The organism is Variovorax sp. Root473 (assembly GCF_001426505.1).
GTDB lineage: Bacteria > Pseudomonadota > Gammaproteobacteria > Burkholderiales > Burkholderiaceae_C > Variovorax.
In genome coordinates this window covers 1-57,671 of the sequence record NZ_LMEV01000012.1, presented here as the reverse complement: position 1 = coordinate 57,671, position 57,671 = coordinate 1, and the positions used below count along the sequence as shown (strand labels likewise).

At 68.5% G+C, this 57,671-nt stretch carries 41 protein-coding genes and 1 pseudogene (1 of these 42 running past the window's edge); 20 read left to right on the top strand and 22 right to left on the bottom strand.

Annotated features, from left to right (window positions below):
- The 9 genes from ASD34_RS05870 to ASD34_RS05830 all read right to left on the bottom strand — a co-directional run.
- A protein-coding gene (locus ASD34_RS05870; protein WP_056574139.1) for an ABC transporter permease crosses the window boundary here: on the bottom strand, positions 1–376 show its beginning. It extends 545 nt beyond the left edge of the window; the window shows 376 of its 921 coding nt (coding positions 1–376); the start codon lies at positions 374–376; the stop codon falls past the left edge of the window.
- Positions 377–378: 2 nt separating this feature from the next.
- Positions 379–1,524 carry an ABC transporter permease gene (locus ASD34_RS05865; protein ID WP_056574135.1) on the bottom strand — a complete coding sequence of 382 codons (1,146 nt, stop codon included), beginning with the start codon at positions 1,522–1,524 and terminating at the stop codon, positions 379–381.
- Positions 1,511–3,058 (bottom strand): ABC transporter ATP-binding protein, encoded by a 1,548-nt coding sequence (locus tag ASD34_RS05860; RefSeq protein ID WP_056574131.1) that lies wholly within the window; start codon positions 3,056–3,058, stop codon positions 1,511–1,513. The genes ASD34_RS05865 and ASD34_RS05860 overlap by 14 nt, the downstream gene beginning before the upstream one ends.
- A gap of 108 nt (positions 3,059–3,166) precedes the next feature.
- Entirely contained in the window at positions 3,167–4,564 is a 1,398-nt protein-coding gene (locus tag ASD34_RS05855; protein ID WP_056574128.1) for an NCS2 family permease, read from the bottom strand.
- Positions 4,565–4,640: 76 nt separating this feature from the next.
- The gene (locus tag ASD34_RS05850) at positions 4,641–5,633 is read right to left on the bottom strand and encodes a LysR family transcriptional regulator (RefSeq protein WP_056574125.1); all 993 of its coding nucleotides are present in this window, start codon (positions 5,631–5,633) and stop codon (positions 4,641–4,643) included.
- Positions 5,634–5,727: 94 nt separating this feature from the next.
- Positions 5,728–8,187, bottom strand: a complete 2,460-nt coding sequence (gene xdhB / locus ASD34_RS05845; protein ID WP_056574121.1) for a xanthine dehydrogenase molybdopterin binding subunit — start codon at positions 8,185–8,187, stop codon at positions 5,728–5,730.
- 2 nt (positions 8,188–8,189) lie between these two features.
- Positions 8,190–9,803, bottom strand: a complete 1,614-nt coding sequence (xdhA, locus tag ASD34_RS05840; RefSeq protein ID WP_056574118.1) for a xanthine dehydrogenase small subunit — start codon at positions 9,801–9,803, stop codon at positions 8,190–8,192.
- Positions 9,804–9,989: 186 nt separating this feature from the next.
- Positions 9,990–10,760, bottom strand: coding sequence for a sulfite exporter TauE/SafE family protein (locus ASD34_RS05835; protein ID WP_235509985.1), 771 nt, complete (start codon positions 10,758–10,760; stop codon positions 9,990–9,992).
- A 165-nt stretch (positions 10,761–10,925) separates the two neighbouring features.
- Entirely contained in the window at positions 10,926–11,840 is a 915-nt protein-coding gene (locus ASD34_RS05830; protein ID WP_056574113.1) for a LysR family transcriptional regulator, read from the bottom strand.
- An 87-nt stretch (positions 11,841–11,927) separates the two neighbouring features.
- Between ASD34_RS05830 and ASD34_RS05825 the strand changes: the two genes are divergently transcribed.
- The 9 genes from ASD34_RS05825 (at position 11,928) to ASD34_RS28075 (ending at position 22,266) form a co-directional block, all read left to right on the top strand.
- Positions 11,928–14,087 carry an indolepyruvate ferredoxin oxidoreductase subunit alpha gene (locus tag ASD34_RS05825; protein ID WP_056574109.1) on the top strand — a complete coding sequence of 720 codons (2,160 nt, stop codon included), beginning with the start codon at positions 11,928–11,930 and terminating at the stop codon, positions 14,085–14,087.
- 14 nt (positions 14,088–14,101) lie between these two features.
- Positions 14,102–15,727 carry an indolepyruvate oxidoreductase subunit beta family protein gene (locus tag ASD34_RS05820; protein ID WP_056574106.1) on the top strand — a complete coding sequence of 542 codons (1,626 nt, stop codon included), beginning with the start codon at positions 14,102–14,104 and terminating at the stop codon, positions 15,725–15,727.
- Positions 15,728–15,741: 14 nt separating this feature from the next.
- Positions 15,742–16,731, top strand: coding sequence for a Bug family tripartite tricarboxylate transporter substrate binding protein (locus ASD34_RS05815; protein ID WP_056574103.1), 990 nt, complete (start codon positions 15,742–15,744; stop codon positions 16,729–16,731).
- A gap of 20 nt (positions 16,732–16,751) precedes the next feature.
- Positions 16,752–17,198, top strand: a complete 447-nt coding sequence (locus ASD34_RS05810) for an acyl-CoA thioesterase (RefSeq protein ID WP_056574101.1) — start codon at positions 16,752–16,754, stop codon at positions 17,196–17,198.
- Between the two features lie 192 nt (positions 17,199–17,390).
- A complete protein-coding gene (locus ASD34_RS05805; RefSeq protein WP_056574098.1) occupies positions 17,391–17,669 on the top strand; it encodes a hypothetical protein in 279 nt (92 codons plus the stop codon).
- A gap of 287 nt (positions 17,670–17,956) precedes the next feature.
- The gene (locus tag ASD34_RS05800; protein ID WP_056574095.1) at positions 17,957–18,175 is read left to right on the top strand and encodes a hypothetical protein; all 219 of its coding nucleotides are present in this window, start codon (positions 17,957–17,959) and stop codon (positions 18,173–18,175) included.
- Between the two features lie 218 nt (positions 18,176–18,393).
- Entirely contained in the window at positions 18,394–19,137 is a 744-nt protein-coding gene (locus tag ASD34_RS05795) for a hypothetical protein (protein ID WP_056574092.1), read from the top strand.
- A gap of 24 nt (positions 19,138–19,161) precedes the next feature.
- Complete coding sequence (gene mgtA, locus ASD34_RS05790) at positions 19,162–21,927, top strand: magnesium-translocating P-type ATPase (RefSeq protein ID WP_056574090.1); 2,766 nt, start codon at positions 19,162–19,164, stop codon at positions 21,925–21,927.
- 33 nt (positions 21,928–21,960) lie between these two features.
- Entirely contained in the window at positions 21,961–22,266 is a 306-nt protein-coding gene (locus tag ASD34_RS28075; protein ID WP_056574087.1) for a hypothetical protein, read from the top strand.
- Here ASD34_RS28075 and ASD34_RS05780 read toward each other — a convergent pair.
- The 4 genes from ASD34_RS05780 to xdhC all read right to left on the bottom strand — a co-directional run bounded on the left by ASD34_RS05780 (position 22,227) and on the right by xdhC (position 27,502).
- Positions 22,227–23,669 (bottom strand): NAD-dependent succinate-semialdehyde dehydrogenase, encoded by a 1,443-nt coding sequence (locus ASD34_RS05780; protein ID WP_056574084.1) that lies wholly within the window; start codon positions 23,667–23,669, stop codon positions 22,227–22,229. The two genes, ASD34_RS28075 and ASD34_RS05780, sit on opposite strands and share 40 nt — an antisense overlap.
- Before the next feature lie 184 nt (positions 23,670–23,853).
- Positions 23,854–25,200 carry a glycerate kinase gene (locus ASD34_RS05775; RefSeq protein WP_056574081.1) on the bottom strand — a complete coding sequence of 449 codons (1,347 nt, stop codon included), beginning with the start codon at positions 25,198–25,200 and terminating at the stop codon, positions 23,854–23,856.
- A gap of 72 nt (positions 25,201–25,272) precedes the next feature.
- The gene (locus tag ASD34_RS05770; protein ID WP_056574078.1) at positions 25,273–26,481 is read right to left on the bottom strand and encodes a urate hydroxylase PuuD; all 1,209 of its coding nucleotides are present in this window, start codon (positions 26,479–26,481) and stop codon (positions 25,273–25,275) included.
- Positions 26,482–26,695: 214 nt separating this feature from the next.
- A complete protein-coding gene (xdhC, locus tag ASD34_RS05765; protein WP_056574076.1) occupies positions 26,696–27,502 on the bottom strand; it encodes a xanthine dehydrogenase accessory protein XdhC in 807 nt (268 codons plus the stop codon).
- 116 nt (positions 27,503–27,618) lie between these two features.
- On the opposite strand from xdhC, the gene ASD34_RS05760 reads away from it, so the two are divergent.
- A complete protein-coding gene (locus tag ASD34_RS05760; protein ID WP_056574073.1) occupies positions 27,619–28,122 on the top strand; it encodes a hypothetical protein in 504 nt (167 codons plus the stop codon).
- 2 nt (positions 28,123–28,124) lie between these two features.
- On the opposite strand, the gene uraH is transcribed toward ASD34_RS05760, so the two are convergent.
- Positions 28,125–28,475 carry a hydroxyisourate hydrolase gene (uraH, locus tag ASD34_RS05755; protein ID WP_056574070.1) on the bottom strand — a complete coding sequence of 117 codons (351 nt, stop codon included), beginning with the start codon at positions 28,473–28,475 and terminating at the stop codon, positions 28,125–28,127.
- 108 nt (positions 28,476–28,583) lie between these two features.
- Between uraH and ASD34_RS05750 the strand changes: the two genes are divergently transcribed.
- The 4 genes from ASD34_RS05750 to ASD34_RS05735 are packed head-to-tail and all read left to right on the top strand — an operon-like array spanning position 28,584 to position 33,271.
- Positions 28,584–29,258 (top strand): GntR family transcriptional regulator, encoded by a 675-nt coding sequence (locus tag ASD34_RS05750; RefSeq protein WP_056574067.1) that lies wholly within the window; start codon positions 28,584–28,586, stop codon positions 29,256–29,258.
- Between the two features lie 16 nt (positions 29,259–29,274).
- The gene (puuE, locus tag ASD34_RS05745) at positions 29,275–30,237 is read left to right on the top strand and encodes an allantoinase PuuE (protein WP_056574063.1); all 963 of its coding nucleotides are present in this window, start codon (positions 29,275–29,277) and stop codon (positions 30,235–30,237) included.
- Entirely contained in the window at positions 30,234–32,021 is a 1,788-nt protein-coding gene (gene uraD / locus ASD34_RS05740; protein WP_056574060.1) for a 2-oxo-4-hydroxy-4-carboxy-5-ureidoimidazoline decarboxylase, read from the top strand. Before puuE ends, uraD begins: the two co-directional genes overlap by 4 nt.
- 23 nt (positions 32,022–32,044) lie before the next feature.
- Positions 32,045–33,271, top strand: a complete 1,227-nt coding sequence (locus ASD34_RS05735) for a M20 family metallopeptidase (protein ID WP_056574057.1) — start codon at positions 32,045–32,047, stop codon at positions 33,269–33,271.
- A gap of 183 nt (positions 33,272–33,454) precedes the next feature.
- On the opposite strand, the gene ASD34_RS05730 is transcribed toward ASD34_RS05735, so the two are convergent.
- The 7 genes from ASD34_RS05730 to ASD34_RS05700 form a co-directional block, all read right to left on the bottom strand.
- Positions 33,455–42,232, bottom strand: coding sequence for a hemagglutinin repeat-containing protein (locus ASD34_RS05730; RefSeq protein ID WP_082548509.1), 8,778 nt, complete (start codon positions 42,230–42,232; stop codon positions 33,455–33,457).
- 10 nt (positions 42,233–42,242) lie between these two features.
- On the bottom strand, positions 42,243–43,943 hold the full coding sequence (locus ASD34_RS05725) for a ShlB/FhaC/HecB family hemolysin secretion/activation protein (protein ID WP_235509984.1): 1,701 nt from the start codon (positions 43,941–43,943) through the stop codon (positions 42,243–42,245).
- Positions 43,944–44,191: 248 nt separating this feature from the next.
- Positions 44,192–45,703 (bottom strand): PepSY-associated TM helix domain-containing protein, encoded by a 1,512-nt coding sequence (locus ASD34_RS05720; protein WP_082548508.1) that lies wholly within the window; start codon positions 45,701–45,703, stop codon positions 44,192–44,194.
- The gene (locus ASD34_RS05715) at positions 45,700–45,993 is read right to left on the bottom strand and encodes a DUF3649 domain-containing protein (RefSeq protein ID WP_414929865.1); all 294 of its coding nucleotides are present in this window, start codon (positions 45,991–45,993) and stop codon (positions 45,700–45,702) included. Before ASD34_RS05715 ends, ASD34_RS05720 begins: the two co-directional genes overlap by 4 nt.
- A 5-nt stretch (positions 45,994–45,998) precedes the next feature.
- Entirely contained in the window at positions 45,999–48,482 is a 2,484-nt protein-coding gene (locus ASD34_RS05710; RefSeq protein WP_056574041.1) for a TonB-dependent siderophore receptor, read from the bottom strand.
- 154 nt (positions 48,483–48,636) lie between these two features.
- Positions 48,637–49,614 carry a FecR domain-containing protein gene (locus ASD34_RS05705; RefSeq protein WP_056574038.1) on the bottom strand — a complete coding sequence of 326 codons (978 nt, stop codon included), beginning with the start codon at positions 49,612–49,614 and terminating at the stop codon, positions 48,637–48,639.
- A gap of 21 nt (positions 49,615–49,635) precedes the next feature.
- Positions 49,636–50,139: a sigma-70 family RNA polymerase sigma factor gene (locus ASD34_RS05700; protein WP_056574034.1), complete on the bottom strand. Its 504-nt coding sequence runs from the start codon at positions 50,137–50,139 to the stop codon at positions 49,636–49,638.
- A gap of 251 nt (positions 50,140–50,390) precedes the next feature.
- Between ASD34_RS05700 and ASD34_RS05695 the strand changes: the two genes are divergently transcribed.
- The 4 genes from ASD34_RS05695 (at position 50,391) to ASD34_RS05680 (ending at position 55,095) form a co-directional block, all read left to right on the top strand.
- The gene (locus ASD34_RS05695; RefSeq protein WP_056574032.1) at positions 50,391–51,884 is read left to right on the top strand and encodes an NCS1 family nucleobase:cation symporter-1; all 1,494 of its coding nucleotides are present in this window, start codon (positions 50,391–50,393) and stop codon (positions 51,882–51,884) included.
- Between the two features lie 27 nt (positions 51,885–51,911).
- Positions 51,912–52,649, top strand: a complete 738-nt coding sequence (locus tag ASD34_RS05690) for an aspartate/glutamate racemase family protein (RefSeq protein ID WP_056574029.1) — start codon at positions 51,912–51,914, stop codon at positions 52,647–52,649.
- Positions 52,650–52,663: 14 nt separating this feature from the next.
- Positions 52,664–53,425 carry a GntR family transcriptional regulator gene (locus ASD34_RS05685; protein ID WP_056574026.1) on the top strand — a complete coding sequence of 254 codons (762 nt, stop codon included), beginning with the start codon at positions 52,664–52,666 and terminating at the stop codon, positions 53,423–53,425.
- A 179-nt stretch (positions 53,426–53,604) separates the two neighbouring features.
- Positions 53,605–55,095, top strand: a complete 1,491-nt coding sequence (locus tag ASD34_RS05680; RefSeq protein WP_056574023.1) for a nucleobase:cation symporter-2 family protein — start codon at positions 53,605–53,607, stop codon at positions 55,093–55,095.
- A gap of 16 nt (positions 55,096–55,111) precedes the next feature.
- On the opposite strand, the gene ASD34_RS05675 is transcribed toward ASD34_RS05680, so the two are convergent.
- On the bottom strand, positions 55,112–55,969 hold the full coding sequence (locus ASD34_RS05675; RefSeq protein ID WP_056574021.1) for an aldo/keto reductase: 858 nt from the start codon (positions 55,967–55,969) through the stop codon (positions 55,112–55,114).
- A gap of 272 nt (positions 55,970–56,241) precedes the next feature.
- On the opposite strand from ASD34_RS05675, the gene ASD34_RS05670 reads away from it, so the two are divergent.
- Both ASD34_RS05670 and ASD34_RS27465 read left to right on the top strand, forming a co-directional pair.
- Positions 56,242–57,333 (top strand): tartrate dehydrogenase, encoded by a 1,092-nt coding sequence (locus tag ASD34_RS05670; protein ID WP_056574017.1) that lies wholly within the window; start codon positions 56,242–56,244, stop codon positions 57,331–57,333.
- Positions 57,334–57,515: 182 nt separating this feature from the next.
- Positions 57,516–57,671: pseudogene (locus tag ASD34_RS27465) on the top strand (ABC transporter permease); the annotation flags it as partial.

Sequence of the window (57,671 nt, the reverse complement as noted above, 5' to 3'; positions counted from 1 at the left end):
GCACGGGAATGGCGAAGGGCGTGCTCTCGGGCAGCTTGGCCTGCACGAAGCTGATGCCCGCGAAGGCCGAGAAGCCGACGCCGAACAGGCTCAGCGCCAGGCCCGTCGCGTACTGGTTGGTGTTGAGCCAGATCACGAGCACGCCGAAGAAGGCCGCGAGCAAGGCACCCGCCGCCATGCCGGCCAGGAAGCCGAGCCAGGGGTTGTGCGTGATGACCACCGTCGCGAAGCCCGCGATGGCGGCGCACAGCATCATGCCCTCGGCGCCGAGGTTGACGATGCCGGCCTTCTCGTTGATCAACAGGCCCAGCGCCGCGATGGCGAGCACGGTGCCCGCGCTCAGGGTCGAGCCCAAGAGGAGTGCGTAGCTTTCCATGGTCAGAGGCTCCCTTCGGTGGGGCGCGCCACCGGCGCGGTGAGCGGCGTACTGGCCTGCAGCGAGCTCGTGGTCAGTGCGGCCGCCTTCGTGGCGGCCTTGCGGCGGATGCGGTAGGCGATGAGCGTGTCGCAGGCCAGCAGCGTGAACAGCAGCAGGCCCTGGAACACGCCGGTGAGCGACTTGGGCAGGCCCAGGCGCGACTGCGCGAGTTCGCCGCCGATGTAGAACATGCTCATCAGGAGGGCCGAGAAGATCATGCCCACCGGATGCAGGCGCCCAACGAAGGCCACGATGATGGCCGCGAAGCCGTAGCCCGCGGGCACGTACGGCGTGAGCTGGCCGATGGGGCCGGCCACTTCGAGCGCGCCCGCCAGGCCGGCCGCGCCGCCCGAGGTGAGCAGCGCGATCCACACCGCGCGGCGTGCCGAGAAGCCCGCATAGCGCGCCGCCGCGGGCGCCAGCCCGCCGACCTGCTGCGCGAAGCCCGCGCGCGTGCGGAACAGGAACACCCACAGCGCGCCCGCGCCGACCAGCGCGATGATCAGCCCGATCGACACGCGCGAGCCCTTCATGAGCCGCGGGATCTGCGTCACCGCCTCGAAGGTCTTGGTCTGCGGAAAGTTGTAGCCCTGCGGGTCTTTCCAGGGGCCGAAGACCAGGTAGCTCAGCATCAGCGTGGCCACGTAGACCAGCATCAGGCTCACCAGGATTTCGTTGGCGTTGAACTTGTCGCGCAGGAACGCGACGATGCCCGCCCATGCCATGCCACCCGCGATGCCCGCCAGCAGGATGGCCGCGACGATCCAGCTGCCGGTGCCCTTGTCGGCCAGCAGCGCCACGCCGCCCGCCGCGATGGCGCCGAACACGAACTGCCCCTCGGCACCGATGTTCCAGACGTTGGAGCGAAAGCACACGGCCAGGCCCAGTGCAATGATGAGCAGCGGCGTGGCCTTCACCATCAGCTCGCCGATGGCGTAGCCGCTCTTGATCGGCTCGTAGAAGAACACCTGCAGGCCCTTGACCGGGTCCTTGCCGAGCGCGGCGAACAGCGCCACGCCGATGAGCACGGTGATCAGCAGCGCCAGGATCGGCGAGGCAAAGCTCCAGAAGCGCGACAGCTCCGGGCGGGGTTCAAGCTTGAGCATGCGCGCCCTCCTTCTTGTTGTTCTGATGGGGCTGCGCCTGCGGCCACAGGCCGCTCATCCACTCGCCAATCTGCGGCAGCGTGGCCGCCGCGCGGTCGATCGAGGGCGACAGCCGCCCCTTGGCGATCACGTGCAGCCGGTCGCAGATGTTGAACAGCTCGTCAAGCTCCTCGCTGATCACGAGCACGGCGCAGCCGGCGTCGCGCAACGCGAGGATCTCGGCATGGATGAGCGCGGCCGCGCCCACGTCCACGCCCCAGGTCGGCTGCGAGACGATGAAGAGCTTGGGGTTGGCGTCGATCTCGCGGCCGACGATGAATTTCTGCAGGTTGCCGCCCGACAGCGAGCGCGCCGCCGCGTTCGGGCCGCCGGCCTTCACCTTGAAGCGCTCGATGATGGAACGCGCCTGCTTGTCGAGTTCGGCGGTGCGAATCCAGCCGCCCTTGCCCACCGCATTGCTGCGCGTGAGCAGCAGGTTGTGCGCCAGGCCCAGCGTGGGCACCGCGCCGCGCCCCAGCCGTTCCTCGGGCACGAAGTGCAGGCCCAGCGCGCGCCGCGCGCGCGGGCGCAGCCGGCCGGCGGGCTTGTCGAACACCTGGACCATCGAGGCTTCGGCGCGCACGTCCTCGCCCGACAGCGTGTAGAGCAGTTCCTTCTGGCCGTTGCCCGAGACACCGGCAATGCCCACGACCTCGCCGGCGCGCACCTCGAAAGAGATGCCGTCGAGGTCAACGCCGAACTGGTCTTCGCGCACCAGCTTCAGGCCCTGCACGCGCAGCGCCACCGCACCGGCATGCAACGGGCGGTGCTGCAGCGGCGGCGGCTCGCTGCCGATCATCAGGCGCGAGAGCGACTCGGTGCTCTCGTTGCGCGGGTTGCACACGCCCGTGACCTTGCCGCCGCGCAGCACGGTGCAGGCCGTGCACAGCTCCTGGATCTCGTGCAGCTTGTGGCTGATGTACAGGATGCTGCAGCTTTCCGAGGCCAGCTTGTTCAGCACGCCGAACAGACGAATGACGGCCTGCGGCGTGAGCACGGAGGTCGGCTCGTCGAGGATCAGCAGCTTGGGGTTGGTGAGCAGCGCGCGGATGATCTCCACCCGCTGCATCTCGCCCACCGACAGCGTGTGCACGGGGCGCGCGGGGTCGATGTCCAGGCCGTACTCGCTGGCCTTGGCCGTGATGCTGCGGGCCACCTCGGCCAGCGCGAGCGACTTGTCCAGGCCCAGCCAGACGTTCTCGGCCACGGTGAGCGTGTCGAACAGGCTGAAGTGCTGGAACACCATGCTGATGCCCAGCGCCCGCGCCTGCTGCGGGTTGCGCAGGTTGACCGCCTGGCCGTCGAAGGTGACGGTGCCTTCGTCGGGCTTGACCGAGCCGTAGATGATCTTCATCAGGGTCGATTTGCCCGCGCCGTTCTCTCCGAGCACGGCATGGATTTCGCCGGGCTGCACGGCCAGGGAGATGTCGCTGTTGGCCACCACCGCGGGGTACCGCTTGGTGATGTGCGCCAGCTGGAGTCTGGGGGTTGTCATGCCGGGTTTCGTGGGTTTGTCTCGTTCAACTGCAACAAAGCGGGGACAGCTATAAGTTTAATAGCGTCCCCGCGACCATCGGCGCCCGACGGCGCTCTACTCAGCCTCTCAGTGCCCGCCGATGTAGGCGAACTTGAACAGGAAGATCGCCGCGATCACCCACACCATCGCATGCACTTCCCGTGCCCGGCCGGTGCACAGCTTGAGCACGGCGTAGGTGATGAAGCCGAAGGCCAGGCCGTTGGCGATCGAGTAGGTGAAGGGCATGGCCAGCGCCGTGACCGCCGCCGGGATCACCTCGGTGGTGTCTTCCCAGTCGAGCTCGACCAGGTCGCGCAGCATCAGGCAGCCCACGAAGAGCAGCGCCGGTGCAGTGGCGTAGGCCGGCACCGAGCCCGCCAGCGGCGAGATCATCAGGCAGGCCAGGAACAGCAACGCCACCACCACGGCCGTGAGGCCGGTGCGGCCGCCGGCTTGCACGCCAGCCGCGCTTTCCACGTAGGCCGTGGTGCTCGAGGTGCCCAGCAGCGAGCCCGCGAAGATCGCGCCGCTGTCGGCCAGGAGCGCCTTGTTCATGCGCTCCATCTTGCCGGGCACCAGGAGGCCGGCGCGCTTGGCCACGCCCATCAGCGTGCCGGTGGCGTCGAACATCTCGACCAGGAAGAACACCAGCACCACGTTCAGGATGCCGCCCTTGAGCGCGCCGAGGATGTCCAGCTGCATGAAGGTCGGTGCGATGGACGGTGGCGCGTCGAAGACGCCGTGGAACTTGTTGCCGCCGAAGAAGAACGACAGCACCGTCACCAGCATGATCCCGATCAGGATCGCCCCGCGTACCTTCAATCGGTCGAGCGCCACGATGACGAGAAAACCGATGGTTGCCAGGATCACGGGCGCAGAGTGCAGATCGCCCAGCGTGACGAAGGTGGCCGGCGAGGCGGCGACGATGCCCGCGCTCTTCAGTGCGATGAGCGCCAGGAACATGCCGATGCCCACGGTGATCGCCGTTCGCAAGGACTGCGGTATGCCCGCAATGAACAGCTCCCGCAATCCGGTGACCGTCACGATCAAGAAGAGGCAGCCCGAGATGAACACCGCGCCCAGCGCGATCTGCCACGTGTAGCCCATGCCGAGCACGACCACGTAGGCGAAGTAGGCATTCAGGCCCATGCCCGGCGCCATGGCGATCGGGTAGTTGGCGTACAGGCCCATGATCAGCGTGCCGATGGCCGCGATCAGGCAGGTGGCCACGAAGACCGCGCCCTTGGGCATGCCCGCGTCCCCGAGGATCGAGGGGTTCACGAAGATGATGTAGGCCATCGTCAGGAAGGTCGTCAGCCCTGCGATGACTTCGGTGCGCACGGTGGTGTTGTGCTCGGTCAGCTTGAACAGGCGTTCCAGCAGACCGGTGTTGGCCGGTGCGGCCGCCGCACGCAACGGCGCCGCCTCGGTGGCCCCGGCGGCCCGGGGAGTGGTGGCCTTCGGCACCTCTTCATACCTGTTCATTTCGCTTGTCTCCAGCTGTTGTATGTGGCGGTTCGTTCATCGTTGCCTCGGTCGCGACGCCGGCGCGACCGAGGACTCAGGGAGGATCGGAAAGCGGTTCAGCCGGCAGGGTTCGCGCGGCGGCAGGTGCGGCTTCGAAGCCGGGCCGCAGCGACGCCGCCACGCCCTTGATGCATTCGCGCAGCCAGCGCGCGGAACTCGACGAATGGGTACGTTCGTGCCAGAGCTGGTAGTACATGAGACGCGGCAGCGCGGCCGGGCACTCGAGGATCTTCAGGGGCAGCCGTGCGGCAAAGCGCTCGCAGTACTGGCGCCCGGTGGTCAGCACCAGCAGGCTGGAGGCCACCATGTCGGGAATGAGGCTGAAATGCGCGCAGCGCGCCGTGATGTTGCGCTGCCGCCCCAGCTCGTCGAGCATCTGGTCGATGATGCCGCGCCCGCCCGGGTGCATCGGCGTGGGCGCGATGTGCTCGGCCGCCAGCCAGGTCTCCAGGTCCCAGCCGCGGCGCACGGCCGGATGGTCCTGGTTGACCAGCGACACCACCTCGTCGCCGAACAGGCGCGCCATGTGCAGGTCTTCCGGCGGCTTGAGCCAGTTGCCGATCACCAGGTCGACCTGCCCGAGCGCCAGGTGCCCGTGGTAGTCCGAGTCGGGCGTGAGCGCATGGATCTCGATCTGGCACAGCGGCGCCTCGCGCTTGACCTGCGCCACCAGCATCGGCAGGAACAGCGGGTCCATGTAGTCGCTGGCCGCGATGCGGAAGGTGGTGGCTGCCGACTGCGGCTCGAAGCCCCGTGCATCCGAGAACAGCATCTCCGCCGCGCGCAGGATGCTGGCGGCGGGCTCGATCATCCGCAGCCCCGCGTCGGTGGGCACCATGCCCGAGCCCGAGCGCACCAGCAGCGGGTCGCCCGACAGCTCGCGCAGGCGCTTCAGCGCGGCCGAGACGGCCGGCTGGTACATGCCCAGGCGAATGGCTGCGCGCGAGACGCTGCGGTCGGTCAACACGGTATGAAGCACCCGTATGAGATGAAGATCGATCTTGTCGAAAAGCGCCTGGTCTCTCATGGCTGTTCACACCTTTCTTGTCTGTGCGAACAGTTATACAGCGCAACATTTGGAGAACGGAAGGACGCTCGGACCGTGCGAGCACGGCCGGTGCTCATTCGCCAGAGGCTGCCTGCACCGCGGTCAGGGCGCGGAGGATGGATTCGCTCGTGGCCGGCGCCTTCAGCGGCGGATCGACCCGGTGCCCGCCCGCGGCCGACACGGCATCGCGGATCGCGAAGAACACCGAGAACGGCAGCAACAGCGGCGGTTCGCCCACGGCCTTGCTGCGGTGAATGGAGTCTTCGACGTTCTGGCCCTCGAACAGGCGCACGTTGAACACCGGCGGGCAGTCGTTGGCCGTCGGAATCTTGTAGGTACTGGGCGCGTGCGTGGTGAGCTTGCCGCTTTGCGGGTGCCACACGAGCTCCTCGGTGGTGAGCCAGCCCATGCCCTGGATGAAGGCGCCTTCGACCTGGCCAATGTCCACGGCCGGGTTCAGCGACTTGCCCGCGTCGTGCAGGATGTCGGCGCGCAGCAGTTTCCATTCGCCGGTGAGGGTGTCGACCACCACTTCGCTCACCGCCGCGCCGTAGGCGTAGTAGTAGAACGGACGGCCCTGCATCTTGTCCTTGTCCCAGCTCAGGCCGGGCGTGGCGTAGAAGCCGTCGGACCACAGCTGCTTGCGGTCGAGGTAGGCCTCGCCCACCACGGTGCTGAAGGCCAGCGTGCGGCCGTTCACTTCGACCTGGTCGTTGGCGAAGCGCACGTCGGCGGCGTTGCCGCCATGGCGTTCGGCGGCGCAGGCGGCCAGGCGTTCGCGGATCTGGCGGGCGGCGTCCTGCGCGGCCTTGCCGTTCAGGTCGGCGCCGGTCGAGGCGGCCGTGGCCGAGGTGTTGGCCACCTTGGTCGTGTCGGTCGCGGTGACGCGCACGCGCTCGAAGCTCACGCCCAGCTCGTGCGCCACCACCTGCGCCACCTTGGTGTTCAGGCCCTGGCCCATCTCGGTGCCGCCGTGGTTCACGAGGATCGAGCCGTCGGTGTACACGTGCACCAGCGCGCCGGCCTGGTTGAAGTGCTTCACGTTGAACGAGATGCCGAACTTCAACGGCGCCAGCGCCAGCCCGCGCTTGAGCACCGGGCTCTTGGCGTTGAAGGCGGCGATCTCCTCGCGGCGCAGGCGGTAGTCGCTGGTTTCTTCGAGCTCGGCCACGAGTTCGTGGACGATGTTGTCGGTCACGGTCTGGCGGTACGGCGTGACGTTGTTCTCGCCCTTGCCGTAGAAGTTGGCGCGCCGCACGTCGAGCGGATCGCGCTTCAGTTCGCGCGCCACCGAGTCCATGATGTTCTCGATGGCGATGGCGCCCTGCGGGCCGCCGAAGCCGCGGAACGCCGTGTTGCTCTGCGTGTTGGTCTTGCCCGAGAAGCCGTGCATGCTCACGTTGGGCAGCCAGTAGGCGTTGTCGAAGTGGCACAGCGCGCGCGTCATCACCGGGCCCGACAGGTCGGCCGAGTGGCCGGCGCGCGACACCATCGTGATCTCGGCGCCGAGGATGCGGCCCTCGTCGTCGTAGCCCACCTCGTACTCGTACCAGAAGCAGTGGCGCCGGCCGGTGACCATGAAGTCGTCGTCACGATCGAGCCGCAGCTTCACGGGGCGCTGCAGCTGGCGCGCCGCGATGGCCGCCACGCAGGCGAACAGCGCCGACTGCGATTCCTTGCCGCCGAAGCCGCCGCCCATGCGCCGGCATTCCACATGCACCTCGTTCGAGGACAGGTGCAGCGCGTGCGCCACGAGGTGCTGCATCTCGCTGGGGTGCTGCGTCGAGCAGTGGATGTGCAGCGTGCCGCCCTCTTTCGGAATGGCGTAGCTGATCTGGCCTTCCAGGTAGAACTGTTCCTGCCCGCCGACGTCGAGCGTGGCGCTGTGGCGATGCGGCGCCTTCGCGATGGCGGCGCGCACGGCCGCCTCGTCACCCTCGTTGGCGGCCCCGCCGCTGCGCACGATGTGCATCGGCGGCACCACGTACTGGCCGCGCGCATGCGCGTCCTGCGGCGTGATGACGGGCGGCTGCGCCTCGATGGTCAGCGCGTCCCTGGCCTTGGCGGCGGCGCGGCGTGCGGCATCGCGGGTTTCGGCGATCACGGCGAACACGGGCTGGCCGAGGTAGCGAATCTCGCCGCCGTCGTTCACGGGCAGCAGGATCGGGTCGTCGTGAATGATCGAGCCGCAGTCGTTGGTGCCGGGGATGTCGTCGGCGGTGATCACCGTGACCACGCCGGGCATGGCGCGGATGGCGTCGAGGGACAGCGCCGTCACGCGGCCGTTGGCCACCGGCGACAGGCCCAGCGCGCAGTGCAGCGTGCCGGCGAGCTCGGGAATGTCGTCGATGTAGGTGGCCTCGCCGGCCACGTGCAGGTGCGCCGACTCGTGCGGGCGGCTGATGCCCACGCGCATGCCGCGGTCGTGCGCCAGCGCCTCGGCGCCCACGTCGATGCGGGCGGCGGTGTTCTTCAGGTAGTCGGCAAAGGCCTCGGCCGGCTGCAGCAGGCGGGCGTCGATGGGTTTGTTCATGGTCAGAGTCCTTCCGCCGCAACCTTGGCAACGACATGGGGCATCACGCTCCAGACGCTGGTTTCTTCGATGGACAGCGCGTCCTGCGTGCGGGTTTCGAGCCACAGGCGCTGGATCAGGTTCTGCGCCACCTGCAGGCGGTAGTCGGCCGAGGCCCGCATGTCGGAGAGCGGCTTGAAGTCTTGCGCCAGCGCCAGCTTGGCGGTGGCCACGCTGGCCTGCGTCCAGGGCTTGCCCACGAGCGCGGCTTCGGCGTTGGCGGCGCGCTTGACGGTGGCGGCCATGCCGCCGAAGGCCAGGCGCACGGCCTTCACCGTGTCGCTGCCTTCTTCCAGCTCGATGGCGAAACCCGCGCACAGCGCCGAGATGTCGCAGTCGAAGCGCTTGCTGATCTTGTACGCCCGCACCTGGCGGCGCAGGGCGGCCAGAGGCACCGCCAGCCCCTGCACGAACTCGCCGGGCTGCAGCTGGTTCTTCATGTAGTCGAGGTAGAACTCGGGCAGCGGCATGCGGCGCACGGTGTCGCCGCGGCGCAGCTCGATCTGCGCGTCCAGCGACATCAGCACCGGCGGCGAATCGCCGATGGGCGAGCCGTTGGCGACGTTGCCGCCCATGGTGCCGGCGTGGCGGATCGGCGGCGAGGCAAAGCGCAGCCACACATCGGCGAGGCTGGGCACGCGCTCGACGAGCGCGCCGAAGGCCGCTTCGAGCGATGCGCCGGCGCCAATGTAGAGCTCGTCGGCACGCTCTTCGATCGTCTTCATCTCGGCCACGTCGCCGACATAGATGATGTCGCCGAGGTCGCGGAACTGCTTGTTGACCCACAGGCCGACGTCGGTCGAGCCCGCGAGCAGCTGGGCGCCCGGCTTCTGCACGCGCAGTGCGGCGAGTTGGGCGATGGTCTTCGGGGCATGGAAGTGATCGACGCGGGCGCCGAGCGGGGCGGCGTAGTCGAGGCCGTCGTTCTTCAGCGCGGTGAGCGCGGCCACCACGGGCGCAGTGTCCAGGCGCACGGCGGGCAGGTCGAACATGCGCTGGCCGGCATCGAGGATCGGGCGGTAGCCGGTGCAGCGGCACAGGTTGCCCGACAGGTGGTCGGCCAGCTGCTGGCGCGTGGGCTGCGTGCCTTCGGCCTGGTGGTGTTCGTAGGTGGCCCACAGCGACATCACGAAGCCCGGCGTGCAGAAGCCGCACTGCGAGCCGTGGCAGTCGACCATGGCCTGCTGCACGGGGTGCAACGGTTGGACGGCGTGCTTGGCGTGGGCGTCGGTCTTGGGCTTGCACTGTGACGCGCACTGGCCCTTGAGGTCTTCGACCGTGAACAGCGCCTTGCCGTGCAGCGTGGGCAGAAACTGGATGCAGGCGTTGACGGTCTGCAGCTGCAGGCCGTCGACCGCGCCGGGTGCGTGAGCGTCGGTGGCCAGCTCGCCGATGACGACGGTGCAGGCGCCGCAGTCGCCTTCGTTGCAGCCTTCCTTGGTGCCGGTGCAGCGTGCGTCTTCGCGCAGCCAGTCGAGCACGGAGCGGGTCGGATGGACCCCGCTGACGTCGACGATCTTTCCGCGATGGAAGAAGCGGATCGGTTGAATCGGTGTGCTGCTGCTCTCGGTGCTCATGCTTTTTCTGGCTCGTGGGCGGCCCGTCATGGGCCAGTCATGGACGTTAGCGGCTTGCGTGGGGTCTTGCATACGGGCACGCCCATAACGCGTATGTGAGGGTCGGTATGCCACGTCCGGGGAAACCCTTGGATTGACGCTGCAATTCCCGGGCCACGCCGGAAACCGAGGGTTTTCAGCCGTTTTTCAGCCGTGTGCGATGGCGGTCCAGGCGGTGGCGAGCAGCGTCACGCCGGCCACGAAAAGCAGGCCGGCGACCAGCCATTGCAAGGTGCGCGGCTGCAGCTTGTTGGGCAGGCGATGGTGCAGCCGCGTCGCGGCGTAGACCACGGGCATGGCGCAACCGGCCAGCAGCGCCGAGTGCCACGAGAAGTGGCCCGTCGGCACCACGATGACGAGCCGCACGAGCGAGTTGAAGGCGAACATCAGCAGCAGCGCGCGGCGCACGAGTTCGCGGTCCAGCGGCTGGCGGTACATGTGGAAGACGATGGGCGGGCCCGAGGCCGAGAACAGCCCGCCCAGCACGCCCGAGAGCCCGCCGATGAGGGCGAAGCTGGTGCGGCCCGACACCGCCGGCAGCGGCTTGCCCTGCAGCAACAGCAGCACGGCGCACACGAGGATCGACGCGCCCAGCAAGCCACGCAGCCAGTCCACGGCGCTGCCGCTGAGCCACACGAGCAGCATGAGCCCGACGATCACGCCGACGGTGCTGCCGTTGAGCGCGGGCTTCATCAGCTGCCAGGGCACGGGGCCGGGGCGCGCGCGGAAGTAGGTCCAGCCGTTGAGGAGGCTCAGCACCGTCGCGGCATTGGCTGCGTCGTTCACGCTGGCGATGTCGAACACCGACACGAGGCCCAGCAGGATGAGGCTGAACGCAAACCCCGTGAGGTTCTGCGCGTAGGTGGCCAGGCCCACGCAGGCCATGAAGATCAGGACCGGGACGGCCCCGGAAAGCATCGCTTGCACCGGATTCAGTCAGTGCGCGCCGAGGCTGGCGGGACGGTGGAAGGAGGCGGGGGAACAGGGATGCGGGACGGACATGCAGACGGAATCGGGAAACAGGGGTGCGAGGGGCGCGAAGCAGGAACGCTTGAGAATAACGCGTGTGTTCGGGGCGCGCGGTCAGCCGCGCTCCGAGAACAACGCCACGATCACCTGCCGCAACCACCGGTTGCCCGGGTCGGCCTCGAAGCGCTTGCTCCAGTGCAGCGACACGGTGAAGTCGCGCAGCGGAAACGGCGGCTCGACGATGGCGTAGCCGCCCTCGGCCGCGAAGCCGCGCGCGATGTTGCGCGGCATCACCACCGCCAGGTCGGTGGCGCGCACGATGGCCGGCAGCACCATGAAGTGCTCGGTCGTCAGGCGCAGCCGGTCTTCGAGGTTCAGCAGCTGCAGGATGCGCAGCGTGTCGGCATGGGTGCGCACGGCCACGTAGTCGAGCTCATGCAGCGCCGCGAGCAGCGCCTGGCCGCTGCGCCGGCGCTTCACGAAAGGGTGGTCGTGGCGCAGCAGCACGATGTAGCGGTCTTTCAGCAGCTGCGTGCGCTGGGTGTCCTCCACGTGCGGCAGGAAGCCGAAGGCGAAATCGACCTTGCCGTTGTCGAGCGCGGAGGCGATCTCGCCCGGCGCGAGCGGCATGGTCTCCACACGCACGCCCGGCGCCAGCTCGCGCAGCCGCGCCATCAGCGCGGGCAAAAAGCGGCCCTCGCCGATGTCGCTCATGTGGATGCGGAACAGCTTGCGCGAGGCGGCGGGATCGAAGCGCTCGGGCTCGCTCAGCGCCTGCTGCAGCATCGCCAGCGCCGACTGCACGGGCGCCGCCAGCCGTTCGGCGCGCGGCGTGGGCGCGACGCCGCCGAGGCTGCGCGTGAACAGCGCGTCGCCCAGCAGCAGGCGCAGCCGCGTGAGGCCGTGGCTGGCCGCCGGCTGCGTGAGGCCCAGCGCCTCGGCGGCGCGGCTCACGTTGCGGGTGCGGTAGACCGCGTCGAACAACCGGAGCAGGTTGAGGTCGACCGCGTCGATATGCACTCCATTCATATTCGATAGCTGGCTCATTGCATTGAAGTATGACGCACGCCCGCCCACACTCCCGCGTTCTCCCCACGACAAGAAGCACGAGACACGATGGAAGTTTCATTCAGCAAGGAAGTGGAAATGCTGCGCCTGGGCGCGGGCGACACCTTCCACGGCGAGGGCATCCTCGCGATCACCAAGGGACTGCTGCAGTCGGGCGTGGCCTACGTCGGCGGCTACCAGGGCGCGCCGGTGTCGCACCTGCTCGACGTGATGGTGCAGGGCAAGGCGTACATGGACGAACTGGGCGTGCACGTCGAGGCCTGCTCCAACGAGGCCTCGGCGGCGGCGATGCTCGGCGCGTCCATTCACTACCCGCTGCGCGGCGCGGTCACCTGGAAGTCGATCGTCGGAACCAACGTGGCGGCCGATGCGCTGTCCAACCTGTCGTCACCCGGCGTGACCGGCGGCGTGCTGATCGTGGTGGGTGAAGACTATGGCGAAGGCGCCAGCGTGATCCAGGAGCGCACGCACGCCTACGCGCTCAAGTCGAGCATGTGCCTGCTCGATCCGCGGCCCGACCTGGGCGTGATGGTGCGCATGGTCGAGCAAGGCTTCCAGCTGTCGGAAGCCTCGAACATGCCCTGCCTGATGGAGCTGCGCATCCGCACCTGCCATGTGCGCGGCAGCTTCGACTGCAAGGACAACATCGCGCCCGCCGTGTCCACGCGCGCGCTGATGAACGAGCCCGCGGGCTTCGACTACATGCGCCTGGCGCACCCGCCCGTCACCTTCCGCCACGAGAAGCTCAAGGGCGATGAGCGCATGCCGGCCGCGCGCCGGCACATCGTGGCGAACGGCCTCAACGAACTGATGCCCGGCCGGCGCCACCCCGACCTGGGCATCGTGGTGCAGGGCGGGCTCTACAACGCGCTGATCCGCAGCCTGCAGCAGCAGGGCCTGGCCGATGCCTTCGGCGAGACCGAGATCCCGATCCTCGTGCTCAACGTGACCTACCCGCTGGTGCCCGAGCAGGTGGCCGACTTCTGCGTCGGCAAGCGCGCGGTGCTGGTGGTGGAGGAAGGCCAGCCCGAGTACATCGAGCAGGACATCGCCACCCTGCTGCGCCGCCGCGACATCCAGACGCCGCTGCACGGCAAGGACCTGCTGCCGCAGGCCGGCGAGTACGGCGTGGAGGTGCTGTCGGGTGGCCTTGCGGCCTTCGCCGCGCGCTACCTCGGCGCAAGCGAGGCCGCTGCCTCGGCGCAGGCCTGGCTGGCCGGCAACCGCGAGCGCCGCGAGGCCGTCGCGCGCCGGCTCGACGCCCCGCTGCCCGCGCGCCCGCCGAGCTTCTGCGTCGGCTGCCCCGAACGGCCGGTGTTCTCCGCGCTCAAGCTCGCGCAGCAGGAGACCGGACCGGTGCACATCGCGGCCGACATCGGCTGCCACGCCTTCGGCACCTTCGAGCCCTTCTCGATGGGCCATTCGATCCTCGGCTACGGCATGAGCCTGGCCAGCCGCGCGGGCGTGGCGCCGATGATGAACCGGCGCACGCTGTCGATCATGGGCGACGGCGGCTTCTGGCACAACGGCCTGCTCACGGGCGTGCAGAGCGCACTGTTCAACGACGACGACGCGGTGCTGCTGATCTTCAAGAACGGCTACACCTCGGCCACCGGCACGCAAGACATCATCTCCACGCCCGACGACGAGATCAAGGAACGCGCCGTCGACAAGCAGCAGAGCCTGGTCGACAAGAACCAGACCATCGAGGCCACGCTGAAGGGCCTGGGCGTGCAGTGGATGCGCACCGTCACCACCTACGACGTGGAGCGCATGCGCAAGACGCTGACCGAAGCGCTCACCAGCGACTTCAACGGCCTGAAGGTAGTGATCGCCGAAGGCGAGTGCCAGCTCGAACGCCAGCGCCGCATCAAGCCGTGGATCGCCGGTCTGCTCAAGAAGGGCCAGCGCGTGGTGCGCGTGAAGTACGGCGTCGACGAGGACGTGTGCAACGGCGACCACGCATGCATTCGGCTGTCGGGCTGCCCCACGCTCACGCTCAAGGACAACCCCGACCCGTTGAAGGTCGACCCGGTGGCCGTGGTGATCGACGGCTGCGTGGGCTGCGGCCTGTGCGGCGCCAACGCGCACGCCGCCACGCTGTGCCCGAGCTTCTACCGGGCCGAAGTGGTGCAAAACCCGAAGTGGCATGAACGCCTGCTGCACGGCCTGCGCAGCGCAGTGGTCAGCGCACTCCGGCCGGCATGAGAAAGAACAACGACATGGAACAGAACCAACGCCCCACCACCCTGCTCGTCTGCGCCCTCGGCGGCGAAGGCGGCGGCGTGCTCACCGAATGGCTGGTCGACACGGCGCGGCATGCGGGCTACGCGGCGCAGAGCACGTCGATCCCCGGCGTGGCGCAGCGCACCGGCGCCACCACCTACTACATCGAAGTGTTCCCGGTGCCGATGGCACAACTCGGCGGCCGGCGCCCGGTCTTCAGCCTGAGCCCGGTGCCGGGCGCGCTCGACGCGATCGTCTCGTCGGAGCTGCTGGAGACCACGCGCCAGATCGGCAACGGCATGAGCGCGCCGCTGCGCACGCTGGTCATCAGCTCGTCGGCGCGCGTGCTCACCACGGCCGAGCGCATGGTGCCCGGCGACGGCCGCGCCGACGCGCAGCGCCTGATTGACGTGGTCAAGGCCTTCAGCCGCGAGCACCACGTGCTCGACATGGGCGGCATGGCGCGGGAGGCCGGCACGGTCGTCAGCGCCGTGATGCTGGGCGCGATCGCGGGCAGCGGGCTCTTCCCATTCCCGCGCGAAGCCTACGAACGCGCGGTGCGTGGCGGCGACGAGGCCGCACCCGACAAGCTCGGCAGGATGGCCGCCGCCAGCCTGCGCGGCTTTGCCATCGCCTTCGAGGCGGTGCGCGCGCCGCGCGCCCAGGCCGCCTTCGTGCAGGGCGTGCTGGCCAGCGACGACACGCGCGACGCGCCCCCGACACCGCAGGCCCTGCCCGACGACGTGGCGCGCCGCTTTCCGCCGGCCGTGCACGACATGCTCGCGCTCGGCCATGCGCGGGTGCGCGACTACCAGGACGGCGCCTACGCCGCGCTGTACGCCGAGCGCCTCGCGCGGGTGCTCGAGGCCGAGCGCGCCGCCGATCCGTCGGGCGCGCAGGGCTTCGCGGTCACGCGCGAAATGGCGCGCTGGCTGGCGCTGTGGATGGCCTTCGACGACATCGTGCGCGTGGCCGCGCTGAAGGGCCGCGCCAGCCGCGCGCAGCGCGTGCGCCAGGAAGTGCGCGCGGGCGACGAAGACATCGTGAAAGTCTTCGACCACTTCAAGCCCGGCGCACCCGAGTTCGCCGCGCTGCTGCCGCCCTCGCTCGCGCGCCGCGTGACCGCCTGGGACCGTGGCCGCCAGTCGCGCGGACTTGCGCCGTGGGCCTTGCCGCTGCAGGTGGGCAGCCACTCGGTGCTGGGCATGGTGTCGCTGCGGCTGCTGGCCTCGCTCACCTGGCTGCGCCGACGCGGCAGCCGCTTCGCCGAAGAGCAGGCGCTGATCGAGCGCTGGCTCTCCGCCGTCGAAGCCGGCACGCGCGCGCACTGGGCGTTGGGCCGCGAGCTGGCGCTGTGCGGCCGGCTCATCAAGGGCTACGGCAGCACCAACGAGCGCGGCAAGCACAACCTGCTGCACGTGATCGACGAGCTCGCGGGCCGTGCCACGCTGCCGCCCGCCGCACGCGCCGAGGCGATTGCCGCGGCACGCGAGGCCGCGCTCGCGGACGAAGGCGGCAAGGCGCTGGACGCCGCGCTCACGCGCCACGGCGCCGCGCCGCGCCCGGTGCAGGCGCAACCCATCCGCTGGATGAAGCGGCCCAAGACAACGACCACGATCTGAGGAGACAAAGAACCATGACCCCATCCACCCCCGCTTCCTCGCGCCGCCTGCTGCTGGCGCTCGCATTGGCCAGCACCGCCTTGTGCGCGCCCGCCGTGCACGCCGACACCTGGCCGTCCAAACCCATCAAGGTGATCGTGAACTTCCCGGCCGGCGGCGCGGCCGACCAGCTCGCGCGTGCCATCTCGCAGCCGCTGCAAGAGGCGCTGAAACAGCCCGTGGTGATCGAGAACCGCGGCGGTGCCAACGGCAACGTCGGCGGCGAGGCCGTGGCGCGCGCGGCGGCCGACGGCTACACGCTGCTCATGAGTTCGGGCGGCATGGTGTCGGTGAACCCGCACCTGTACGCGCGCATGAGCTTCGATCCCGCGAAGGACCTGGTGCCCGTGGCCGCTGCCGCGCGCGTGCTGGTGTTTCTGGTCACACGCCCTTCCCTGCCGCCGACCGACGTGAAGTCGTTCATGGCCTACCTCAAGGCCAACCCCGGCAAGCTCTCGTACGGTTCACCGGGCAACGGCAGCTCGCCGCACCTGGCGGGCGAGATGTTCAAGAGCCAGGCCGGCCTGTTCGCGCTGCACGTGCCCTACCGCGGCGCCGCGCCCGCGCTGCAGGACCTGCTGGCCGGGCAGATCGACTACGCCTTCGACCCCGGCATCGGCTTGAACCAGGTGCGCGCCGGCAAGCTCAAGCTGCTGGCCGTGGGCAGCCCGCACCGCTCGTCGCAGTTCCCCGACGTGCCCACGCTCGACGAGGCCGGCCTGCGCGGCTTCGACGCCGACACGGTGTTCGGCTTCTACGCGCCGGCCGGCACGCCGCCCGAGGTGGTCGCGCAGCTCAACACGCAGATCAACCGCGCGCTCGCGCTGCCGGCGGTGAAGGAGCGCATCGCGGCCATCGGCGGCGAGCCGGCACCGGGCACGCCGGCCGACTTCCAGCGACGCGCAGCGGCGGACTCGCAGCGCTTCGGCGCGCTGATCCGCGACCGCGGCATCAAGGCTGATTGAGCGCCTAGGACAATGGCCGGATGAGCAGCACTCCATCTCCCAAAGACGCTTCCGGCCAGGAAGTCGTCTACACCGCACGCGTCGAGTTCGGCGACTGCGACCCCGCAGGCATCGTCTGGTTCCCCAACTTCTTCCGCTGGATCGATGCGGCCTCGCGGCACTTCTTCGCCGAATGCGGCGTGCCGCGCTGGGAAGAAACCGCCCAGACCCTTGGCGTGATCGGCACGCCGCTGGTCGACACGCACACGCGCTTCGTCAAGGCGGCCAGCTACGGCGACACGCTGCACATCGCGGTGCGCATCACCGAATGGCGCGACAAGAGCTTCGTGCAGACCTACCGCGTGACACGCGGCGACGACCTGATCCTCGAATGCGAAGAGGTGCGGATCTTTGCGGCCAAGCGCGAAGGCGGCGGCATCCGCGCGGTGCCGGTTCCGCCGACGATCCGCGCGCTCTGCACGGGTTGAACGACGCCCGGCATTCGGCATAGGCCACCCTGCCGAAACCTACCCATGGCATCCCTCATTGGAGGGATGCCGCACGGGAGCGATGGCGAATTGCATCGTGCGCTCCTCTGAGCGGCTCCCATATCTTCGGTATCGCCTGACACAACTTCTTGCGCTTCACTACGGCCCATGGTCTACGCAGAGGAGGTCACGATGCCCAGGCCCAGTCTTCACAGCGCGAGCATCACGCTGAAACTCCCCTTCGACATGAGCGCCGCGCAAGAAGTCGCCGCCCTGCGCGCCGCCGGCATTCCGGTGGACGACCTGGGCAATGCGCTGTCGGGCTTCTTGTTCGTGCGTTTCAGCGACGGCTGGCGCGGCGACTCGAACGTCTTCCGCTGGTTTCCGAGCCCCATCGAACGCAGCGCGAACGAACCCCGGCTCCACGCCACGCCACCGCGACACAGCCTGCCCCTGCAGGCCAAGGGTTGACGCTGGCAATGATGCGGTGCAACAATCCGGAAATCATCATTTCGGAGCCCCGTGCGTGGACAGTGCCAGTTGGATCAGTGACAAGACGCGTGCCTCGGCAGGCGTGACACCCCTGGCCCTCTAGCGCAGGCAGCTCCCGCGCTGCGGCCGCCGTGCACGCAGCGCGAACCCCTTGCCCCACGGGCAAGCGGCTCTCCTACCGATTCCCGTTGTTCTTTGTCGCTGACTTTGTCAGTCAGCTTGCGTGCGTCCGTGCGCGAGGCCCTTCAGCGCGAAGGAGCCTTGTCATGCGCCAGTTTCAAATTCGTCCGTTGCATCCGCAGACACGACCGTCGCACGGTCGCCCGTCCGCGCACGCCGGTGCGCAAGCGCCTGCCCGCGTGGGCCCTGCGCCGCACGTCGATGACGAGCAGACCCTGGACCGCGCCGCCGCGCTGTGGACCACGCGCCGCATCCGCAGCTTCCTGCTGCTGCTCGAACAGCCCGGCCACGGCACGCGCCGCTGAGCCTCGCCGCCCTGCAACTCACCACAGAACAGGAGGCCACCATGGACCCGGACCCTTGCTTGCGCTGCTGTGCGCCGCCTTCCTTGCCCGATCGATCCCCCATTCACCTCGCAGCCTTCCGCGCTGCGGAGGAGCGCCGCCGTCTGACTGCTGAGTAAGCAAGTCGTCACGGGCGTTTCCTTCCTTCGCGGCGCGCCGCACCCGAAGGAGAAACGCCCATGACCCGCGAACGCCTGCGGCGTGTCGCGCGGACGGCCACGGCCGCCCGTTCCAACGCCCGCCCCTTTTCCTTCCACCGCCCCGCGCCAGGCCACGCCTGGCTCGCCACGCTCTGCGGCCTGGCCGCCGCGCAGACCCACGCCGCCGGCGGACACCATTCGGTGGACGACGCCGCCATCCTCGATCCGGGCCAGTGCCAGGTCGAGACCTGGAGCGGCCAGCGCCTCGTGCATCTCGGCCCCGCCTGCCGCGTCGGTCCGGTCGAGCTGGGCCTGAACCTAGAGCGTGAGCGCAATGCCGATGGCCGCACCGTGCGCGCCGGTCCGCAGATCAAGTGGGCCTTTGCGCTCACCGACACCCTGAGCACCGGCGTGCTCGCCTCGGCCTCGTGGCAACGCAACGATAACGAGCGCACCTCGCTGCGCCTCACCGACAGCAGCCTCGTGATCCCCGTCACCTGGCAGTTCGACGACCAGTGGCGCGCCCACCTCAACCTGGGCCGCGACTTCCATCGCGCGCAGCCGAGCAGCAGCCACTCGGGCGCGGCGCTCGAATGGGCCGCGCTGCCCGCGCTGTCGCTCGTGGCCGAGCGCTTCCGCGAAGGCGGGCGCAACGCCTGGCGCGCCGGCCTGCGCTGGGCGGCCGCACCGGCCCTGAACGTCGACTTCAGCCACGCACGCGACCTGCGCCACGACGGCCCGCGCGGCTGGACGCTGGGCCTCACCTGGGCGTTCGCTCGCTGAGCGCCCCCACACAGGAGAAGAACAATGAAGAACGTCCTGAAGTCCTTTTTCGAAAGCTTCCTGCGCAGCCGCCACATGCGGCATCACTTCGAGCGCTGGCAGACGCTGCTGAGCGCCAAGCCCAGCAGCCTGGGCTCGGCCGCGATGCCGGCCGAGATCGCCAGGGCGCTGGCCACCGCCTCGCACACCGACGCGGGCGAGGTGCTGGTGCGCCTGGACAGCTCGTCGCAAGGCCTGACCGAAACCCACGCGCTGGCGCTGCGCAAGCGGCTGGGCAGCAACGAGGTGCGCCACGAGCAGCCGCTGCCGTGGTGGAACCACCTGTGGCAGTGCTACCGCAACCCCTTCAACCTGCTGCTGACGGTGCTCGCGCTGGTCTCGTACGTAACCGAGGACACGAAGGCCACGGTGGTGATCGGCAGCATGGTGCTGCTGTCGACCGTGCTGCGCTTCCTGCAGGAGTCGCGCTCCAACAAGGCGGCCGACCGGCTCAAGGCGATGGTCAGCAACACCTCGACGGTGCTGCGCCCCGCGCCGGACGAGAAGGCGGGCCGCGCGGGCGACAGCGGCTTCGATCTCGCGCACGCCGGCACGCAGCGCATCGAAGTGCCGATGCGCGACCTCGTGCCCGGCGACGTGATCGCGCTGTCGGCCGGCGACATGATCCCGGCCGACGCGCGCCTGCTTTCGGCCAAGGACCTGTTCATCAGCCAGTCGGCGCTCACCGGCGAATCGATGCCGGTGGAGAAGTTCGCAGCCACCGCCGCCGACCACCGGGCCGGCGTGCTGGAGCGCGACAACCTGCTCTTCATGGGCACCAACGTCATCAGCGGCACCGCCACCGCGGTGATCGTGCACACCGGCGAGCGCACCTTCTTCGGCGCGCTGGCCCAGCGCGTGAGCGCGACCGACCGCGGTACCACCGCCTTCCAGGCCGGCATCAACCGCGTGAGCTGGCTGCTGATCCGCTTCATGCTGGTGATGGCGCCGCTGGTGCTGGTGATCAACGGCGTGACCAAGGGCGACTGGTGGGAGGCGGCGCTGTTCGCGCTGTCGATCGCGGTCGGCCTCACGCCCGAGATGCTGCCGATGATCGTGACGGCCACGCTGGCCAAGGGCGCGGTCGTGATGTCGCGCCGCAAGGTGATCGTGAAGCGGCTCGAAGCCATCCACAACTTCGGCGCGATGGACGTGCTGTGCACCGACAAGACCGGCACGCTCACGCAGGACCGCATCGTGCTCGAACGCCACACCAACGCCTGGGGCGAAGGCTCCGACCATGTGCTGCAGCAGGCCTACCTCAACAGCTTTCACCAGACGGGACTGAAGAACCTGCTCGACAAGGCGGTGCTCAGCCACGGCGAAGTGCAGCTCGACGCACAGCTGCAGACCCGCTGGCGCAAGGTCGACGAAGTGCCCTTCGATTTCTCGCGCCGCCGCATGTCGGTGGTGGTGGCACACGGCGACGACGAGCATCTGCTGATCTGCAAGGGCGCGCTCGAAGAGATCCTGTCGGTATGCACCTCGGTCGAACGCGGCGCCGAGGTGCTCGCGCTGGACGCCGACGTGATGGCGGGCATCCACCGCGTGGCCTCGCAGCTCAATGCCCAGGGCCTGCGCGTGGTGGCCGTGGCCAGCCGCACGCTGCACGCCGATGCGCGCAAGCCGGCCTATAGCGTGGCCGACGAGGCGGGACTCACGCTGCTGGGCTACGTGGCCTTTCTCGATCCGCCGAAGGAATCGACCGCGCCCGCGCTGCTGGCGCTGGCCGCACACGGCGTGGCGGTGAAGGTGCTGACCGGCGACAACGAGCTGGTCACGCGCAAGGTCTGCGGCGATGTCGGCATCGACGCCGGACGCATGGTGCTGGGCCACGAGGTCGAGCGCATGAACCAAGCCGAGCTGCGGCAGGTGGTCGAAATGCGCCAGGTGTTCGCCAAGCTCACGCCCGCGCACAAGGAACGCATCGTGCAGGCGCTGCATGCCAACGGCCACGTGGTCGGCTTCATGGGCGACGGCATCAACGACGCGCCCGCGCTGCGCGCTGCCGACATCGGCATCTCGGTGGACGGCGCGGTGGACGTGGCCAAGGAATCGGCCGACATCATCCTGCTCGAAAAAAGCCTGATGGTGCTGGAGCAAGGCGTGGTCGAAGGCCGCCGCACCTTCGCCAACATGCTCAAGTACATCAAGATCACGGCCAGCTCGAACTTCGGCAACGTGTTCTCGGTGCTGGTGGCCAGTGCGTTCCTGCCCTTTCTGCCGATGCTGCCGCTGCACCTGCTGGTGCAGAACCTGCTGTACGACGTGTCGCAGATCGCGATCCCGTTCGACAACGTGGACGAGGAGTTCCTGAAGACGCCGCAGCGCTGGAACCCGGCCGACCTGGGCCGCTTCATGGTGTTCTTCGGGCCGCTGAGCTCGGTGTTCGACATCCTCACCTACACCGTGATGTGGTTCGTGTTCGCGGCCAATTCGGTAGAGCACCAGACGCTGTTCCAGTCGGGCTGGTTCATCGAGGGCCTGCTGTCGCAGACGCTCATCGTGCACCTCATCCGCACGCGCAAGATTCCGTTCCTGCAAAGCCGCGCGGCCTGGCCGCTGCTGGCCATGGGCGCGGCCATCGCCGCGGTCGGCATCTGGCTGCCGATGGGACCGCTGGCGCACTACTTCAAGCTGCAGGCGCTGCCGCTCGCATACTTCCCGTGGCTGGTGCTGATGCTCGTCGGCTACGTCACGCTGACGCAGACCGTGAAGGGGTGGTACGCGCGCAGGTACGGCTGGCAATGAGACACGGACAACCGTCCGAACGCAGGTCGCCCGGTGCACGAGGAATCGAGCGAGGCGACGTACACGGTGCGAGTGATCTGCTCATGCGCGGCGCGGCCCGAGGTGATGGACCAGCTGCTGGTGCAACTGGAAGCCGCGAACTACCCGGTGCGCGACATCGACCAGCATGCCTTCGGGCCGGCCGACGTCGGGCCGTTCAAGGAACACCGCGGAACCGGCTTTGCCGGGCCGTGGTGTTGCCCCCGGCGAGGGGTTGGCGAAGCGACACGAAGTGCGCGCAGCCTGGGGGAGAGCCCAGTTCAGACGCCGAGGATCGACACCGCCTTGGTGTTCAAGTAAGCCTCGATGGCCTCAGGGCCGCCTTCCGAACCGTAGCCCGAATCCTTCACGCCGCCGAACGGCATTTCCGGCGAGGGCGTGGCAGGCTGGTTGATCCATAGCATGCCGAGTTCGAGCTTCTGGCTCAGCAGGTGCGCGCTCTTGATCGACTTGGTGAAGGCATAGCCGGCCAGGCCGAAGGGCAGGCGGTTGGCTTCGGCGATGGCTTCTTCCAGCGTGTCGAAGCCGCGGATGGCGGCGATGGGGCCGAAGGGCTCGTTGTTGAACACGTCGGCGTCCAGCGGCACGTCGGTGATGACGGTGGGTGCGAAGAAGTTGCCGGTGTCGCCGACGCGTTCGCCGCCGGTCGCGACCGTGGCGCCCTTCTTGCGCGCGTCTTCCAGCACGTGGGCCATGGCCGTGAGGCGGCGGGCGTTGGCCAGTGGGCCGAGGTTGGTGCCTTCAGCCAGGCCGTCGCCCATCTTCAGGCCTTCGGCGTGCTTGACCAGCAGGCTCGCGAACTCATGGCGCAGGCTGTTGTGCACCAGGAAGCGGGTCGGCGAGATGCAGACCTGGCCCGCGTTGCGGAACTTGGCGGCACCGGCGGCCTTGACGGCCAGCGCCACGTCGGCGTCTTCGGCCACGATCACCGGGGCGTGGCCGCCCAGTTCCATCGTGACGCGCTTCATGTGCGAACCGGCCAGCGCAGCCAGCTGCTTGCCGACCGGCGTCGAGCCGGTGAACGTGACCTTGCGGATGATCGGGTGCGCGATCAGGTAGCTCGAGATCTCGGCCGGGTTGCCGAACACGAGGCCCACGACACCGCCCGGAATGCCGGCGTCGACAAAGGCCTTCAGCAGCGCAGCGGGCGAAGCCGGCGTTTCTTCAGGTGCCTTCACCAGGAACGAGCAGCCGGTGGCGAGCGCAGCACCGAGCTTGCGCACGATCTGGTTGACGGGGAAGTTCCACGGCGTGAAGGCCGCGACCGGGCCGACCGGCTCCTTGATGACCAGTTGCTGCGCGGCCAGGTTGCGCGAGGGCACGATGCGGCCGTACACGCGGCGGCCTTCGTCGGCGAACCACTCGATGATGTCGGCGGCGGCCATCATTTCGACCTTGGCCTCGCCCAGCGGCTTGCCCTGTTCCTGCGTCAGCAGCTTGGCGATGTCCAGGGCGCGTTCGCGGATCAGGCCGGCGGCGCGGCGCATCACGGCGGCGCGCTCGTTGGCGGGCGTGTCGCGCCAGGCTTCGAAGCCGCGCTGGGCGGCGGCCAAAGCGCGGTCGAGGTCGACGGTGCTGGCGTGCGCCACCTTGCCGATGGCCTTGCCGGTGGCGGGGTTCAGCACGTCGAGCGTCTTGCCGTCGGCGGCATCGACCCATTGGCCGTCGATCAGCAGGCGGGTGTCGGTGTAGGTGGCGGTCATGGCGAACTCTTTCCTTCGAGGACTGGATGGTGAAAACGAAACGGGAAATGGGGCGCGCGGCGCGGCACCCCGTGGGGGTGCGCATGCGACAACGGCGGCCAAGCGCCGCCGGGGCCGTAGATTAACCTGAGTTCAGGAAGCTTGCCCGAGGCCCGGGCATCGCAGCGGTCCGGCCCGCGCCGGCCTACAGCACGAGGATCGCGCGGAAGTCGTTGACGTTGGTGTTCGTCGGACCGGTCACGAACAGGTCGCCGATGGCGTCGAAGTAGCCGTAGGCGTCGTTGCGGTCGAGGTGGTCGGAGAGCTTCCTGTCCTGCGCCGTGGCGCGCGCCAGGGTGTCGGGCGTGACGAAGGCGCCGGCATTGTCTTCCACGCCGTCGATGCCGTCGGTGTCGGCGGCCAGCGCCCACACCTGCGGCTGGCCCATGAGCGCACCGGCCAGCCCCATGCAGAACTCGCCGGCCCGCCCGCCGCGGCCCTTGGCCTGGCCGGGCTGGCGCGGGCGGATGGTGACCGTGGTTTCGCCGCCCGACAGGATGACGCAGGGCCGCGCAAACGGCGCGCCACGCAGCGCCACGGCCCGCGCGAGCGCCGCATGCACCTTGCCGACTTCGCGCGATTCGCCTTCGATCTCGTCGCTGAGGATGTGCGCCTCGAGGCCCGCGGCGCGCGCGGCCGCGGCGGCGGCTTCGAGCGACTGCTGCGGCGTGGCGATCATGTGCGTGCTGTGGCCGGCGAACGCGGCGTCGTCGGGCTTGGGGGTTTCGAGTGCGCCGCTTTCGAGCTGCGCACGCACGGGCGCCGGCACCTCGATGCCGTAGCGGTCGAGGATGGCGAGCGCCTCGGCGCAGGTGGTGGCGTCGGGCACGGTGGGGCCGCTGGCGATCACGGCCGGGTCGTCGCCCGGTACGTCGCTGATGGTGAGCGTGACCACGCGCGCCGGCGCGCAGGCCGCCGCAAGCCGGCCGCCCTTGATGCGCGACAGGTGCTTGCGCACGCAGTTCATCTCGCCGATGTGGGCGCCGCTGTCGAGCAATTGCTTGTTGATGCGCTGCTTGTCGGCCAGCGTGAGGCCCTCGGCCGGCAGCACCAGCAGCGACGAGCCGCCGCCGGAGATGAGGCACAGCACGAGGTCGTCGGCCGTGAGGCCCTGCGTGAGTGCGAGGATGCGCTCGGCCGCCTGCTGGCCGGCCGCGTCGGGCACGGGGTGCGCGGCCTCGACGATCTCGATGCGCTGCGGCACGCCTTCGGGGCGCGGCGGAATGTGGTCATAGCGCGTGACGACGAGGCCCGACAGCGGCGCGTCGGCCGGCCACAGCGCCTCGAGCGCCTGCACCATCGAGCCGCCGGCCTTGCCGGCACCCAGCACCACGGCACGGCCCTTGGGCGGCTGGGGCAGATGGGCGCCCAGCGTGGACAGCGGCAGTGCGCGGTCCACCGCCACGCGGTACAGGTGTTCGAGGAAGGCGCGCGGGGCTTCGCGCGGATCGGGCGTGGCGGCAGTGGGCGAAGGCGAGGTCGATGCGGTCATGGCTTGCGTGTTGTCTCCATTCGGCGATTGTGCGACGACCGGCGGCCCGCCCTCGCAGGCCGCGCTGCGCCTCTAGTTCGTCTTGGCGCCGGCCTGGAACCAGCGGCCGATCAACGCCCGCTCTTCGTCGGTGATGTTCGTCGCGTTGTTCATCGGCATGATCTTGGTCACCACCACCTGCTGGTAGATCGCCTGGGCGTGCGCCGTCACCTGGTCGGGCGTGTCGACGCGCACGTTCTTCATCTGCACGGCTGCGCCGTGGCACATGAAGCAGCGCTGCTCCAGCACCTTCTGCACGTCCTGGAAAGCCACGGCGGGCGCGGCCTGGGTGGTGGCCGCGACCGGCGCCACCGGCGCGGGCTTCATCCACACGATCGTGAGGCCCAGCACCGCGATGCCGACCATCGCGTAGGGCAGCGGATTGCCCGCGTTGCCCAGCTTGAAGCGGTGACGCACCACGAAGAACTGCCGGATGGCCGCGCCGCCGAGCATGATCAGCAGCAGGACGATCCAGTTGTACTTGTGCGTGTAGGTGAAGCTGTAGTGGTTGCTCAGCATCGCGAACAGCACCGGCAGCGTGAAGTAGGTGTTGTGCACGCTGCGCTGCTTGCCGCGCTGGCCGTGCACCGGATCGACCGGCCGGCCTTCGCGCAGCGCCTTCACGTTCTTGCGCTGGCCGGGGATGATCCAGAAGAACACGTTGCCGCTCATGGTGGTGGCCATCATGGCGCCCACCAGCAGGAAGGCCGCACGGCCCGCGAACCACTGGCAGGCCAGCCAGGTCGCGAAGACGATGAAGATCGCGATCAGTACGCCGACGATGGTGTCGCCGTTCTTGCGGCGCCCGAAGATCTGGCAGATGCCGTCGTAGACCATCCAGAACACGACGAAGAAGGCCAGCGCCACGGCAATGGCGGCGCCGGGCTGCCAGTCCATCTTGCTCTTGTCGATGAGGTACGTGCTTGCGTTCCACAGGTACGACATGGTGAACAGCGCAAAGCCCGTGAGCCACGTCGAGTAGCTCTCCCAGTACGACCAGTGCAGGTGGTCAGGCAGCTTCTTGGGCGCCAGCGCGTACTTCTGGCTGTTGTAGAAGCCGCCGCCGTGCACGGCCCATTGCTCGCCGCCCACGCCCTTGTCGAGCGACTCCTGGTCCTGCGGCTTCTCGAGGCTGTTGTCCAGCATCACGAAGTAGAAGGAGGCGCCGATCCATGCGATGGCGGTGATGACGTGGACCCAGCGCAGCAGCAGGTTGGCCCAGTCGAGGTAATAGCTTTCCATGTGCTCTCTCTCAACCCTCTAGACGCGTGGGGCGTCGATGAGGGGTTTCAGCCTGCTCACCACTGCGGGCGCTGTAAGCAGAGAAAGTGCCGCGAACGCAGGTCCGTTGAAAACGACCTCGCTCCGCTGCGGCTTGTTGTGGACCGAAAGTGTATACAGTTTTGGCACGAGGCGGGATGCTTTTTGCGGCGTCACCGCCAAGGGAAAACCCTGTTCAGCCCAGCGATTGCAACAACTGTGCCGCCACGGCGACCGCGATCACCTCGGGCTCCTTGCCCGTGATGCCGGGCACGCCGATCGGACAGGTGACGCGCGCCAGTTCGTCGGCCGTGAAGCCGCGCGCCTCCAGCCGGTGACGGAAGGTGGCCCATTTGGTCTTGCTGCCGATGAGGCCGATGTAGGGCAGGTCGCCCCGCGTGCGCAAGCGCTTCAGGCAGGCGATGACGATGTCGAGGTCTTCGGCGTGGCTGAAGCTCATGATCAGCACGCGGCTGCCGGGCGAGAGAGAGGCCACGGCGTCCTGCACGGGCTCCGAATGTTCAGTGTCGATCTGCGCAGGCAGCGCGTCGGGGAACACGCCGTCGCGGCTGTCGATCCAGCGCACCGAGAACGGCAGCACGGCCAGCAGACGCGCCAGCGCGGCGCCCACGTGGCCGCCGCCAAAGAGCGCCACGGGTTCAAGCTGCGCGACCAGTTCCTTCTGCAACGCGGGCACGTCGGCCGCGCCGATGCGCCGATAGGTCAGGAACATCACGCCGCCACAGCACTGCCCCAGGCTCGGGCCCAGCGGATAGCGCTGCACGCCGTCCAGGCTGCGCGTGCCGGCCAGGATCTCGCGCGCTTCCTGCGTGGCCTGGAATTCGAGCTGCCCGCCGCCGATGGTGGCCGTGAGCCCGTCGGCCCAGACGGCCATCCAGGTGCCGGCCTCGCGTGGGGCCGAGCCCTGCGTCGATTCGACGCGCACCAGAACCGCGTCTTCTTGGCGAAGACGCATCAGCAATTGATCGACCGCACCGTTCATTCGAAAACCTCCGCGCTCCGCGCTGCGGTGCGAGCTTGCTTGGGGCGGCCCGGCACTGCGCATGCCCGATACCTTCGGTTGCCGAGCCTGCAACGACTCACGGTATAACCCCGGCGATGATGACGAACCGCCAGCTTACGCCGCGCCGCCTCGCCTGGGCCGCCACTGTTCTTTCCGCCTTGTGGCTCGCCGGTTGTGGCTCGACGGGCTCGGTGCCCGGCCAGCTCAGCGGTGCCAGCAATGCACAGGGCAGCGGACCCGCGCCGCGCGCTTCGAGTGCCACCACCGCGCGCGACTACCGCCGCGACGCAGCCCGCCACATCTACAACGCCAACGCCTCGCGCATCTACAAGGGGCAGATGCCGCCGTTGCTGTACGCCGTCGGGACGTTGCAGGTGAACCTCGACACCGGCGGCAAGGTGGTCTCGATGCACTGGCTGCGCGCGCCCAAGCACGCGCCCGAGGTGATCGCCGAGATCGAGCGCGCCGTGCTGCAGGCCGCGCCCTTCCCGCCCGCCCAGCGCCTGGGCGCGGTCACCTGGACCGACACCTGGCTGTGGGACAAGAGCGGGCGCTTCCAGCTCGACACGCTCACCGAAGGTCAGCTGCAAGGCGACTGACCTCAGGAGCCGCGGTACGTGGAGTAGCTCCACGGGCTGACCAGAAGCGGCACGTGGTAGTGCTGGTCGGTGTGCGCCACGCCGAAGTCCAGCGCCACCTTGTTCAGGAAGTTCGGCTCCGGCAGCGTCACGCCGCGGGCCTTGAAGTAACCCGCCACGTCGAACACCAGGCGATAGGTGCCGACCTTGATCGAGTGGTTGTCGTACAGCGGACCGTCGCTGCGGCCGTCCGAATTCAGCGTGAAGCGCTTCACCAGCGTCGCGGCGTCGCCGTCGGTGGTGTACAGCGCCACCTCCATGCCGGCCGCAGGGCCGCCGTGCATCGTGTCCAGTACGTGAGTGCTCAAGCCCATGAGGCATTCCTTCAAAAAATGGTGCCGGATCGGTGAGATCGGGGAGACCAAAGGGGCGGGAAATTCCGGTGGACAAAAGTGTATACAGTTACCGGCTTTGGGTCTATCATGAAAAACATGGAGTCCTCCACCACCCGTTCGATCGTCGATGCCCTCACGAAGGCCATCGTCGAGCACCGCCTCCAGCCCGGCACCAAGCTCGCCGAGCAGAAGCTGGCCGATCACTTCGGCGTGTCGCGCACGCTGGTGCGCCAGGCGCTGTTCCAGCTCTCGCAGAACAAGCTGATCCGCCTGGAGCCGGCACGCGGCGCCTTCGTGGCCGCGCCCGCCGTCGACGAAGCCAAGCAGGTGTTCGCCGTGCGCCGCATGCTCGAGGCCGAGATGACCCGCGCCTTCGTGCGCAGCGTCACGCCGGCCAAGATCAAGGCGCTCAAGGAGCACGTGGCGCTCGAGAAATCGGCCGTCGGCGGCGAAGACGTGTCGGGCCGCACCGAGCTCCTGGGCGATTTCCACGTGCGCATGGCCGAGCTCATGGGCAACCAGGTGCTGGCGCAAATATTGGGCGAGCTGATCTCGCGCTGCGCCCTCATCACGCTCATGTACCAGAGCACCAGCGCCGCCGAGCACTCCAACGACGAGCACGCCGACATCGTGAAGGCGCTGGCCGCGCGCGACGAGGAACTCGCCGTGCGCCTCATGACCGAGCACCTGGAACACGTCGAGGCCAATCTCACCTTCGACCGCAAGGTCCCGACCAACGACATCTCGCTTGCGTTGTCCTGATCCACACCATGACCCCATGACTGCCTACGACACCACCCAGCCCTACCCGCGCGACCTCGTCGGCTACGGCCGCAACCCGCCCCACGCCCGCTGGCCCGGCGGCGCGCGCGTGGCCGTGCAGTTCGTCCTGAACTACGAAGAAGGCGGCGAGAACGCCACGCTGCACGGCGACGCGGGCTCGGAGCAGTTCCTGTCCGAGATGTTCAACCCGGCGAGCTTCCCCGACCGGCACATCAGCATGGAAGGCATCTACGAGTACGGCTCGCGCGCCGGCGTGTGGCGCATCCTGCGCGAGTTCGAAAAGCGCGGCCTGCCGCTGACCGTGTTCGGCGTCGGCATGGCGCTGGAGCGCTACCCCGAACTCACGGCCGCCTTCAAGGAACTCGGCCATGAAATCGCCTGCCACGGCTGGCGTTGGATCCACTACCAGAACATCGATGAAGCCACCGAGCGCGAGCACATGCGCCTGGGCATGGAAGCGATCGAAAAGCTCACCGGCGAGCGCGCGCTCGGCTGGTACACCGGCCGCGACAGCCCGCGCACGCGCCGCCTCGTGGCCGACTACGGCGGCTTCGAGTACGACAGCGACTACTACGGCGACGACCTGCCCTTCTGGATGAAGGTGCAAAAGACCGACGGCAGCGTGGTGCCGCAGCTCATCGTGCCCTACACGCTCGACGTGAACGACATGCGCTTTGCGCTGCCGCAGGGCTACTCGCACGCCGACCCGTTCTTCCAGTACATGAAGGACACCTTCGACGCGCTGTATGCCGAAGGCGATCCGAACGGCGACGACAGCCCCAAGATGATGAGCATCGGCATGCACTGCCGCCTGCTCGGCCGCCCTGGCCGCATCACCGCGCTGCAGCGCTTTCTCGATCACATCGCCACGCACGACAAGGTGTGGGTCTGCCGCCGCGTCGACATCGCACGCCACTGGAAGCAGGCGCACCCCTTCGAAGCCGGAACCGCATCATGAGCACCCCTGTCCTCACCCTCGCCCAACTCAACGCCGCCGCGCCGGCCGCCGCCGTCGCCATGCTCGACGGCGTGTACGAACACTCGCCCTGGATCGCGCAGCGCGCGCTGGTGCAGCGCCCCTTCCGCTCGCTCGCGCACCTCAAGCACGCGCTGGTGCAGGCGCTGGCTGCCTCATCGGCCGACGAGCAGATCGGCCTGATCCGCGCCCACCCCGAACTCGCCGGCAAGGCCATGGTCAGCAAGACGCTCACGGCCGAGTCGACCAACGAGCAGAACAAGGCCGGCCTGACCGACTGCACGCCCGAAGAGTTCGCGCAGATCCAGCAGCTCAACGCCGACTACAACGCGAAGTTCGGCTTCCCGTTCATCCTGGCCGTGCGCGGCCCGCGCGGCACGGGCCTGGCCAAGCGCGAGATCATCGAGACCTTTGCGCGCCGGCTGCACAACCACCCGAGCTTCGAGCTCGGCGAGGCGCTGCGCAACATCCACCGCATCGCCGAGATCCGCCTGAACGACAAGTTCGGCGCCGACATCACGCTCGGCAACGACGTGTGGGACTGGCAGGAACAGCTGTCGGTGCACACCGACCCCGGCTATGCCGAGAAGGGCCAGCTCACCGTTACGTACCTGACCGACGCGCACCGCGCCTGCGCCGCGAACATCTCGGGCTGGATGCGCGACTGCGGCTTCGACTCCGTGCACATCGATGCGGTCGGCAACGTGGTCGGCCGCTATGAAGGCGCCACGCCCGACGCCAAGACCCTGCTCACCGGCTCGCACTACGACACCGTGCGCAACGGCGGCAAGTACGACGGCCGCCTGGGCATCTTCGTGCCCATGGCTTGCGTGCGCGAACTCAAGCGCCAGAACCGCCGCCTGCCCTTCGCCTTCGAGGTCGTCGGCTTCGCCGAAGAAGAAGGCCAGCGCTACAAGGCCACCTTCCTCGGCTCGGGCGCGCTCATCGGCCACTTCGACACCCGCTGGCTCGACCAGAAAGATGCCGACGGCATCACCATGCGCGAGGCCATGCAGCACGCGGGCCTGCAGGAAGAAGACATCCCGAAGATCCAGCGTGACCCGGCGCGCTACCTCGGCTTCGTCGAGGTGCACATCGAGCAGGGCCCCGTGCTCACCGAGCTCGACCTGCCGCTGGGCATCGTCACCTCCATCAACGGCAGCGTGCGCTACGTGGGCGAAGTCATCGGGATGGCCAGCCACGCCGGCACCACGCCCATGGACCGCCGCCGCGACGCCGCCGCCGCCGTGGCCGAACTCATCCTCTACGCCGAGCAGCGCGCCGCCAAAGACGGCGACTCGGTCGGCACCGTCGGCATGCTCGAAGTGCCCAGCGGCTCGATCAACGTCGTGCCCGGGCGCTGCAAGTTCAGCCTCGACCTGCGCGCGCCCAACAACGCACAGCGCGACGCGCTGGCCAACGACGTGGTCGCCGCGCTGAAGGACATCTGCGAACGCCGCGGCGTGCGCTACGAGCTCGAAGAAACCATGCGCGCCGCCGCCGCGCCGAGCGATCCCGCCTGGCAGCAGCGCTGGGAACAGGCCGTCGACGCGCTGGGCATTCCGCTCTTTCGCATGCCCAGCGGCGCCGGCCACGACGCGATGAAGCTGCACGAGGTGATGCCGCAGGCCATGCTCTTCGTGCGCGGCATCAACTCGGGCATCAGCCACAACCCGCTCGAGTCGAGCACCAACGACGACATCCAGCTCGCCGTGCAGGCCTTCCAGCTCTTGCTGAACAACCTCGCCACCGAGCAAGCCCACTGACCGACCCCACAAGAACAATCACCATGACCGACTACGCCAAACTCGACGCCTGGATCGACGCCCACTTCGACGAGGAAGTGCAGTTCCTGCAGCAACTGGTGCAGGTGCCCACCGACACGCCGCCCGGCAACAACGCACCGCACGCCGAGCGCACCGCCGAGCTGCTGAAAGACTTCGGCCTCGACGCCGAGAAGCACGCCGTGCCCGCGCAAGAGGTGAAGGACTACGGCCTCGAATCGATCACCAACCTGATCGTGCGCCGCCAGTACGGCAGCGGCGGACGCACCGTGGCGCTCAACGCCCACGGCGACGTGGTACCGCCCGGCGAAGGCTGGACGCACGACCCGTACGGCGGCGAGATCGAGGGCGGCAGCCTCTACGGCCGCGCCGCGGCCGTCAGCAAGAGCGACTTCGCCAGCTTCACCTTCGCGCTGCGCGCGCTCGAAGCCGTGGCCAAGCCCACCCAGGGCAGCATCGAACTGCACTTCACCTACGACGAAGAGTTCGGCGGCATCCTCGGCCCGGGATGGTTGCTCGAGAAGGGGCTGACCAAGCCCGACCTCATGATCGCGGCCGGCTTCAGCTACGAAGTGGTCACCGCCCACAACGGCTGCCTGCAGATGGAAGTGACCGTGCACGGCAAGATGGCGCACGCCGCCGTGCCCACCACCGGCGTCGACGCGCTGCAGGGCGCCACCAAGATCCTGAACGCGCTGTACGCGCAGAACACGCTCTACCAGCAGGTCACGTCGAAGGTCGAGGGCATCACGCACCCCTACCTGAATGTGGGCCGCATCGAGGGCGGCACCAACACCAACGTCGTGCCCGGCAAGGTCGTGTTCAAGCTCGACCGCCGCATGATCCCCGAAGAGAACCCGGTCGAGGTCGAAGCCAACATCCGCCAGGTGATCGCCGATGCCGCCGCCGAAAGCGCGGGCATCACGGTCGAGATCAAGCGCATGCTGCTCGCCAACTCGATGAAGCCGCTGGCCGGCAACCAGCCGCTGGTCGATGCGATCCAGAAGCACGGCGGCGAGCTGTTCGGCGAACCCATCAAGGCCATGGGCACGCCGCTGTACACCGACGTGCGCCTGTACGTCGAGGCCGGCATTCCCGGCGTGATCTACGGCGCCGGCCCGCGCACCGTGCTCGAATCGCACGCCAAGCGCAGCGACGAGCGCGTGGTCCTCGAAGACCTGCGCCGCGCGACCAAGGTGGTGGCGCGCACGCTGGCTGACCTGCTCGCCTGAACGCACGCAAGCCGTTGAAAGTACACGCTACGCGCGCGGTACCCACCCGACGACCCGCGTGGTGAAGCGCTTCACCCGCACCGACTGGACGCTCGACAGTGAAGGCTCCTTCGCGGTGACTGACACCATGAAGGCCGGCCGAATCCAGTGTTCGTGAAGGTGGCGGGGCAGTAGGCACAACGCTCACGGGGGCGCGCCGGCATCGGTCTTGGGTCCTTTCGGCGCCGGGCGGCCCTGGTTGATCACGATGCCGCCCGAACCGCCATCCAGCGTCGTGGCCTGCCCGCTGCTGCTTTGCTGGTTGTCCACGTAGACATCCACGACAGCGCTCCCCTTCTTCTGTTCGAGGATTGGAGGCACTGACGGCTGCTTCGTGCCCGGGGTTGCGGGTGTTGCGCCTGCTGGCGGGGTCGCTCCGGCGGTGGTCTTCGGCGGCGACGCCGCCGAAGACGTGGCTGCGCCCGCGGGGATCGGCGGCAGCGGCCGGGTCGGCGGCTTGGCCGCTCCGGTGGTGGTCGATGGCGTCGTTGTCGCAGGCTTGGTGGCTCCCGCGGGGATCGGCGGCAGTGGCCGGGTCGGCGGCTTGACCGCTCCCGTGGTGGTCGATGGCGTCGTCGTCGCAGGCTTGGCGCCTCTCGCGGGGATCGGCGGCAGCGGCTTGGTCGGGGCCGGTGGCGTGGCAGCGGGCTTCGCGCCCGCATTGCCCGAGGTCGGCGTGCTGCCCGCGCCCGCCTTGCCGGCCGGCGCTTTCTTCGGCGACACGGTCGTTCCCGCGGCGTCGGCCGTGAAGCCCGGGTTGGACGAGCTGGCCGTGCTCACGGCATCCTTCTGCGTGAAGGTCCCACCGGCGTCGGCGGCGATGCCCGTGGCCGCCTTGACCTGCGTGCCTTCGAGCGTCGTGTCCTTGCCGGACGACAGCCGCACGCGGCCACCGCTGGTGATGTTGCCGCCGGTGGCCGTGTCGCTCTTCGCTTCGCCCTTGCCGACGCCGAGCGAGCCCTCGCCGCTGCGCTGGTTCATCTCCTTGCCGCCGGACTTCTTGCCGCCGCTCGCCGGGGCCGTGGCGCCCGTCGTCGTCGTGGACTGCGCGTTGCCGGTGCCTGCCGCATCCGTGGCCCCCATCGTCTTCGCGCCGGCCGACACGGCCGACGACACACCGACCTTGACCGATTCGCTGCTCTGCGTCTTGTGCGCCGCGTTGAAGGCGAGGTTGCCGCCGGCCCCGACCGCGACATCGCCCTGGCTCGCGAGCGCGGTGCCGGTGAAGGTGGCATCGCCGCCGGACGTGATCGTCAGCGGCCCGCTGCCGCTTCGGATGCTGCCGGCCACGTCTTCGCTGGAGGCGCTCTTCGAGCGCTCGTGGCTGACGCCGCCGCTGCCCGCGGCGCCCGACTTACCGGCTGCGACCTCGACGGCCACGCTGTTCGATTCGCTGTTCGACGCGGTGGTGTTCTTGGCCGCATCGAAGCTGAGCTTGCCCCCCGTGGCCACGCCGGCCGCGCCGACCGCCACCACGTTCGTGCCTTCGAACCGTGCATCGCCGGTGGTGGTGACCTTCACATCACCGCCGGCCTGGATGCCGCCGACCACGGCCGTGCGGGTGCTCTGGCTGCTGTTGCTGCCCGCATAGTCGACGCCGACACTGACCTCCTTGTTCATGACGTCGACGCCCACCGTCGCCCCCGCGCTGGTGCTCTTGGAACTCGCGCTGCTGGTGTTGTGCGCCGCCGTGTAGTCCAGGCGGCTGGCGCCCAGCGTCACGTCCTTGCCGGCCGCGATGTTCGTGCCCTCCAGCGTCGTGCTGCCGCTCGAGACGCTGTTCACGCTGCCGCCCATGCGGATGGTCGATACCACGGCGGTGCTGCTGGCCGACTGCTCGGACGCCTGGTCGAGTTCGTAGCTTGCACGCGCGCCCGCGCCGACCGTCTTGGAGCGCTGGGTTGGCTTGGTGGCGCCCGGCCCTGCGGCCGCCTGGGCGGACACGCCGGCCGAGGCCTCGGCATAGACGCCGATCTTCGCGGTGTTCGTGTCGGTGCTCGACGAGGCGTAGGTCGTGTCTGCCGCCGCGAGGCTGGTGATGGTCTTCGCCGACTGGGTCAGGTTGCCGCCGCCCTCGATCCGCGTGCCCACGTCGGTGATGGCGTTGTCCGCCACGCGGCTGATGTTGCCGCCAGCCGAGAGCCCCGAGGTCACGGCGGTGGTGGCGCCCTCGACCGACCCCGTGCGGGTGTTCGAGCCGTAGAGCCCCACTTCGCCCGCCGCCGATGCCTTGGCCGACGCACCCGCCTGCGCGCCCAGTCCGCCGGCCGCGCCCGCGTTGGCACTGGCCTTGGCGTTGCCGGTTGCATAGAGACCGGCCGTGGTGGTGTCGCTGCTGGTGCGCGTTTCGTGCACGTCGTCCACGGCCTTGAACTGCATGTCCTTCGCCGCGATGTTCAGGTCGCCACCGGCTGCAAGGTTGGAGCCTTCGAGCGCCAGGGTGTCGGCGGCCTTGATGCCGAGGTTCCCCTTGGCAGTGATGGCCGAGCCCTGGTGCGTGGTGTCCAGCGTTTCGCGCGTGGTCTTGCTGTGCTGGACCAGGTCGATGCGGTTGTCGCTCGACGCGGAGACTTCCGCCTGCGCACCGGCCTTGGCGTTCGGCGCGCGGCCGTTGCCGCCGGATGCCGATTCATCGACGGATGCATTCGCGGCGACCTTGTTGTCGGTGCTCGCCATGAGGCCGACCGTGGTCCGGGTGGTCGTGGTGCTGGACGTGGACTTGTCCTCGGCCGCGAGCAGGTTGACGTTCTGCGCGTTCACCTGGGCATTGCCGCCGGCGTTCACCGTCGAGCCCTGCAGCGTGACGTCCTTCGAGGCGTTCACGGCGAGGTCGCCGCCGAAGTTCAGGGTCGACGCCACATGCTTCAGATCGGTGGTGTCGGTCTGCGTGGTCGTGCTCGAATTGAAGGCCAGACCCGCGGCGCCCTGGCCCGTCGCTTCGGCCGAACCTTGTGCACCTCCTGCTGCCAGGCCGCGGCCGGCACCCGCTTGCGCGCTCGCCTGCGAGTTTGCCGCACCGCCGCCCGATGCACTGACCTGCAGGATGCCGCTCTGCTTGGTCGTGGTGTGGGTCTCGTCGTAATTGCGGCCTGCCAGCACGTTGACGTGGGTCGCACTCAGCGTGCCGCTGCCCGTCACGTCGACGCTCGATCCTTGCACCGTGAGGTCGTTCTTGGCTGCCAGCGAGGCATTGCCGCCCACTTGCAGCGTGCTGCCCACGTTGCGTACCGAGGTCGAATCGCTGGTGACGGTGGTCGAGCCGTACAGCGAGTTGTTCATGCCGAAGCCACTGGCCTTGCTCTCGGTGTGCGTGGTGGTGCTGTTCTCGCGCGCGATGAGGTTCAGGTCGCCGCCCGCCTTGAGGTCGGCGTTGCCTGCGGCCTGGGTGTCGGTGCCGGCCAGGGTGATGTTTTTGCCGGCGTCGATGGACAGGTTGCCGCCGGCCGTGAGACCGGACTTGACCTGCTGCACCGTGGTGGTCGTGGTCTTGGTGCGGCCGTCGACGCCATCGATGCGGAGGTCGCCGGCCACGGTGTCCGTGGTCTTGTTCTCGATCGTGTCGAAGTTCACGTTGCCGCCGGCCTTCAGCCGGGCATCGGTGCCGGCCTTCACAGTGGCGCCGACGTTGGTGATGTCCTTCTTCGCGTCGAGCGAGAGCGTCCCGGTCGACTCGATGCCGGCGGTCTTGCCGATCACCGTCCGGTAGAACTGCTCGCTGCCGCTGCCTTCGCTCAGCGTCTTGTTGACGATGCTTCCCTGAGACGAGCTCAGGCTCACGTCACCGCCCTTGATCAGGCCGGACAGGTTGCTGATGTCGCCGGTCGATGCCACCACGAGCGAGCGGCTCGCGATGAGGGTGCCGCCGCTGTTGGTCAGCGCGTTCAGGCTCAGGTTGGCATCCTGGGCCGAGATCACGGCACCCGCCACGATCTTGCCCTTGGTGCTTTGCGACAGATAGACCACCGGCGCCAGCACGTTCTTGCCGTCGATCTCGGTCTGCACCATCCAGACGATGTCCTGCTGGAGCCCGGCCTGCTGCTCGGGCGTGAGCGCCTTGCCGTACACCAGGCCCAGCGACGCGCTTTGCGTGGCGGCGTTTTCCATCAGGCCCTGCATCTGCGTGTCCGCGCCCGCGTAGCTGGCGAGCACCGCGTTGCCGGTCTGCTTGATGAGCTGCTGCTTGACCAGCCAGGCTTCGTAGCTCGCATCCCCCAAGCGCAAGCCGATCTCGTCGGCGTTGTAGCCCAGCAGCCTGGAGAGGTAGTCGGAGCCCACGGTGGCGCCGCCGGCCATGTACAGCGGATTGCTCTCGACCAGGTACCTGGCGCCCGGCGCCCTCGCGATCACGAAGAAGCCGTTGGGATTGCCCGGCAGGGTGATATCGATGCCGCCAAAGGACGTGCCCCTGACGCCGTTCGCCGCGTTCGCGTCCAGGAAGGAGATGCCGGAGACGGTGCCCGCGCTGCGCCCGCCCGCGAATCCGACGGCGGCAGCCGCACCCGCGGCGCCGGCCGTGTCACGCGAGATCGCGCCGCCGGGGCCGGTCGTCGGGCTGTTGTTGCTCACGCCGCCGCGCGTCGCGCTGGTGCCGCTCTTCGCGTCCCCGAGCTGCGCGTCGAAGGCGCCCCCCTGGTTGGATAGCAAGAAATTCCGGCCCGTGAGGTCCTTCGTGTAGATGCCGGCGTTGAGGCCGGGAACCTGCGTCGAGTCGACGCGCCCCTTCACAGTTTTGTAGCCGTCAAAAGTGCAGATGCTGTCGTACCGCTCGCCCGTGCAGAGCGACCAGCCATAGATCTCGGCACCCCCGGCCTGACCTGCTTCCTTGCGATGCATGGTCCAGCGGGTAGTCCAATGTTCGGTGCGGGTCGCCAGCGAGTCGTTGACGAACGTGGCGCGGTTGCCGTTCGCATCGGCGAACCCCTCCATGTCGATGCCCTGGGCTGCATAGATCAGGCCGCCAAGATTCTTGCCCTCGTGGAATTCGAGCTTGATCGCCTTGCCCGCCGTGATCTGGGGCGTGACCGTGGGCGCAGTGCCTGGCCGGAATCCGAAGACCCTGGTCCAGTCCTTCCTGTAGTCCTGGCCGAAATCGAGATTCTCGAAGGCGCCGGGGCTGTCCTTGTAGACGCCACCGTCCTTGCCGTCGTAGGTGACCGGGCCGTCGATCCACACACGCGTGTCGCCACCCTGGACTTCGTTGCGCAGGCGGGAGGCCACGATGGCGATGTCGCCGTCGCTGTTGATCTCCGTGTTGTTCACCAGCGTGTGCGCCTTGAGGTCGATCTTGCTGCCGGCGTTGATCGTTCCCCGGTTGAGCAGCGTCCCGTTGGCGGTCGCTGCCAACGTGCCCCCCGCATAGAGCGAACCCAGGTTGTCGAGGTTTCCTGCGCCCGCGGACGGCGAAGCCGCGGAGAGATCGAGCCACCCCGCGTTGGCCTTGATCGTCAGGTTGTTGAGCGCCGCGATGCCGCCGGTGGCCGCGCTGTTGGTGATCGATGGCGCGTTGATCTCCAGGTCGTTGCCCGAGAACAGCAGCCCGTCGTTGGTGAAGGCCTGGGTGATGTCGAGCGTGGCCTTGCCCGTGCGGCTCGTGGCCCCCAGGATGCGGCCCGTCACCGCGTTGCTGCCCGTTCCGCGCACCGCAAGGGACAGCCTCGACGCATCGAGGTCCAGGTCTTCCTGCGAACTCAGTGCGGCGCTTGCACCGATGCGCACGCCCCCGATGTCGACCTTGACCGTCTTGCCGAGCGCATTGCCCTCGAGCGCGAAAACGGAGTTGCCGCCGCCCCTCACGACCAGCGCACCGCTCTTGCTCTGCAGCGTGCCGTCGATGTTCGCGGTGTAGTCGCCGCCGGCACGCGCCTGCAGCGTCAGCGGGCCGTTGGCCACGATGTCGCCGTTGCCGGCGCGGCCGTTGGTCCGGCTTTGCAGCCCGCCGGTCCCGATGGCGAGCGTGAGGCCGCCCAGCGATTGCAGGGTGCCGTGGTTGGCGATGCCCGCGGCTGCCAGCGTCCCGCCGCTGGTCTCGGTGGTGCCCATGGTCAGGACGGCATCCGCTTGATTGGTGAAGGTGCCGGCGGTCTCGACGCTCGATGCTGCGCTGCCGCCGCCCTGGATTGCACCCGAATTCACGATGCTGTCGGCCGAGATCGCGAGCTGGTCGCCCAACAGGACGCCGGTCGATGCGTTGTCGATCCGGCCATGGGCCGCGGTGATCTTCAGCGCAGCCGTTGACCCGCCTTGCCCGGCGCCGGCCTGGATGGTTCCGGCGTTGCCCAGCGCTTGAGAACCGCCCAGCGTTGCTTCCAACCGGCCGCCGGTGCGCAGCAGCGCCGACGTCTGGTTGTCGAGCCGGCTCGCGATGATGGCGGCATCCTGCGCCGCCTGCATCGTGCCCGCGTTGGTGAGCGTGTCGCGCACCCGAACCTCGCTGGTGGCACCGCCGCCTTGCGTGGACAGGAGCCACGTGCCCTGGTTGTGCAACGACGCGGCTTCCACGGTGCTCGTGCGGCCGGCCTCGACACGGGCGCCCGAGAGATTCCGCACCGCATCGCCCTTGAGCAGGAGCGCCTCCCCGCCGACCAGGACGCCGCTGTTGACGACCGTTTCGCCCGCTGCACCACTGCGGTCCGCGATGTCGAGCAAGCCCGCCGCATGGATCTTGCCGCTGTTGTCGATCGTGCCGTCTGCCCGCAGGCGCGTGCCGCCGCTCCTCGCCGTGACGACACCGTCGTTGTCGATGCCTTGTGCCACCGTGAGTTCCACGCTCCGGCCGGTGATGGTGGCGTCGGCCCCGTTGACCAACGCACCGCCGGAGGTCAGCGCCAGCGTCTGACCGGCCTGCAGGATGGCGCCGGAGGCATTCGCCAGCGTGCCGGCCGTGGCCGCTTCGAGCCTGCCGTTGGCGACCAATGCGTTGCGGTTGTCCAGCGTGTGGGCACTCAGCCGGACATCGCCCGCCGATTGCATGACACCGGCGTTGACCAGATTGCCGGCCACGCGCACCTGATCAAGCCCGCCAGCCTGCTGCGACAGCAGCCATGTGCCGGCGTTGTCGAGCGTTGCTGCTTCGACAGTGCTGCCGGTGGCCGCCTGGACCCAGCCAGACGCGGCGTTCACCAGCGCGGCGGCACGCACGTCCATCGCGCGGCCCGCGAGAAGGTCGCCACTGTTGTTCAGCTGCCGGACCGCGTCGCCGTTCCGGCCGGCGATCGTGATGTCCTGTTCGGCGCGCACGCTCCCGGTGTTGTCGAGCGTTTGCGCCACGTTCAGCGTCGCGCCTCCCTTGACGGCCACGATCTTGCCGCTGTTGCGCAGGTTCGCCGCATCAAGGGCGTTGGTTCCACCGGCCTGCATCCAGCCGGTGTTGTCGATGCCCGCGGCGCGCGTCGTCATGGACTGGGCCGCAATGAGGCTGCCGCTGTTGACGATCGACTGGGAGCCTCCTCCCGCCCTGTCGGCGATATCGAGCACGACACCCGCGTTCAGCGTGCCGCTGTTCGACAGTTGCACACCCGCTCGAAGCGTCAGGTGGCCCTTGTCGGCCGTGATGACCCCCGCGTTGGTGAGGCCGCCTGCGGCATCGATCGCGACGTTCCCGTTCATGCTCTGTACGCCCTGGCCCTCGCCACTCGCCGTCGAGAGCGTGCCGGTCGTCGCCAGATGCAGGTCGCCTTCGGCCCGCACCGCTGCCGCGCCAAGAGCCAGATCGCCGGCAGTCGCGCTGGCCTCGAGTGCACGGCCCGCCTGCAGGCGGGAGCCTTGTCCGGCGTCGATACGGGCGCCGCTGGCCTTGAGATCGTTGCCGGCCAAGATGACGCCGCGTGCCAGTGCGAGGCCGCCACTGCCGGTGGTCACGGCAATGTCGCGTGCCGCCGTCAGCGTGCCCTCGACCAATGCGACCGCCGCCGCATCGTTGCTGGTGCTGGCCACCAGCACATCGCGCTGCGCGGAGATCCTGCCTCGCATCTCCACGCCGCCGGCGCTCGAAAGCATGAAGTCTTCCGCGCTCGCCGCCGCATCGCCCCGCATGCGCACGCCCACGCCCGCTTCCGTGGCGACGAGCTTGATGCGGTTGGCGTACATGCCGCCAAGCGCCGAACTGTCGATGGCGTAGACCGGCGCGGGGCCCTTTGCGTCAGCGCTGCCGGCGACGGCGCGTGTGCCGTAGTCCCATCGGTTGGTGCCCGCGAACACACCGAAGTCCTGTGCGTTGACGTTGCCTTCCAGCCTGACCGATCGGGTCACCAGGTCGAGCACCTGTTGCGCCGTCGCGTTGAGCCCGGCACCCGTGACCAGGATGTCGCCCTGGCTCACGTTGAAGCCGCCCAGGCTTCCATCCGCGCGCATGAAGGGAAGGCCCGTCGTCAGCGTGACCCGATCGGTGTTGATGAACCCGCACCCCGAGCAGGTGATGCCATACGGATTGGCGAGCACCACGTCGGCCCTGCTGCCCAGGACTTCGGTGAAGCCCGCCAGCGTGCTACGGTTGTTCGACACCACCTCGTTCAGGATCACGCGCGCCGCATTGGTCTGGTTGAAGTTGGCCGTGACCTGGCCCGCCAGCTGCGACTGCCAGGCGATCTGCGCGCTGGTCGTGTTGTTCAGGATCAGCCCGATCGGGTTGACGTTGAAGCTCTGGAACTGGTTGTGCGAGAGCCCGGCGGCGTTGGCCTGGTTGATGTTGACCACCGTCACGCCGTTGGGCGCCACGTAGGCATTGAGGTTGCTGCCGGGCGCCACCACCACCGACGCGACCTGCGCGAGCGCAACGGGCGGAATCAACGCCAGGACGCCGAGCAGCGCGGCGGCGCGGCGACGGCGTGCCGCCTTGCTGCTCTTTGCATGTCCGCGCGCGGTTTCCGCCACGGCGACCCAGGCAGCGGACACGGCATTCCAGATGATTCGATAGATATGGTTCATGGTGCGTATCTCAGAGGGAGGCGGCCAGGCGGAAGCCGTACAGGGTGCCTTCGCGCTTCAGCGTGCCGGGCACGCTGACGGCACGTGAGGCGAAGACGTCCAGGCTCACGGTCTTCCACTGGAGTGCGGTGCCCAGGGTCACGCCCGAGAGCGAACCCGACGGCACGCCGCTGGCGCGATTGCTGACGCGCCCGACATCGAAGCCGGTGTAGACGCGACCCGACAGCGGCGCGCCGTCGCCGAGTGCCACCTGCCAGGGCATGGACAGTTCGTTGCGCAGGAAGAAGCCGCTGTCGCCGCTGAGCACGGTGTTGAGAAAACCGCGCACCGACGCGTTGCCGCCGATGAGCATCTGCTGCGTACCGTAGAGCGTGTCGTACGCACGCTGGCCGCTGAACTGGCTGGACCACACGAAGGGGCGGTCGGCCACGCTGAAGCGGCGCGAGAAACCGAGGTCGAGCGTCAGCTTGCGGAATTGCGCGTGCGGCAGGTCGTCGGGCAGGGTGCCGGCGTCTTGCAGGGCGCCGAAGGCCTTCAGTCCCCTCACGTAGCCCAGCCGCGCATTGAAGATGCCGCCGCCGACCTGCGTGAACGCACTCGCAGCCATGTCGAGCGTGCTCAGGTCGCGGCTGCTCACCTGCAGGAACTCGCCGCCCAGCCAGTTGCGGCTGGACTGCGTGCCCACCCGCGCCGACAGCGAGGCGCGGCTCGCCTGGTCGCGGTAGACCACGCGATCGACCGTGAAGCTCTTGCTGACGGTGCGGCCTTCGGACATCAGGCGCTGGCCGCCCGGCAGGCGCAGCACGTTGGTGTAGTCGCTCTGGCTGGCGTCGATGCTGAAGGTGTTGTAGCCGAACGGCAGCACGGCGCGCAGGCCGGTCGCGTCCGACTTGTGGTCCCAGCGTTCGGGCAGCACCGACTGGCGCTTGGTGATCGAGATCAGCTCGTTGAACCCGAGCAGGCTGTCCAAGCTGACCGTGGCCGATGCGTTGTTGACGCCGGTCGCCCGCGTGCCCGCGTTGTCGAGCGAGGTGTACAGGTGCACGGGAAAGGTGGCGGGGTTCTCGACAACCACCACGGTCTGGCCGGGCTGGCTGCCGGGGCGCAGGTCGAGCTTGGCGTTGTTGGCAGCCAGGCTGTTGACCTGGTCGATGCCCTGCTCCAGGTCGCGCAGGTTGAGCAGGTCTCCGGGGCTGGCCGGGAAGGTGCCGCGGATCCACTGGGCCCGGTCGTTGCCGCCCGTCACTTCGAAGCGTTCGATCTTTCCCTCGACCACCGTCACTTCGAGCACCCCGCTGCGCAGGTCCTGCGCGGGCAGGTAGGCGCGGGTGGTGATGTAGCCGCGATCGATGTAGCTCTTGGTCAACGCGGCGAGGATGCCTTCGAGGTCGGCCACGCCCAGGCAACGGCCCGCGTTCTCGCGCTCGAGGCGCTGGCGCAGGTCGTCGGGCAGGGTCGCGGTGTCGCCGCCGATCCGGATCGCGCGGATGTCGCGGCACGTGGCACCGATGTCGGGCACCGCGATCTGCGGCTGCACCTGCTGCAGGTTGGCACCGCCCGGCGGAGGCAGCGCGCGCAGCGCACGGTCCTGCTCTTCGCGCAGACGATCCTGCTGCTGACGCTCGATGATCTGGTTCTGCCGGTCGATCGCGCCCTGGCCCACCTGCGCATGCGTGATGGATACGCCGAGCACCGCCCCCCACAGGGTCAAGCAATACCTCAGCAAGAACGTCGCGCGCATGGAGCAGCCTCTGGAACAATGACGGCGCGATGCTAGGGAGCCTGTTTGCGGCGCGCATTGGACTAAAGTCCTAGACCGATGAAATCACCGGCGCCCGCTTGAGGACCTGCCAGCCCGGTGGCTTGATGCGCTCCTCGCTCCTTGTTTCGGCCTCAGGGTCGCGGGCCCTGCAGCACCGCGCGCCGCAGCGATTCACCCGGGCGCATCGGACTGAAGTCCTAGGGCCGTGCAATTCGCTTCGGGTGCCCGAGGTGCATCGCAATGCCCGCCAGCACCAGCGACAGGCCCCACAGCGCGATGTCGAACCCCGTGAGCCCCCCGCTCTCGCGAAGCCTCATCACCACGCCCACCCACGGCAGCACCGCCAGCAAGGCAGCGCCCGCGGCGAACAGTTCGACCCACGCACGCTGAACGGGCCTGGCGATCGCGAGAAGCAGCGCCAGCGCCCACGCGATGAAGAACAGGTGAATCTCCCATTCGCGCCGGTCCGCGAGCGCCAGCGGGAGCAGCCGGTTGCCCCAGAGGAAAGCCGCCATCGCCACGGGCAGCCCCGCGATGGTGGCGACGTTGAGCCGCTCCACGAGCCGGAAACCGAACGCAGGTTTTTCGGTCGCTGCCTGCTTCGCGCGCCGCTTGGCGGTCCACAGCACCAGCCCGGTGGCCACCATTGCCGTTCCTGCCAGGCTCGACAGAAAGAACAGCCAGCGAATGGCGGGATCGGCAAAGCGCGCCACATGCAGCCCATACAGCACCCCGCGGGTTTCGGCCGCGGGCCCCGCCTGGCCCCTGACCTGCTGCAGCGTGCCGCTCGGGCCGTCGAACACCAGGTAGCGCGGGCTGACGGACACACGCCCCGCATCGTCGCGCACGACACGCACCCGTGACGCGGCATCGCCCGGGTGGTCGACGATCACGCGCGCCACGCTGTCCGGGCCCCAGCGCTGCTGCGCCTCGCGCACCATCGCGCCCACGTCGGCCAGTGCGGCTGAGGCGCCGCTCGGAGCGCCGGCCGGCAGGAGCGCCGTCATTTCGGCGCGCAGCGCGGGGCGGACCTGCGCGGCGGAAGGCGCGCTGTCGGCGCCCCAGGGCATGTACAGCGTCATGAGCGTCACCAGGCCGGTGTAGGTGATCATCAAGTGAAACGGCAGCGCAGTCACCGACACCGCGTTGTGCGCGTCCAGCCATGAGCGCTGGCCTTTGCCCCGGCGGAAGGTGAAGAAGTTGGCGAAGATCTTCTTGTGCGTGATCACGCCGCTGACCAGCGCGACCAGCATGAACATGGTGGCCAGGCCCACCAGCCAGCGCGCCGCCACACGCGGCAGGTAGTGCAGCGAGAAATGAAAGTAATAGAAGAACTCGCCGCCGTCGGTCGTGCGGGCGGCCAGTGCCTGGCCCGTCAGCGGGTCGAGCACGGCATGGCCGTCGATCTCGCCGATGCGCCACGAGGCGGCGACGACGTTCGTGCGCGCGCCCGCCAGATCGATCACCCACTGCGTGGCGCCCGGCGCGAGCACCTGCAAGGTGGCGACGGCCCGCGCAGCGCTGTCCGCGGCCACCGGCGCTTGCGTGAGCACCGGCAGTTCGGGCCGCATCCATTGCGAAATTTCTTCGCGGAAGTAGCTCGCTGCGCCGGTCAGGAACATGGCGTAGAGCAGCCATCCGAACATCAGGCCGGTCCAGGTGTGCAGGCCGGCCATGGCCTGGCGCAGGCGAGGCGCGGCAGCGCTCATGCCGAAGCCTCCGCCCAGACCTTGCATGCCATGGCCAGCAGCGGCACTGCGACCACCGCAAGCCCCAACCACGCACGCAGCGCGCTGCGTGCGGCAAACACCCAGATCGCCGCGCCCGCGTACACGAGGAAACTGGCCTGCATGCCGGCGAGCACGGCCTCGACGGTGCCCAGGGGCAGCGCCAGCGCCGCCACACTGGTCAGGGCGGCCAGCGCATAGCCGCCGAACAGCGCGGCCACGATGCGCGACAGCAAGGCGGCGCGGCTGCGGCGCGCGGGGGCGCGCAACACCGTCATCAGAACCGGTAGAGCGCGCTCAGGTTGGCGGTGCGCTCCGCACTGCGATAGCAGAGGCTGCCGTTGCAGTCCATCAGCGACTGCTTGTTCAGCAGGTTGTTGATGTTCAGCGAAACGCGCCAGGGGCCGCGGTCGAAGCCGAGCGCCAGGTCGACCATCGCAATGCTCGGGCTCGTGATGTTGGCATTGCCCGTGTCCCAGGCCGAACGCGCCTTGCCGAGGTAGCGCACGCCGACGGCGGCAAACGCGCGGGTCGAGTCACCCACCGGGAACGAGTACTTGCCCCACACCGAAGCACTGTGCTTCGGTGCGCTCATCTGCGGCAGGCCCAGGTCGCCGTCGTTGCTGCGCGTGATGCGGGTGTCCAGGTAGGTGTACTGGGCGATGAGGCTGATGTTGTTCGTCACGTCGGCCCGGGCTTCGAGCTCGAGCCCGCGCGACCTGACCTGGCCGGTCTGAATGACTTCTCCGGGCGCCTGCGGCGCGACCGTGGTCACGTTGCTGCGCACGATGTCGAACACCGATGCCGTGTAGCTGGCGTTCCTTGCGGTCGGCTGGTAGCGCACGCCGGCTTCGATCTGCCGGCCCTTCGAAGGCTTCAGCAGGTTGCCGTTCAGGTCCTTGCCGATCTCCGGCGAGAAGGACGTGGCGTAGTTCGCATAGGGCGCCCAGCCGGAATCGAACAGGTACACGACGCCGACGCGGCCGGTGGTGGCACTGGCCGAGGTGTCGTAGATCTCGCTGCTTTCGCCGGTGTTGCCGAAGGTGCGGGTGCCCGTGGCGTCCGCCTTGTCATGCCGCACGCCGGCCGTGAGCACCCAGTGGTCCCATTTGATCTGGTCCTGCAGGTAGAGGCCGACCTGCTTCGTCGGCACCCGGTCGACATAGGGGTCGGCGGCCGGCGCGAGCGGCTGGTGCATGTACACCGGCGCGAACAGGTTCATCGGCGACAGCAAGGGGCGGTCGTATGGAAATTCGTCGGTGGTGCGCGACTTGGCGTAATCGACGCCGACCAGCACGGTGTGTTTCAGCGGACCGCTGTCGAAGCGCGCCTGCACGCGCGTGTCGAGCAGCAGGCCCTTCCAGTGCGTTTCGCGCGGCGAGAAGCTGCGGTTGAGCGTATAGCCGTCGGCGCGCAAGCCGCGCGGGAACACGTTGGTCTCGGAGCGGTCGAGCTCGCTGTAGCGCATGCTCTGCTGCACCGACCAGGTGTCGTTGAAGCTGTGCTCGAACTCGTAGCCGAGCATCTTGTTGTCGCGGCGCCAGCGGTTGTCGTAGCCGCCGACGTTCACGCGCGGGCTGGGCTGGCCGAACACGCCGGGCTGCTCCAACTGGTTCTGCCAGGCGTAGGCCTGGTTGTCCTTCTGGTAGCGCCCGAGCAGCGTGAGCTTGGTGCTGGCGCTGGGCTGCCATGTGAGGGCGGGCGCAATGAAGAGGCGGTTGTCGCGGTCGTGGTCCAGGCGGGTGTTCGACTCGCGCCCCAGCACGGTGAGGCGGTAGGTCCAGTCGCTGTCGCTGCCGCTGCCGAGCGCGCCGGAGAGGTCGGCCTTGAGTTGCTTGCGGTTGTAGCTGCCGTACTCGATGCCGATCTCGCGCAGGGTGTCGGCGGTCGGGCGCTTGCTCACGGCGTTGACCATGCCGCCCGGCGGCATCTTGCCGTAGAGCACCGACGCCGGGCCGCGCAGCACTTCGAGCCGCTCGAGGCCGTAGGGCTCGATGGGCGCCGCATAGGAACGGCCCGACGTGAGCAGGCCGTCCATGAAGACGCCGGCGGTCCCGAGTTCGAAGCCGCGCAGCAGCGAGAACTCGTCGACCGCCCAGGGCTTCAGGTTCGGCGTGACGCCGGCGGTGTAGCGCAGCGCCTCGTCGAGCGACTCGGCCTTGCGGTCGCCGATTTCGTCGGCGGTGATCACGGAGACCGACTGCGGGTTCTCGATCAACGCGGTGTCGGTTTTCGTGGCCGTGGCGCTGCGCCGCGCGACGTAGCCGTTGACCCGGCCCGTGGGCGTCTCGCGCTCGGTCGCGGCGGTCACCGTCACGGGCGACAGCGTGGCGGCGGTGTCGCCCACGCTGCTGCGCACGGGGGCGCTCGCCTTGCGCAGCACCGAGCCACCGCTGCCGCCGCCAACGACTTCGTAGCCGCTGCCGCGCAGCACCTGCTCGAAGCCTTCCCGCGCGGTGTAGCGCCCGCGCAACCCCGGGCTGCGCAGCCCCGCGAGCGTGCCGGGTTCGAAGATCAGCGGGACGCCGGCGGCGGCCGCGTATTGCGCCAGCACATCGGCGAGCGGGCCGGCGGCAATCGCGAACTGACGCGCGGCGGTGCCTGCCGGCTCGGCCGCAAACAACACGGGCGTTGCCGCCAGTGCGCCGATGCCGACGGCGCCGCCCAATGCCATGCGGACGGCCGCGTGGACTGCGGTGGTGGAGAGGGCGACCGTGAAGGTCCCGAGGTGCCGGTGCCGGCGCGCGTGCTGCGATCCCATGGGTCTGCGTCCTTTGGTGTCTGTGATGGCGGGAGAGCGCATCGGCATCGATGCGTCATTCCCCCTCACACCGGACGAGACGAAAAAAGTGATCACCTGCGCGCGAAATTTTTTCGACCGACGAGGCGGCCGTGCAGAAAAACCGTGCGCGCCACTAGCGCGGCGCCACGGTGACCCAGTACCGGGTCGTCTGCTCGATGCGCAATGGCAGCGAGCGCGCCAGCAGCGCGAGCCCGGCGTCGGTGTCGGCCAGCGACACGGCGCCCGACACCCGCAGGTCGGCGACCGCCGGATGGCAGCGCAGCACGCCGCTGCGGTAGCGGCCCATTTCGGCGACCACGTCTTCGAGCCGCATGTTCCGCGCGAGCAGCATGCCTTGCTCCCACAGCGTGGCGCTGCTCTCCACGGCGGCCTCGGGGCCGATGCGCCCGATTTCGAAATCGGCCCGCGTGCCGGCCCGCAGCACGCGCGAAGCGCCATTCGCCGGACGGATGTCGACAGCCTGTTCGATCACCGCGACACGGGTGGTGTGGTCGTCGAGGCGGCGCACGCTGAAGCGCGTGCCCAGGGCTCGCACCGTGCCCTGCGGCGTCTGCACCACGAACGGCCGGTACGTGGGCGACGGGTCGGCATGCGTGGTGACGAGGATCTCGCCCGCCTGCAACTGGATGCGCCGTTCGGCGGCGGTGAACACGATGTCGACCGCGCTGGCGGTGTTGAGCACCACCTGCGAGCCGTCCGCCAGCACCATCGAGCGGCGCTCGCCGGTGGCCGTGGCCACGTCGGCGCTCCACTCGCGCCAGGGCATGTGGCGCCATGCGAGCCAGCCGGCCGGCGCGGCCAGCAGCAGCGCGCCCAGCATGCCCATGCCGCGCCGGCGGCTGGGTCTTTGCAAAGCCCGGAAGGTGTCCTTGCCGATGTCGGGCGGCACCTGCGCGAACACGCCCAGCATGGCCTCGGCCCGCGCCCAGGCCTGGCCGTGCGCGGGGCTCTGCTGGCACCAGCGTTCGAAGCTGGCCTGCGCACGCGCGGCGTTGTCGCCGTAGCGCAGGGTCAGGAGCCAGTCGGCGGCTTCGCTGAGCAGCGCCGGGTCGGGCGCGGCGTGGGCCTGCAGCGGCGGCGGACGGTTCATCGCGTTCGGACCGTACGCCGCTCAGGCCACGGACATGCAGGCGACCAGCGCCTTGTGGATGTGACGGCGCACCGTGATCACGGGCATCGCCACGCGCTCGGCGATCTGCGCGAGCGTGAGCTCCTCGAACTGCGCGAGCAGGAAGACCTGCCGCGTGCGCGCCGGAAGGCTGGCCAGCATCGCCTCGATGCGCAGCAGCGATTCGATGATGAGCATGCGGGCCTCGGGCGAAGGCGCCTGCGGCTCGGGCAGGTGCGCGATCGCCTCGAGGTAGGCGCGCTCCACCTCGCGCCGGCGCCAATGGTCCGCCACCAATCCCTTGGCGACGTGCGTGAGGAACGCGCGCGGCTCGTCGCCGAGTGGGGCGGCACGCGAGGACACCATGAGCCGCACGAAGGTGTCGTGTGCCAGGTCGGCCGCATCGCAGGCATCGCCCAGGCGGCGGCGCAGCCACGCCAGCAGCCAGCCGTGGTGGTCGCTGTAGAGCGCTTCGATGGGTGTGACGGAAGGTCCGGCCGCGGGCATGGGAGGGCAGTTCTGGAGAGCGGGCTTGGAACGACTGAAATGCGAACCGTTCGCAATTGTAATGGTTTGGTTCCTCCGTGGGGTCGCCCCGGCCACCACCGTTGCGCTGCATGCATCAGGGAATCTACGGATATATGATTTTGCGCATGGTCTTGATTGGGTTCAATTTTTGTATACAAATAACGCACCCATAAAGACGGCGCGAAATTTGCGTCAAAAAGTCCCTCATCAACCACGCACGAGGAAAGACCATGAGCACAGTCGCCAGCCATGCCCCCGCGGGGGCCAGCGAAGCCGGCATCGCGCCGCACGCGGAATCGAACGCCCTCATCAAGCCGGGCTACGACCCGCGCCTGACCAACGAGGACCTCGCGCCGCTCAAGAAGCAGACCTGGGGCCAATACAACATCTTTGCGTTCTGGATGTCCGACGTGCACAGCGTGGGCGGCTACATCACGGCCGGCAGCCTGTTCGCGCTGGGCCTGTCGAGCTGGCAGGTGCTGGTGGCGCTGCTGGTGGGCATCGTGATCGTGCAGATCTTCTGCAACCTGGTGGCCAAGCCCAGCCAGGTGACGGGCGTGCCCTACCCCGTGGTGTGCCGCGCCTCGTTCGGCGTGCTGGGTGCCAACATCCCGGCCATCATCCGCGGGCTGATCGCGGTGGCCTGGTACGGCGTGCAGACCTACCTGGCGTCGGCGGCCTTCATGGTGCTGGCGCTGCACATGGCGCCGGGCCTCGCGCCGTACGCCGATGTGGCGCAGTACGGCTTCGTCGGCCTCTCGGCGCTGGGCTGGGTGGCGTTCATGGTCATGTGGGTGCTGCAGGCCTTCGTGTTCTGGCACGGCATGGAAGCCATCCGCAAGTTCATCGACTGGGCGGGCCCGGCCGTGTACGTGGTGATGGCCGTGCTGTGCGGCTGGCTGGTGTGGAAGGCCGGCTGGCAGAACATCGACCTCAACCTGGGCGGCATCAAGTTCCAGGGCTGGGACGCGCTGCCCGTGATGCTCTCGGCCATCGCGCTGGTGGTGAGCTACTTCAGCGGCCCGATGCTCAACTTCGGCGACTTCTCACGCTACGGCAAGAGCTTCGATGCAGTGAAGAAGGGCAACTTCTGGGGCCTGCCGGTCAACTTCGTGTTCTTCTCGCTGCTCACCGTGATCACCACGGCCGCCACGCTGCCCGTTTTCGGTGAACTGATCACCGACCCGGTGCACACCGTGGGCAAGATCGACAGCACCACGGCCGTCGTGCTGGGCGCGCTGACCTTCATGATCGCGACCATCGGCATCAACATCGTGGCCAATTTCGTGTCGCCGGCCTTCGACTTCTCGAACGTGGCGCCGCAGCACATCAGCTGGCGCACGGGCGGCATGATCGCCGCAGTGGGTTCGGTGTTTCTCACACCCTGGAACCTTTACAACAGCCCCGAGGTCATCCACTACACGCTGGACGTGCTGGGTTCGTTCATCGGGCCGCTGTTCGGCATTCTGATTGCCGACTACTACATCGTGCGCAGGCAGCGCATCGACGTCGACGCGCTCTACACAATGAGCCCGAAGGGCAAGTACTGGTACAGCGGCGGCTACAACCCGAAGGCGATCCAGGCGCTGGTGCCGTCCGCACTGGTACCGATTCTTTGCGTGATGGTGCCGACGCTGCGCGGCGCCGCCAACTATGCGTGGTTCATCGGCATGGGCCTGGGCTTCGTGCTCTACGTGCTGCTGAACCGCAACCACAAGACCTGAAACACTGACTGAAGAAGGGAGCGCGCCGTGCGCATCAAGATCATCAACCCCAACACCACCTGGCGCATGACCGAGAAGATCGGTGCCTGCGCCCGCGCGGTGGCGCACGCCGGCACCGAGATCGTGGCCGTGAGCCCGGCCATGGGGCCGGTCTCCATCGAGAGCCATTACGACGAGGCGCTGGCCGTGCCAGGGTTGCTGCAGGAGATCGCCGCGGGCGAGCGCGACGGCATGGACGGCTACGTGATCGCCTGCTTCGGCGACCCGGGCCTGAAGGCCGCACGCGAACTCGCGCGCGGCCCCGTGGTCGGCATCGCCGAAGCCGCGATGCACCTGGCCAGCATGATCGGCAGCCGCTTCAGCGTGGTGACCACGCTGGGCCGCACCATGGGCCAGGCCTGGCACCTGGCCGAGATCTACGGCATGGAGCGCTTCTGCGCCAACGTGCGCGCCTGCGAGCTGCCGGTGCTCGAACTGGAAGAGCCCGGTTCCAACGCGCGCGAGCGCATCGTCGACGAATGCCGGCGCGCGCTGGAAGAAGACGGCGCCGACTGCATCGTGCTCGGCTGCGCCGGCATGGCCGACCTGTGCGCGCACATCGAGCAGGTGCTCGGCGTGCCGGTGATCGACGGCGTGGCCGCAGGCACCAAGCTCATCGAATCACTGGTGGCGCTGAAGCTGCGCACCAGCAAGCGCGACGAGCTCGCAAGGCCTTTGCCCAAGCCGATCATTGGCGCGCTCGAGGCCTTCACGCTCACGCGCTGAGCCACAATCGACGGATGCCCCGCGCCAGTTCCAAACCATCCGCCTCCTCCGCAACCGCCGTTGCCGCACCGGCCGAGAACGGCGCGGCGCTGGCCGACAAGAACAGTTCCATCGAGAGCATCGCCAACGACATCGCTACCGCGATCGTCGAGAAGCGCCTGCCGCCGGGCACCTGGCTGCGCGAAGAGGCGCTGGGCCGCGTCTACTCGGTGAGCCGCACCAAGGTGCGCGCGGCGCTCCTGATGCTGTCGAAGGACAAGCTCATCGAGATGATTCCCGACAAGGGCGCCTTCGTCTGCCAGCCCACGGTGGACGAGGCGCGCGAAGTGTTCGCCGTGCGCCGCATCCTCGAGCGCGAGGTGGTGCGCCTGTTCATCGCCAACGCGCGGCCGCGCGACTACCAGGCGCTGGAGCAGCACATCAAGTTCGAGCGCACCGCGCTGCGCCAGAGCACCACCATGGGCACGGTGCGCGAGAAATTGCTGGGCGACTTCCACGTCGCGCTGGCCGAAGCCACGGGCAATCACACGCTTGCTGAAATGGTGCGCGAGCTGGTCGCGCGCAGCTCGCTGATCGCGATGCTCTACCACTCGTCGAACGACCCGCACTGCTCGTCCGACGAGCACTCCGACTTGCTGCGCCTGTGCCGCAAGGGCGATGTGGAAGCAGCCGTCACCTGCATGATCGAGCACCTCGAACGCATCGAGGCGAGCCTTGAACTGGGCACCGAAAAGCCTGATCGGCAGCTCGACCTGGTGAAGGCGCTGCTGGCCTGAATTGCCTGGCCAGCGCGTCGCCGGCACAGCGCCCACAGAGCTTCTTCAACGGATTCGGGTTTACCTGAATCCGGATTGCTGCATAAATTGTATACAGTTTCGCGTACACAACTGGTGTGCGCGACGGCTCTGCGACGCGCATCACTGCTCCGTTCCCCTCGCCGCGCCAGGAGACAACGATGACGGCAGATTCCCTTTCCAGCAATGTCCATCCCGTGGACCAGCGCCTGCCTTCGGGCAAGCTCGCGGCCCTCGGCCTGCAGCACGTGCTCGTGATGTACGCAGGCGCCGTCGCGGTGCCGCTCATCGTGGGCCGTGCGCTCAAGCTCTCGCCCGACGAGGTCGCGCTGCTGATCTCGGCCGACCTGTTCTGCTGCGGCATCGCCACGCTGATCCAGGCGCTGGGCGCCACGCAGTGGTTCGGCATCAAGCTGCCCGTGATGATGGGCGTGACCTTCGCCTCGGTGGCGCCCATGGTCGCCATCGCCAACGCCAACCCCGGGCAGAACGGGGCGCAGCTGCTGTTCGGCGCCATCATCGGCGCCGGGGTGATATCGATACTGATCGCGCCGCTGGTGAGCCGCATGCTGCGCTTCTTCCCGCCGGTGGTGACGGGCACGATCATCGCGGTCATCGGCATCAGCCTGATGCGCGTGGGCATCAACTGGATCTTCGGCAACCCCGTGGGCCCGACGGCGCCCGCGCTGGTCGACCCGGTGTACGCCAAGTGGCTGGCCGAGGTCACCTCGCCGGGCAGCTCGATCCCCGCGGTGCCCAAGGGCTTCGCGATCATGCCCACCGTGCCCAACCCCAAGTACGCCGACCTGTCGGGCTTCGGCGTGGCCGCGCTGGTGCTGGTGTCGATCCTCCTGATCGTGAAGTACGCCAAGGGCTTCATCGCCAACATCTCGGTGCTCCTGGGCATCGTGATCGGCGCGGTGGTGGCGTCGATCACGGGCCTCATGACCTACGAGAAGGTCGGCAAGGCCGCCTGGGTCGACATCGTGCTGCCCTTCCACTTCGGCATGCCGCAGTTCGACCCTATCCTGATCCTCACGATGACGCTCATCATGATCGTCGTGATGATCGAATCGACCGGCATGTTCCTCGCGCTCGGCGAAATGACCGACCGCAAGATCAGCCAGAAAGACCTGGCCAAGGGCCTGCGCACCGACGGCCTGGGCACACTCATCGGCGGCATCTTCAACACCTTCCCGTACACCAGCTTCTCGCAGAACGTGGGCCTGGTGGCCGTGACCGGCATCAAGAGCCGTTATGTCTGCGTGGCCGGCGGCGTGATCCTGATCGTGCTGGGCCTGCTGCCGAAGATGGCCGCGCTGGTCGAGTCGCTGCCCACCGTGGTGCTCGGCGGCGCGGGCCTCGTGATGTTCGGCATGGTGGCCGCCACCGGCATCCGCATCCTGTCGGGCGTGGATTTCAAGACCAACCGCCACAACGCGATGATCGTCGCCGTGTCGATCGGCGTGGGCATGATTCCGCTGATCGCCCCCAACTTCAAGCAGTGGATGCCGCATGCCATTCACTCGCTGATCGAATCGGGCATCCTGCTGGCGTCGATCGTGGCCGTGCTGCTGAACCTGTTTCTCAACGGCGCGAAGCACGACGAAGAGGCGGTCATCGCGGCGGCCAAGCACGCCGACGCGCACTGAGCAGACCTTGCTTTAACTAGATCATCGCCAACGGCGTCTTGCGCTTCGGCACCGGATAGATCCGGTCCAACGCCGCCAGGGTCGTCGCATCGAGCTGCAGCTCGGCGGCGGCCCTGTTTTCTTTCAGGTGCGCGCTGCGCACCGCCTTCGGAATCGCCGCCACGCCCGGCCGCGCGATGACCGCGGCCAGCGCCAGCTGCGCGGCGCTCACGCCGAGGTCGGCCGCCAGCCGGCCCAGTGCCTCGTCCCCCGCCAGCGCGCCCTGGTCGATCGGGCTATAGGCCATCAGCGGCACGCCGCGTTCGCGCTGCCAGGGCAGCAGGTCGAACTCGGGGCCGCGCTCGCCGAGCGACAGGTACACCTGGTTGGCCGCACAAGCGGGGCCTTGTCCGATGACCTGCGCCAGCGCCTGCATGTCGTCGGTGTCGAAGTTGCTCACCCCCCAATGGGCGATGCGGCCGGCCGCCACCAGTTCGTGCATCGCCTCGACCGTGTGCGCCAGCGGGTGGTTGCCGCGCCAGTGCAGCAGGTACAGGTCGATGCGGTCCAGCCCGAGTCGCGCCAGGCTGCGCTCGCAGGCCTGGCCCGTGCCGCGCCGGCTCGCGTTGTGCGGATAGACCTTGCTGACGATGAAGAGCGCGTCGCGCCGCACATCGCCCGCGCGCAGCGCCTCGGCCACGGCCTGGCCGACCACGGTCTCGGCGCCGCCCTCGCCATACATCTCGGCCGTGTCGATCAAGCGGTAGCCCAGGCCGATGGCCTCGCGCACCGCGGCCACCTCGGCCGCGCGACGGGTGGCGTCTTCGCCCATGCGCCAGGTACCAAGACCGAGAACCGGCATCTCGCCGCCGGTGGGGAGTGGAAGTGTTCGCATGGGCACGATCGTACGCAGGGGCCTCCCTGCAACTGCGCGGGTACGGGTTTTTCGCCTCAATGCCTTCTAATTTTTAGAAGTTCAAGTCAGTTTGATGACCATCAATTGCTTAACCTCCCTCGTGTTCAGGCGTTTTAGCCTTCTCATTTTGTCAATGCATGGTGGGTGCCAACCCCCATCGCACAGCCCCCACCCGCTCCTAGAATTTTTTGACGGGCCGGTGCCACGAGCGCTCGCGCCTTTTCGAAACGGTTCAGGAACAGGTTGAGTCAATGCAGCAGAAGCAAAAGCACAGGATTGCCGTCATTCCCGGAGACGGCATCGGCGTCGAAGTCATGCCCGAGGGCCTGCGCGTGCTCGACGCGGTGAGTCGTCGCTTCGGCATCGATTTCGCGTACGACCATTTCGACTGGGGCAGCGACCACTACGTGCGCACCGGCCTGATGATGCCGGCCGACTGGGCCGACAAGATCCAGGGCCACGACGCCATCTACTTCGGTGCCGTGGGCGACCCCGCCAAGGTGCCCGACCACGTCGCCGTGTGGGGCCTGCTCATCAAGATCCGCCGCGACTTCGACCAGTACGTCAACCTGCGCCCCGTGCGCCTGATGCCCGGCGTGCCCGGCCCGCTGGCGCACCGCAAGCCGGGTGACATCGACTTCCTCGTCGTGCGCGAGAACACCGAAGGCGAATACACCTCGGTGGGCGGGCGCCTGTTCGAAGGCACGCCGCGCGAAATGGCGATCCAGGAAGCCGTGTTCACGCGCGTGGGCGTCGACCGCATCATCGACTACGCGTTCCAGCTCGCCAACCGCCGCAAGCGCAAGAACCTGGTGGCCGCCACCAAGTCGAACGGCATCTCCATCACCATGCCCTACTGGGACGAGCGCCTGGCCGAAATCGCCACGCGCTACCCCGACGTGGCGACGAGCAAGTACCACATCGACATTCTGTGCGCGCACTTCGTGCAGCACCCCGACTGGTTCGACGTGGTCGTGGCCTCCAACCTGTTCGGCGACATCCTCTCCGACCTGGGCCCGGCCTGCACCGGCACCATCGGCATCGCGCCCTCGGCCAACCTGAACCCCGAACGCAAGTTCCCCTCGCTCTTCGAGCCGGTGCACGGCTCCGCGCCCGACATCGCGGGCAAGGGCATCGCCAACCCCATCGGCCAGATCTGGTCGGCCGCGCTCATGCTCGACCACCTGGGCAACGATGACCCCGTGTACGCACAAGCCTCGGCCGCCGTGATCTCGGCGATCGAGACCGTGCTGAGCGAAGGCCCGCGCACACGCGACATGGGCGGCACGGCCAACACGGTGGACGTGGGATGTGCGATTGCCGAGTGCATCGCTTCGGCATGACGCCGCCTGGCCTTCCTCCTTGCGTTGGACGCAACGCGCTGCGTCCCCGTGCTCAGGGCACTGGGTGCTTCCCGCAGCGAAATCAAGGAGGAGGCCGCAGGCCGGGGGACATTCGCGGAGGGAAGTACCCGGTGGCCTGGGCACACGCCCCGAACAGCGACAAAAAACGGAGCCACTGAACCATGGGTCTGTTCCTGCTCAAGCGCACCTTGACGCTGATCGGCACCCTGATCGGCGCCTCGGTCATTGTTTTCCTGGTCCTGGAGATCCTGCCTGGCAATGCCGCGCAGATGCTCATGGGCCCGGACGCCTCGCCCGATGCCGTGGCCGCCCTGGCC

Excerpts from the sequence above, each read along its gene's own strand:
- ASD34_RS05865 (WP_056574135.1), bottom strand. The coding sequence starts at position 1,524 with ATGCTCAAGCTTGAACCCCGCCCGGAGCTGTCGCGCTTCTGGAGCTTT.
- ASD34_RS05860 (WP_056574131.1), bottom strand. The coding sequence starts at position 3,058 with ATGACAACCCCCAGACTCCAGCTGGCGCACATCACCAAGCGGTACCCC.
- ASD34_RS05855 (WP_056574128.1), bottom strand. The coding sequence starts at position 4,564 with ATGAACAGGTATGAAGAGGTGCCGAAGGCCACCACTCCCCGGGCCGCC.
- ASD34_RS05850 (WP_056574125.1), bottom strand. The coding sequence starts at position 5,633 with ATGAGAGACCAGGCGCTTTTCGACAAGATCGATCTTCATCTCATACGG.
- xdhB (WP_056574121.1), bottom strand. The coding sequence starts at position 8,187 with ATGAACAAACCCATCGACGCCCGCCTGCTGCAGCCGGCCGAGGCCTTT.
- xdhA (WP_056574118.1), bottom strand. The coding sequence starts at position 9,803 with ATGAGCACCGAGAGCAGCAGCACACCGATTCAACCGATCCGCTTCTTC.
- ASD34_RS05835 (WP_235509985.1), bottom strand. The coding sequence starts at position 10,760 with ATGCTTTCCGGGGCCGTCCCGGTCCTGATCTTCATGGCCTGCGTGGGC.
- ASD34_RS05830 (WP_056574113.1), bottom strand. The coding sequence starts at position 11,840 with ATGAATGGAGTGCATATCGACGCGGTCGACCTCAACCTGCTCCGGTTG.
- ASD34_RS05825 (WP_056574109.1), top strand. The coding sequence starts at position 11,928 with ATGGAAGTTTCATTCAGCAAGGAAGTGGAAATGCTGCGCCTGGGCGCG.
- ASD34_RS05820 (WP_056574106.1), top strand. The coding sequence starts at position 14,102 with ATGGAACAGAACCAACGCCCCACCACCCTGCTCGTCTGCGCCCTCGGC.
- ASD34_RS05815 (WP_056574103.1), top strand. The coding sequence starts at position 15,742 with ATGACCCCATCCACCCCCGCTTCCTCGCGCCGCCTGCTGCTGGCGCTC.
- ASD34_RS05810 (WP_056574101.1), top strand. The coding sequence starts at position 16,752 with ATGAGCAGCACTCCATCTCCCAAAGACGCTTCCGGCCAGGAAGTCGTC.
- ASD34_RS05805 (WP_056574098.1), top strand. The coding sequence starts at position 17,391 with ATGCCCAGGCCCAGTCTTCACAGCGCGAGCATCACGCTGAAACTCCCC.
- ASD34_RS05800 (WP_056574095.1), top strand. The coding sequence starts at position 17,957 with ATGCGCCAGTTTCAAATTCGTCCGTTGCATCCGCAGACACGACCGTCG.
- ASD34_RS05795 (WP_056574092.1), top strand. The coding sequence starts at position 18,394 with ATGACCCGCGAACGCCTGCGGCGTGTCGCGCGGACGGCCACGGCCGCC.
- mgtA (WP_056574090.1), top strand. The coding sequence starts at position 19,162 with ATGAAGAACGTCCTGAAGTCCTTTTTCGAAAGCTTCCTGCGCAGCCGC.
- ASD34_RS05780 (WP_056574084.1), bottom strand. The coding sequence starts at position 23,669 with ATGACCGCCACCTACACCGACACCCGCCTGCTGATCGACGGCCAATGG.
- ASD34_RS05775 (WP_056574081.1), bottom strand. The coding sequence starts at position 25,200 with ATGACCGCATCGACCTCGCCTTCGCCCACTGCCGCCACGCCCGATCCG.
- ASD34_RS05770 (WP_056574078.1), bottom strand. The coding sequence starts at position 26,481 with ATGGAAAGCTATTACCTCGACTGGGCCAACCTGCTGCTGCGCTGGGTC.
- xdhC (WP_056574076.1), bottom strand. The coding sequence starts at position 27,502 with ATGAACGGTGCGGTCGATCAATTGCTGATGCGTCTTCGCCAAGAAGAC.
- ASD34_RS05760 (WP_056574073.1), top strand. The coding sequence starts at position 27,619 with ATGATGACGAACCGCCAGCTTACGCCGCGCCGCCTCGCCTGGGCCGCC.
- uraH (WP_056574070.1), bottom strand. The coding sequence starts at position 28,475 with ATGGGCTTGAGCACTCACGTACTGGACACGATGCACGGCGGCCCTGCG.
- ASD34_RS05750 (WP_056574067.1), top strand. The coding sequence starts at position 28,584 with ATGAAAAACATGGAGTCCTCCACCACCCGTTCGATCGTCGATGCCCTC.
- puuE (WP_056574063.1), top strand. The coding sequence starts at position 29,275 with ATGACTGCCTACGACACCACCCAGCCCTACCCGCGCGACCTCGTCGGC.
- uraD (WP_056574060.1), top strand. The coding sequence starts at position 30,234 with ATGAGCACCCCTGTCCTCACCCTCGCCCAACTCAACGCCGCCGCGCCG.
- ASD34_RS05735 (WP_056574057.1), top strand. The coding sequence starts at position 32,045 with ATGACCGACTACGCCAAACTCGACGCCTGGATCGACGCCCACTTCGAC.
- ASD34_RS05730 (WP_082548509.1), bottom strand. The coding sequence starts at position 42,232 with ATGAACCATATCTATCGAATCATCTGGAATGCCGTGTCCGCTGCCTGG.
- ASD34_RS05720 (WP_082548508.1), bottom strand. The coding sequence starts at position 45,703 with ATGAGCGCTGCCGCGCCTCGCCTGCGCCAGGCCATGGCCGGCCTGCAC.
- ASD34_RS05710 (WP_056574041.1), bottom strand. The coding sequence starts at position 48,482 with ATGGGATCGCAGCACGCGCGCCGGCACCGGCACCTCGGGACCTTCACG.
- ASD34_RS05705 (WP_056574038.1), bottom strand. The coding sequence starts at position 49,614 with ATGAACCGTCCGCCGCCGCTGCAGGCCCACGCCGCGCCCGACCCGGCG.
- ASD34_RS05700 (WP_056574034.1), bottom strand. The coding sequence starts at position 50,139 with ATGCCCGCGGCCGGACCTTCCGTCACACCCATCGAAGCGCTCTACAGC.
- ASD34_RS05695 (WP_056574032.1), top strand. The coding sequence starts at position 50,391 with ATGAGCACAGTCGCCAGCCATGCCCCCGCGGGGGCCAGCGAAGCCGGC.
- ASD34_RS05685 (WP_056574026.1), top strand. The coding sequence starts at position 52,664 with ATGCCCCGCGCCAGTTCCAAACCATCCGCCTCCTCCGCAACCGCCGTT.
- ASD34_RS05680 (WP_056574023.1), top strand. The coding sequence starts at position 53,605 with ATGACGGCAGATTCCCTTTCCAGCAATGTCCATCCCGTGGACCAGCGC.
- ASD34_RS05675 (WP_056574021.1), bottom strand. The coding sequence starts at position 55,969 with ATGCGAACACTTCCACTCCCCACCGGCGGCGAGATGCCGGTTCTCGGT.
- ASD34_RS05670 (WP_056574017.1), top strand. The coding sequence starts at position 56,242 with ATGCAGCAGAAGCAAAAGCACAGGATTGCCGTCATTCCCGGAGACGGC.